This window comes from Streptomyces sp. NPDC050161 (assembly GCF_044460025.1).
GTDB lineage: Bacteria > Actinomycetota > Actinomycetes > Streptomycetales > Streptomycetaceae > Streptomyces.
In genome coordinates, this window is the sequence record NZ_JBITJM010000021.1 from 55,162 (window position 1) to 112,832 (window position 57,671).

A 57,671-nucleotide genomic window follows, 5' to 3' on the forward strand; every position below is an offset into this window, starting at 1 on the left:
GATGGGGCGATTGACCGACCCGCCCCACCCCGATCGACAGAGATGACAGAGATGACAGAGACGACAGAGAAAGAGGACACCACCGCAATGCCCAGCTACCCCGTAGAGGTCCCCGACGACTCGCCGGTCTTTGGAGGGACCACCACCGCCTTCGCACGCTTCGGCCACGCCGCCGCGATCCGTTCGCACGGGCACCTGTTCATCTCCGGCCAGATCGGCCGCCGCCCCGACGGCGTCGCCGGGGAGACCGTCGAGGAGCAGACCGAGATCGCCATCCGGCGCATCGAGGAGATTCTGCGACTGGAGAACCTCGACCTCAACGCCCTGGTGGACGTGACCAGTTACCACGTCGACATCCGCCAGAACATGCCCGGCTTCCTTGAGGCCAAGCAGCGCCTCGTCAAGGCGCCCTACCCTGCCTGGTCGATCATCGGCGTCAGCGGCCTCGCCAGCCCGGAACTCCTCGTCGAGATACAGGCGACCGCCGCTTACCCCGACAACGCGGCCCGGTAGACCGTCGCGCGGGTTCCGGGGTCCTCGGCCCCGGAACCCGCAGCGGTGCAGTGGGGTGCAGTGAGGTGCAGTGGGGTGTGTCATGAAGACTTCAACTCGACCGGGCGACGTCCCCTTGACCGCCCGGCGTTCAGGCGGTCCCACCGGGCCGGCGCTGCCGGCGTCGATCACCGTCTCGTTACACCCACTCCGCCGGATCCTGGTGCCGGGTGCTACCCGAGGTCGAAGGTGTTGGGTAGCCCCAGTCGATAGCGCACCTCGTCGACCCGCTTCAGGGGCTCCATCTCCGGCGGTCGGTACAACTCCCAGATGTGACACCGTTCGGAGCCCGAATTGTCTGCGTCCAGAAGCGCGTTGACGGCGCGTCGCGCGGACTCGTTGGCGCCCTCCATGGTCGCCAGGTCCACATCCGTACGGACGTAGTCGCCCGCGAGGAAGAAGTTCGGCACCGCTGTCCTCGCCGACGGGCGGTGGAAGAGGGTTCCGGTGGGGTGGATGAGGAGCTGTTCGCGGTTTTGCGGGTGGGGGCCGCCGAGACCCGTCACCGCCGGGTCCATGAACCAGCCGAGCCGGTCCTCGTCCCTGAGCGTCGTCTTGCCGGAGTCGTTCAGCCCGTCCTTCAGCTGGGCCCACAGTTCGGCGACGATCTCCTCCTTGGTGCACTCACGGGCCGTCTTGCCGTACAGGATGCCGGGCTTGTCCCACTCGGAGATGATCGTGGAAAGGCATTCGTGGGCCTGGCCGTCCCCGTAGCCGCGGGAAAAGTCCCGGACGTCCCAGAACTGCGTCTGGCCGATTGCGGTGACCGCCCATGGCGAGTCGAGGCAGTTGATGTGGCCGTGCACGACGGGGGTGGGTGTGCGCAGGTAGAACATCACGCCGGTCATCCAGTCCGCCTTCAGCGCGTCGCACCGTCCGAGCTGCGGGTCGGCGGCGCGCAGAGCCGGGCCCCAGGTCGCGCGCGCGTGCTCGACGGGGAGAGCCGAGACGTAGTGGTCGGCGGTGACGGTACGTTGCCGGCTGCCGTCGCGCGCCGCCACACGTACGCCGGTCACCCGGCCGCCGCCGTACACCACCTCCCGGACCTCGGTGCCGAGCGCGAACTCGACGCCCAGGGAGCGCAGATGTGCCTCCCAGGGGTCGATCCACGCCTCACTGGTCGGGGCGTTCAGCACCCGGTCGATGTCCGCGTCGCCGTCCATGCCGCGGCCGAGCAGGCCCCACAGGAGGAGGGCCTCGATGATGACGCGGCCGACGGTGCGGGTGGAGGCGATCTCGGCGCGGGTGGCGACGAGGTTGCGGGTCTGGCCGATGCCGAGGAGTACCTGGTACTCGCGGCTCATCTCGCCGGCCCGGATGAAGTCCCACCAGGTGACCTTCTCCCACTGGCCCTCGCGGCGGGCGTCGCAGCTGGTGAGGTGGACCAGGAGGCGGTTGGCGAAGTAGGCGGCCTCATGGGCGGGCAGGTGAGTGGCGAGGTCCAGCACCGAAAGGATCTGGTCGCGGATCCAGGACGGGGTGAGGTCGTCGAGGGCGGGCGCGGTGGTGATCCGGCGGAGCGGGAAGTGCAGGTCCGGGCGGCCCGAGCCGCGCGCGAACAGCGCCTCCGTACCGCTGCGGAGGTTGCCGTGGACGCCGTTCGCATTGCCGGGGAAGGGGATACGGCGCATGGTGTCCGGCAGATTCCGGTAGAAGCCGGGGAAGAAGCGGAAGCCGTGCTCGCCGGGGAGCGGCTTGCGGTTGCCCGTCGCGGTCCCGGGGACGTCCATCGAGCGAGCCTTGCCGCCGAGGGTGTCGTAGTACTCGTAGACCGTGACCGCGTAGCCGCGTTCGGCGAGTTCGTGGGCGGCGCTGAGGCCGGAGACTCCGCCCCCGAGGACGGCGACGTGCTTGCCGGCGGAGGCCGCGGCTGCGCTGCCGGCAGTCCCCAAGGCGCCGACCGCTACCTCGCCGGCGACTCCTGCGACCGCTGCCCCGGTCGCCGCCAGGAAGCGTCTGCGGCTGTGTCCGTTGCGCCCCTCCGACTGCTGCGCGTGTTCTGTCGTCTGCGCGTGTTCCGTCGTCATGAGCACCGGAGCGTAGAGAGGGAGCCCGGAAGCTGGAAGTCCCCTCTGCTGTCACTCACGGTATCCTCACAAACGCAAAGCGAAAGCGATGCCGAGCGTGTTCGCGCAGGGACGGCACATCGAAGCGTTCATCCAGTACATCGCCCACCTGGAGCCCACCGGCGAGATCAGCGCCTTCCGTCGCCTCACGGTCTCCCGCTTCACCGGCCGGTTCCTGCGCGGGATCCGCGTCACCGCGAAGACGAACAGGTCCAAGGCCGACCACTGTCCACTTCAGGCCCCGCCTTGGCAACCAGCTGCAAACGGCCGCTCTCAGCACTCAGGTTCCAGGTGGCCGGGGGCCTCACGCGGATCTCCGCGGCGTCCCGCAAAGGGCCGCCAGCGCCTGCACCTCCGCGTAGGAGAGGGGTGCGCGTTCCACGGGCAGGCCGTCGCGGATGGCGGTCGCGGTGGTCACGGCCGCCGCCAGGGCGTTGCGGTAGAGCAAAGAGCCGAGACTGATCCTGCGCACGCCGAGTGTGGCCAGGTCGGCGAGGGTGGGTCCGGTCGGCGTGTACAGGATGTTCAGTGGCACGGTGAGGGTTGCCGTCAGGGCGGCGATCCTGTCCGGATCTGACAGCCCTGGCACGAACGCGCCGGCCTGTTCGTACACCGTGAGGCGCCTTGCGGTCTCTTCCTCCTGGTGTCCGAGCCAGTAGGTGTCGGTGCGAGCGTTCACGAACAGGGCGGGCACGGCGGCCTTGACGGCGGCGATCTTCGCGGCGTGCAGTTCCACGGGGGCGAGGGTGCTGTCCGGGCGGCCGTCTTCGATGTTGATTCCCGCGGCGCCTGCGTCGTAGAGCCTTCCGGCCAGCTCGGCCACTTCCTCGGGGTCATCGCTGAAGCCCCCTTCGGTGTCGACGGTGAACAGGAAGGAGCCCTGTCCGAGTCGGCGGGCCAGAGCCAAGGTCTCCTCGACGGTCGCCGCCGCCCCGTCCGGCAGGCCGGCGGTCGCCGCCACGCCGAGGCTTGTGGTGCCGATCGCCTGGAAGCCCTGTGCCGCCAGAAGGGCCGCTGAGGCGAAGTCCCAGGCGTTGGGCAGCAGCAGTGGCGTGGCCTGGTGGTGCAGGCGGGCGAAGGCGGTCGGCGGCATGCTGTGCGTCATGGTGCCGAGGCTAGGGCCGGAACGGTTCGGCATCCTCCGAAGCCTTCTGGGAGCTGCTGGGCGCCAAGTTTCAGTCACGTCCCTCGATGCCGGACTTCCTGATCAGGCGCGCGAGTTGTTGCACGCCGGGTACGAACGATGACTCGGGGGTGTTGCCGTATCCCAGGACGAGCCCGTTGTGGGCGGAGTCCGCGAGCAGCGCGGATCGGGACAGGGGCCAGGGAGCCATCCGGTGCCGCCGGGCGGCCCGCGCCACGCGCTGATCCGGGAAGTCCGCCGGCAGCCGGACCGTCAGGTGCATGCCGCTGTCGCCGCCGGTTATGGTGTGCGGCACGTCGAGGTGTTCGGCCAGCGCCGCCCTGAGCGCGTCCCGGCGGCTGCGGTACAGGCGGCGCATGCGTGCGAGGTGCCTGCTGTACTGGCCGCTCTCCATGAAGTGCGCCAGGGCCAGTTGCTCGCAGCGGTGCCCGCCGCGCAGCATCTCGTCCACGACCGGTGCCGCCTGGTCGACCAGTGCCTCGGGCAGCACGAGGAATCCCAGGCGCAGCGAGGGGAACAGCGTCTTGCTGAAGGTGCCCACGTAGAACACGGGTGCGTTCGGCGTCATGCCCTGCATGCAGGCCAGGAGTTCTCCGCTGTGGCGGAATTCGCTGTCGTAGTCGTCCTCCATGATCCAGGCACCGTGGTCGCGGCACTTCTCGATCAGGTCGAGGCGTCGGGAGGCCGTGAGGACCGAACCCGTCGGGTACTGGTGCGCGGGGGTGGTGTAGACGAGGCGCGGTGGGCGGTCCCTCCAGTCGGCCGCGGAGATGCGCAGGCCCTCCGCGTCGACCGGCAGGGGGAGGACGTCCAGGTCGCCGGAGGCCAGTGCGGTCTGTGCGCCGCGGTAGCCGGGGTCCTCGATCCAGGCGGTGTCTCCCGGGTCGGTGACCAGCCGGACGCACAGCGACAGCGCCTCCTGCGCTCCCTCCGTGATGACGACCTGCTCCGGGGCGCAGCGCACGCCGCGGGCCAGCGCGAGGTGGCGCAGCACGGCGGTTCTCAGCGCCGGCTCCCCCTGGGGCGGGCCGTAGCCCAGCAGACCCGTTCCGCCCTGCTGGAGCGTCCGGTCGAGGGAGCGTCGCCAGGCCGCCAGCGGGAACTGGGCCAGGGCGGGCACCCCCGGCGTGAAGGCGAGGGAGTCGACGCCTTCCAGGAGGGGCTTGTGGATCCGGGCGCTGCGCTGCGACACCGTGGGTGGGGCGGGCGCGTGGTGGGCGTGGCGGTCGGGCTCCGGTCGGGCCAGCGCGGCGACCCGCGTTCCTTGTCTGCTGAGCTCGATGTAGCCCTCGGTGCCCAGCACGTCGTAGACGAGCGTCACGGTGTTGCGGGAGATCCCGAGCTCTCTGGCGAGGGTGCGCGAGCCCGGCAGGCGGCTGCCGGCGGGCAGCCGGCCGTCGAGGACGGCGGTGCGGATGCGGTGCAGGAGCTGCTTTTGCAGGGACTCCCCGTGGCGGGCTCGGGACAGCGGTTCCTGCTGGAGGAAGTCGAGTTGCGGCCCCAGGGCCTCGCTGCTGGAGGTCGCCACTGCTCCGTCTCCCCTCGTACGAAGCCCGCCCCCCCCAGGGCGACTCGTGGATCCATGGAATGTCCCCATGGTGGACCTTATTGGGGGTCCACGCCAAACCTAACCTGGCAGGGGTGACACGCACAGGGAGAAGAGAATGTCCGCACGTCTGAACGGCTCCGTGAACGGTGGTCAGTCCTCAACCCTTCGCCGCACCAGCCGGGTGGTGGTCGGTGTTTCCGGTTCGCCCGGCAGTCTGGCCGCGCTGACCCGAGCCGTTCAGGAGGCCCGGCACCGCGGACACCTGCTCGTGCCGGTGAGCGCCTGGACCCCGAGGGGCGGTGAGGCGGCAGCACGGTGCGCACCCTCGCCGGGGCTCGACGCGCAGACGGAGCGTGCCGCCGAGGAGCGTCTGAAGCGCGCCATTGCCTCCGCACTCGGGGGCATGCCCGAGGACGTACCGGTCGCGCCGACCGTGGCACGCGGCTCGGTCGCCGACGCTCTCGTCTCCCTCGCCGCCCACCCCGGCGACCTGCTCGTCATCGGCGGCGGCCCGCACCATCCGCTGGTCAGGCTGCTGCGGGGCGGAACACGCCGCCAGGTGACAGCTCGGGCGCAGGCCCCCGTCCTGCTGGTCCCGGAGCCGACCGTGCCGCGCGGGACACGCCGCCGGCTGCGGGACCTGACCGCCGACGACTTCCGCCGTAGGGCGGCCAACGGCTTGGCCGGCTAGCAGGTGTGCCGCGCATCCGGTGCGCCGCGCCGGCTTCCGTCCGGTTCGGGCGCGCCTGAACCGGGCCAGTGCGTCCGGCACTTCGACGATCGTGTGGTCGAGCGGTCCGGAGCCCCCACTGCTCGTGCACCCTGCCCCCTCGCGGACAGAACGGGAGTGGACCTATGGAATGACTCCATTATGGACCTTACCGGTGGTCCACCAGTTGCCTAGCCTGGCAGTAACCGGCACGAAGCGAGAGAAGAGAATGTCCGCACGTCTGAATGAATACGGCCAGCCCATCGGCCACCCGCTGCCCGACTGGACGGCCCGTCCGGCGCCCGCCCGGGGCACCCTCGACGGCCGCTTCTGCCGGGTGGAACCGCTGGACGCGGACCGGCACACCGACGACCTGTACTCCGCCTACGCACGCGCGGCGGACGGCAGGGACTGGACATACATGACGGCCGGTCCGTTCGGGAGCCGGGACGACTACCGCGGCTACGTGGTGACGGTGACGCAGGCGGACGACCCTCTGCACTACGCGGTCATCGACCTGCGCAGCGGCAAGGCGGTGGGCACCCTCTCCCTGATGCGCCAAGACCCGTCCAACGGCGTCGTCGAGGTGGGAAACGTGGCGTTCTCGCCCCTGCTCAAGCAGACCCCGATCTCGACGGAAGCACAGTTCCTGCTGATGTCCTATGTCTTCGACGAGCTTGGCTACCGGCGCTACGAGTGGAAGTGCGACAGCCTCAACGAGCCCTCGCGCAGGGCGGCACAGCGGCTCGGTTTCACCTTCGAGGGGATCTTCCGCCAAGCCGTGGTCTACAAGGGCCGCAGCCGGGACACCGCCTGGTACTCCGTCATCGACTCCGAGTGGCCCGAGGTCGGCAAGGCGCTGCGGGAGTGGCTTTCTCCGGACAACTTCGACGCGGACGGCCGGCAGAAGCAGTCCCTGTCCGCTGTACGCGCCTGCGATGCGAACCCCGAGGCGGAGCGGACGCTCTGAGGTTCGACACCGGATGCCGCAGGCGCTCGGCGCATCCATGCGAGTCCGATGACGTTCTCCGCCGGCCCGCTGTAGGAGTGGACCCGACCTGTTGAGGCCGACGGTCGGCTCCACCAGGCGCGGAATTCGGAATTCGGTGGGCAATGCCCTCAACGCGGCCAATTCAGCCGCCGGTTCGGGCGCGGCCACTTCCATACGCCGCCCGTCCAACAGCGGGGCCAGAGGGGCTGCCCGACCAGTAGCGTGCCCGACGTGGATGATCTGCAACTGGACGCGGGCGGGGGCCTTTCCGCGCGGCTGGTGCCCCGCGGGATGTGATCTGCGGGGAGGTGATGGCCCGTCCGGCCTGCTGTCCCTTCTGGTCGGTCGCCGGATGGCAGTGGGCGGTCAGGTGCAGGACGGTCACGGCGGCGTCGTCTCGGGAGGTGAAGAACGGCCGAGAATGACCCTGTTGGTTAGATCACAGGGGAAACAGCGGTAACGCGAGCAACTGTGATCAATTACCCCGTTTTGCCCGCCTGGGTCGGTGGTGGGAGAACCCGCGCAAGTAAATTCTTCGTTGTCCTGGGCTCTTGTGCCGGTCATACGATCACGGACGATCCGCACGTGTGAGCACCCACGCCCACGCGTCGGACCTCCTTCTCTCTGACCAGGAAAAGGCTCCAGTGAACCTTCGCCGCACCCTCGCGTCCGTCGTCGTCGCCACAGCGACCGCGCCCGTTGTCCTGCTCTCCGCGAGCTCCGCCTTCGCCGACGCCAAGCCCCCGGCGCAGACGCAGCAGAAGCCGACCTACGCGCAGTTGCAGGAGGCCGCCGAAGACGCGAAGCGGGCGTATGAGGACGCGGTCGCCGCCCACGAGGCCGGGCGCAAGAAGGTGGACGCCGCCATGGACGCCATGGATCAGAACTCCCACCCGCTCAAGGCGGCTGTTCGCGCCGCGTCCAAGGTGGCCGAGGCCGCCGGCGCCGCCAAGGCAGCCGCCGACAAGGCCGTCGCGGACGCCGAGGCCACGCTGGACGCGGCCAAGGGCGATGCTGAGAAGGCCAAGGCCCAGAAGGCGCTCGGTGCGGCCGAGGCCGAGGCCGAGAAGGCCGCCGAGGCCAAGGCGGATGCGGACACCAAGCGCAAGGCGGCCCAGGACACGCTGGACGATGCCCGGGTAGCCGCGACGCGGGAGTGGGGCAAGGTCCAGCACGCCCTGGCCGACGCCCGCAAGGCCAAGGAAGCGGCCGACAAGGCGCTCGCGACCGCTAAGGAGTGTGTGAGGGTGTCGGGCCTGACCGTCCTCGCGAACAACCTGCCATCGAAGGTTGTCGCAGGTAACACGGTCGACTTCTCGTTCACGGTGGCCAACGCCACCGACCGCACGCTGAACGTGGACCCGCTGGTCTTCTTCCCCCTGGTGGCCACGAACCAGGACCAGCACTTCATGAAGGTGCAGTGGTCCCATGGCTCCGGCTGGCAGGAGCTGAGCCACGAGGGCAGCTCCCACATCGCCTCCGTCAAGGCCATGAAGCCCGGTGCCCGCACCGACGTGAAGATGCGCATGGCGATCGCAGCGGGGGCGCCGGCCGACACGTCATTCGCCCTCTTCGCGGGCGATGCATCCGACCAGTACAACCCGTGCGTCCTCGGCCCGATGAAGCGCTACAACTTCGAGGTGCTGCCGGCCGGCAGCAAGCCGGGCAAGGTCGACGAGGCCAAGCCCGGCAAGGTCGAGAGCAAGGACCGTCCTGTGCCGAAGCCCAGTCCGTCGGCGCAGGGTGACACCTCCGCCAAGCCGGTGCCGACCGCCACCACCACCGCCGCCGGTGGCCTCGCCAAGACCGGTTCGTCGTCCGCCGTGCCGCAGTTCGCCCTCGCGGGGGGCGCCGCCGTGCTGCTCGGCACCGGGGCGGTCTTCGCCGTACGCCGCCACCGCGGGACCAGGGGCACCAACTGACCGACGGACCGGGCAGGGCCCGCATCCGAGTGCTGGATGCGGGCCCCGAAGGGTGGGCGGATCACTGCGCGCGTAGAAGCGGATCACTGCGCGCGTAGAAGGTGTCCCCATACGCGGCGGGCAGTTGCTCCGCCATGGCGTTGCGCAGCATGGCCTCGGCCAGAAGCGAAGCCCCAGAAGCGAAGCCTACGGCGTGTGCAAGGCCCCGCTCGTCCACGCGGCGCGCAGCGCCTTCTTGTCCACCTTGCCGACCTTGGTCGTCGGCAGCTGGTCGAGCAGCACCGTCTTCCGGGGCCTGTACAGCTCGCCCAACTCGGCGGTCACCGCCGCGCCGACCGCGTCCGGGTCGACGTCGGCGCCCTCGGCCGTGGCCAGGAAGATCTGCACGGCCTCCCCGTACTCCTCGTCGGGCATCCCCAGCGCCGCCGCGTTGCGCACGCCGGGCAGCGTGAGCAGGAAATCCTCCAGGACCCGGGAGTAGACGTTGTCGCTGGTGCTGCCGGTGACGATGATGTCCTTGGCCCGGTCGACGAGATAGAGGTATCCATCGGCGTCGAGATAGCCCATGTCCCCGGTGTGCAGCCAGCCGTCGTGCACTGCCGCCGCGGTGCGCTCCGGGTCCTCGTAGTAGCCGAGCATCACCGCCTCGCCGCGGACACACACCTCGCCGACCTGCCTGACGGGCAGCGCCGCCGGGCTGTCCTCATCACGGATCTCGATCTCGGTGTCGGCGACGGCGCGACCGCAGCTGCGCCAGAGCTCGGGCCGCCGGGCGGCCTCCGAGGCGAGGTCCTCCGCACCGAACGCGGTGATACCGAGCGCTTCCGACTGCCCGTAGACCTGGCTGAGCACCGGCCCGAAGACCTCGACCGCCTGCTGCAGCCGGCTGGGCGACGTGGCGGCGCCGCCGACGGCGATCCGCCGCAGTGCGGGCAGAGCGCCCGGCTCGCACTCCGGGTGGTCGAGAACCGCGTACAGCATGGGCGGTACGAACACGGTGGCGGTGATCCGCTCCTCGCGCAGTACCGTCAGCGCCGCGCCCGCGTCGAACTCGGGCAGCACGACGAGGGCGGATCCTGTCAACAGAGCCTGGATCGAGGTGAGGTGGCCGCTGCCGTGGGTGAGCAGTGTGGAGGCGAGCACACGGTCCGTGCCCGGGTCCATGGTCGGGAAGAAGGTGGGGCGGGAGTCCTGCGGGCCGTCGTCCACCATGTCCAGCAGCATGTCGTAGAGCCGGTGGCTGTGCGCGGCGAGCTTGGGGCGGCCCAGGGTGCCGCCGGTGTAAAGGACGGTGATGGCCTCGTCAACTCCCGGGGCGGGCACGCCGTCGGGGCGCGCCTCCGGGCACTCGTCCGCCAGGGCCAGCAGGTCCGTGCACCGCTGCTCACAGGGCCCGAGGCTGAGCAGTGCGGGGGAGTGGACGCTGCGGCCGGCCGCGTCGGCGGCGCGCTGCGCGAAGAGCGGGTCGGTGACCACGGCGCGCGCCCGGGACTGCTCGACCAGCGCGGCGAGCTCGCCGGGCCCCGGCTCGGGAGGCAGGAACACGACGCGGCAGCCGATGAGGTGGACGGCGAGCTGCACCAGGACGGAGTCCACACGGTTGGCCAGGAACAGCCCCACTCCGTCGCCGGGCGTGAGCCCCTGCTCGCGCAGCGCGTGCCCCAACTTGAACAGCCGCCGCCGAGCCTCGCCCCTGGTCAGCCGCTGCGCTCCCTGGACGAGCGCCTCGGCGTCCTCGTCCTGGTACCAGTGCTCCAGAATGCGGTCCACGTACGTCTGCGGCTTGAATGTTTCCTGTGCGTTAATGATCATCAGGACATCCAAACATGCCGCTCAGACACCGTGTCACCGCAGGAGCCACCTTCAGCCATGAGCATGCCGAGGAAGAGGCATCCCTCCTGCTGTCGGGCCGCGGCGCGCACGGCAGCCCGACAGGAGTGGCGTCCGCCTCCGACGCCACCTGTACCTACGTCACCGACTGGGCCACCGCCGACGCGGCTTCCTGTGCCGGGCGCCGACTTCACCGTCCGTCCGGCAGGCCCCTGTTCCCGTACGCCGCCGTCACCGGCATCGGCCGCGGCAACACACACGGCCGGGCCCCGCGCTCCGCACTTCCGCGGACGCGGGGCTCGGCCGTGTGTGTGGCAGGGCGGAGCCGGTGTCAAGTGTCGGAGTCGTCCTCGGTGAGAGCGATTTGGATGACGGTGCGGGGGGATTGGCGGCGGACGAGGACGCCGCGGCCTGGGGCGAGGTTCGGCTCGTTCGCCGCTGATGAGGGCGCCTTCCTTGGGGTCGCCTGACAGGACGAGGCCGGCGGCGCCCAGTTCCCTGGCTTGCGGGAGGTAGTCGACGAGCGGGGCGAGCGGGGGAGTTGCGGCCGTTGCCGACCAGGTCGTAGTCGTCGACCACGACGTACAGCTCCGGTCCCTCCCACCAGCTGTAGCGGGCCGACTCGGGAGCTGAACTGCCGAGCCTCCAAGACGCCCTCGCCTGTGGGATAGGCGCGAGCGAAGTCCACCAGCCGGTTTCAACGGATGCTGCCTGCTCCGAATGCGAGCCCACCAAGGACGCCGAAGAGCATCGCCGGGCCAAACGGCAGATGGGTCGTCCTCATCGCACGGCCAAGCAGCAAGAGCATGCTGCCGTACAGGACGCCCAGAAGAAACGCGAGGAACGTGCCGACGATCAAGATGCCCCACCCGTACCACCCCAAGACCGCTCCGACAGCGAGCGCGAGCTTGGTGTCTTTTCTGAACCAGGGCCTTTCGTTTGGATCTTCGAGGCGTCGCAGGTTCTGGTACGCGCGCCTGCACTGGATCTCACGCCTTCCCCTCGGAGAGTCCCTTACGGGTCGCTCAAATCGCCGAGATTTCGAGTGGGTTCATGTAGTCGCGGAACCGGGTTACGTAGCCGTCTCGCCGCGTGACGAACCAGACGTAACTCAGGTCGATCGGCGATCCGTCTGCGGAGCGGTGATGGCGGGCGACCGCCTCGACGATCAGATCGTCGCCGGTCTCGTAGGCTCGGACTTCCGTAAGAGAGCCGTAGCGAAGCTGACCGCCGTCGAGCAGGCCACGCAGGAAAGTGCCGATCTCCTCGCGGCTCGTCAGCCGCACCGGGCCGGTGGGGGTGAAGGGAAGCTCGTAGAGCGCGTCCGGAGCGAAGATCGACGTGAAGCCGTCGAGGTCACCGGCCCACAGCGAGCCGAGTGCACGAGAGAACCACGGAGGCAGGGTGGACGATGAGGCCATGACGTCTCCAGTGAGGTGTTCGACCTGTGTGTCCTGAAGAACCTAACACCATTTCGGACCGACGGTCCGAAAATAAAGAGCCGAGGCGAGGTCGCCCTCCGACCTCGCCTGAGGTCGTACTCGCAGCCGCGGACAACCTCTTCGTGCGAGCTGACGCCAGCAACGTCTCCATGGATGACATCGCAGCGGAGGCACAGGTCGGGAAAGGGACGATCTTCCGGCTCTTCGGCAGTCGCGACGGCCTGCTGGATGCGCTGTGGGCCACCAAAGCCCAGAATCTGCGGGATCAGGTGGACAGCGGCCCCCCGCCGCTTGGCCCCGGAGCGCCCGCGCGGGACCGGGCCGTCGCCTTCCTTGATGCGGTGCTCACATTCAAGCTCGACAACGGCAACCTGCTGAGAGCTCGTGAAGCCACAACGTCAGGACTGCTGCAAAGCGAGCAATACCGGTGGATGAGGGACCTGCTGGCGCGGACCGTGACGGAGGCCGTCCCCACCCTGACGGCCGAGGACGCCGCATACCTGGCGCACATCTTGCTGGCCGCCGTACACATCGATCTCGTCGACGAACTACTGGCATCCGGACAGACACCCTCCGCGATACGCCGCATCCAACGAGCGCACGTACTCGCCGTCTTGAGCAGCGAACTCAGCTAGGCAGTTCCGTTTGAACGCCGGCTGGATCAGAGGAAGATGCCCGCGATGTGGAGCCCGGCCAGGTAGACGGTGGCGGTCTTCTCAGAGGGCGCTATGAGAGTGTGTAGGTGGTTTGTCGCCACTTGAACGCGTGATGGTGTGGCATCCCCGCCGGTCGGCAGTCGTGGGCATGTTGGGCTGGTTCCTGTGAGCGAGCGCAAGTCCTGCATGAGCGACCTGAGTGACGAGCAGTGGGCGCTTGTCGGGCCGGTGATCATCGCGTGGAAAGGTGCGCATCCCTCGGTCAGTGGTCATCGGGGCCGGTACGCGATGCGGGAGATCGTCAACGCGCTGCTCTATCAGGGGCGGACCGGCCGTCAGTGGGACCTGCTGCCGCACGAATTTCCGCCGCCCGGCGCAGTGAAGTACTACTTCTACCTCTCACGCGACGACGGCACCGACCAGACCATTCACGACCTGCTGTGCTGGCCGGTGCGGGAGATGGGGCGCCGGGAGGCGGACCCGAGTCTGGTGGTGCTCGACACCCGGAGCGTGCACGCAGCGGCCGGAGTACCCGCCGCGTCGACGGGGCGTGATGCGGCAAAAAGCACCGGCCGTAAACGCGGCCTTGCCTTTGACGTGCTGGGTTTGGTGATCGCGGTGGTCGTGGTGGCGGCGTCCGCGCACGAGAACGCCGTCGGTATCGCGCTGCTGGACAAGGTCGCCGCTGACACCGACGCCGTGGAGAAGGCTCTGGTCGACCAGGGCTTCAAGAACGCCGTCGTCGCGCACGGGGAGAAGGTAGACATTGCGGTGGAAGTCGTGGAGCGTCACCCCGCGCAGACCGGTTTCGTTCCCCAGGCCAGGCGGTGGGTCGTGGAGCGCGCCTTTGGGATCTTGATGCTGCACCGCAGGCTGGTGCGCGACTACGAACACCGGCCCCGTAGTTCGGAGTCGCGGTGTACTGGGCGATGACCGCGGTGATACTGCGCAGCTGACCGGGACGACCACGTCGGTCTGGCGCACTACATGAGCGGTGGGGAGCTGACGCTCGGCGCGGTGCTGGCGCGGCTGGAGGAGCGGGAACGAGAGATCGTCGCGCAGGCCGAGGTGAGGTGCGAACAGATCGCGCAGCTGACCTCCCGGCTCGACGAGCTCGGCCGGGCCGCCGAGGAAGTTCGGATCACCCGCAAGACGCTGCTGGAGCTGCCCGCCCCGCAACCGCCCGCACCGAAGCTGCCAGACCACCTGGCCTACCAGCAGGTCATGGCGTGTTCACCGCGGCCGACCATCTGCTGTGGGCGCGGCAGGTCTGCGAGGTGATGGGCCTGACGGTCGCGCCCCACAACATCAACAACGTCCGCCTGAAGCTCAAACGGCTGACCGGCCGTGGGATTGGCCGGACCGGCTTCAGCGAGACGGTGTGGGCCGAGAATCCGGCGGGGAAGCGAAGGAATGCTCGCTCTGGCGTAGTTTGAGTTCGGTTTGCTGCTGGTCAAGGGCTGACTGTCGCCGCATCCCAGGAATCCCGTGCCGCTTCACGAGGGTGACGATCTCGTGGAAGTTGGCCCGGTGAAAGTACTCGCTGGGCCAGCCGCTACAACACTCGACGTCGGCATTCCCGCCTCGGACAATGCTCCCCGATCGCCTACGAGAATGCGCACTTCACACCTCAACTACACTTCCCGAAGCCGCATAACCCCGTGTCCAACGGGTGCGGCGGTGCAGCCCCGCTGGGCCGGCAGGGGCCGCGCCTCACCGATTGCGCGCGTGATGGTGGAGCGATCCACGCCGAACCAGCAGGCCAGCAGGTCATGAGTGACGCCATGGCGGAGGTGAACGAGGGTCGCCAGCAGCCGGTCGACGAAGACCGGTTTGTGCTTTGCCCCGGCACCAACAGCCCGGCGACGGGGCCGCGCGGCGCGTGTGGACTGGTGCTGCCCGTGCCACAACGGCCCGATTCCGGCGATGAGTTCGGCGATCGCATCAGGCGCCAGGCCCGTGATCCGTTGACTTCAGGTGATCGCTACACGCGCTCGACTCCCCACCACACAGACCATGACCAACGATCAGGATCCCGACGCGCCACCGCCAGTCATGCACGAGCTCGTTAAGGCTGCAATCCAGTCGGTGCGCGGCTCCTCGCCGACATCGGCATCTCGCGGCAACGGGCAGGGGTGCTGTGAGGCCTGATCGAGGGGAGCCATGCGGGCGGGATGTATCGGCCACGGTGATGCCCGCCGCCGTGCTCCCTCCGGTGGGATTCCGGATGCTGGGTGCCGGGCAGGCCGTACGTGCCGACTCCCGTTCCGGCTGGCCTCCGGCCCCCCGGTTCGCAGGGCTCCGGGCAGGGCCCTGGCGTGGCTCGGAGGAGCCTTGTGGCTGCTGCGGCGGCCATGGTGTCATGCGGTGGATCAACTCCAGCCACGGGGGTCACTGCCGGCGGAGCGCAGTCCCTCGGTCGAAGAGGGGGCATCGATGACTTCACCGACGGGAGCGCCGTCGGCCAGGCCCGTTCGTGAGCTGCTGGGCCGGGAGCCCGACTACGGCTTCGGCGGTGACAACGTCAGCACCGCGACCGGCAACTACACCAAACACGTGACGGACCTGGCCTTCCCGGGCACGCTGCTCGGGCTGCTGGACTGGTCCCGCAGATACAACTCGCTCGGCACGTCCGACGGTCCGTTAGGCCGCGGCTGGACCACGTCGCTCAGCAACCGCCTGGAGGAGCAGCAGGGCGGGAACGTCGAGCTCCACAGCGGGGACGGGCGGGTGCTGCTCTTCACCCGCCGGCCGGATGGCGGCTACCGGCGCCCGCAGGACCTGGAGGCGGACCTCACCCAGGACGACGAGGACGGTTGGACGCTGCGCGCCAGCAGCGGCGCCCGCTGGCTCTTCGACGGAGACGGGCGGCTGACCGCCCGGGAGCGGGAGGGACAGCGCGTCACCCTCGCCTACGGCGGCGAGGGCCGGCTGCAGCGCGTCACGCATTTCCTCGGCCGCAGCCTGTCGTTCTCCTACGACGGTGCCGGGCGAATGACCAGGGCCGAGGCCGACGACGGGCGCGCGGTGACGTACGACCACGACGGCGACGGCAGGCTGACCGCCGCCACCGGTCCGGCAGCAGGCGCCACCACGCGTTACGCCTACGCCGAGAACGGCAGGCTGAGCCAGGAGACGGACCCCGACGGCACCGTGGCCGTGACCAACGTCTACGACGACGAGGACCGGGTGATCCGCCAGGAGCACCCGGCGGGCAGCAAGACGATGTTCGCCTACGACGCGGGTGTCACCACGGTCACCACCGAGCCCTCCGGCGCCCGCAGCACCCACCGCAGCGACGCCCAGGGCCGGCTGGTCGAGCTGACCGACCCGCTCGAGCAGACTGCCACCTTCGGCTACGACGAGAACGGCAGATTCGTCGCCGGCACCTCCCCGGCCGGCACGGACGTCACGCAGCGCTTCGACGACCGCGGCAACCTGACCCGGTCCACCGCCGCCGGCGAGACCACGACGTACAGCTACGACAACCGTGACCGCCTCACCGGCGTGACGGATGCGGAAGGCACGACGACCCGCTACGCGTACACCGGTGACAGCCACGTGCCGTCCCGTATCACGGAGCCTGGCGACGCCGTCACCGAGCGGACGATCGAGAACGGTCTCGTCACCGTCTCGACCGACCCGGACGAGCACACCACCCGCTACCACTACGGCGAGCGCGGCGAGCTCACCTCCGTCACCCACCCCGACGAGAAGGTCACCCGCTACGGCCACGACCGGGCGGGCAACGTCACCGAGGCGACCTTGCCCAGCGGAAGTCCACTGCGCTGGACCTACGACGCCGGAGGCCGCAACACCTCGTACACGGGACCGCTCGGCGAGGAGAGCCGCCAGGAGTGGTCGCCGGGCGGTCGGCTGCTGCGGCAGACCGATCCGGCCGGCGGGGAGACGACATTCGGCTACGACGACGCCGGCCGTCAGACATCCGTCACCGACGTCATGGGCAGCACCACCACGCACGAGTACGACGCCGACGGGAACCTGGTCAAGACCACCGACCCGGAGGGAGGCGTCACCACATACGCCCACGACACCCTCGGCCAGGTCGTCCGCACCACCGACCCGGTCGGCATCGATACCCACTACCGCTACGACGCGGACGGCAACGCCGCGGAGACGGAGGACCCGAACGGCATCACCCGCACCGGTTACGACGCCGCCGGCCGGGTCAAGTCCGTCACCACCCCGGAGGGCGGCACCACCCGCTACGGCTACGACCGGGCCGGGCGCCCCACCGGCGTCACCGACGCCGAGGGCGGCCGGTGGAAGGTCGAGCACGACGCGTCCGGCAATCCGGTGCGCGTCCTCGACCCGACCGGCTCGCTGGCCAGGCAGCACTGGACGCAGAGTGGCTATCTCGACGAACTCGTCGACCCCGCCGGTGAGTCGGCGAAGATCCGGCGGGACCGCCGCGGCCAGGTGGTGGAAGTCGAGGACCGCCAGGGCGGCATCACCCGTACCGCCTACGACGCCGACGGCCGCCCCCTCGCCGTCACCACCCCGGCGGGACTGACCACACGCAGCGAGTACGACGCTTCCGGCCGACTCATCTCGCGCACCGACCCGCGCGGCTGGGTGACCCGCTTCGAGTACGACAAACTCGGCCGGAAGACTGCGGAGACCAGCCCGTCGGGGATCACCATCCGCTACCGGTACGACAAAGCCGGTCGGCTGACGGCCGTCATCAACGGCGAGGGCAACCAGTCCCAGTACGGCTACGACCGTGCCGGCCGGCTGATCTCGGTCACCGACGAGAAGGGCGCCGTCACCCGCTACGAACACGACAAGGCAGGCCGGGTCACCGCCGTGACCGACCCGCTCGGGCGCACCACCCGCCGGGCGTACGACCGCGCCGGCAACCTGAGCAAGGTCACTGACCCGGACGGCAACTCCGAGTACTACAGCTACGACAAGGACGGCCGGCTCACCCGCTGGCGAGCGGACGATGGCACCGAGGTGACCTACGCCTACGACAAGGCCGGACGCCGTACCAGCATGACCGATGCCACCGGCACCACCCGCTTCGACCACGACAAGGTCGGTAACCTCACCCGCATCACCGAGCCCGACGGCAGCGTGATCAAAGCCGGCTACAGCAAGGCGGGTCACCTGTCGCAGCTGGGCTACCCGGACGGCCTGCAGGTCGACTACCGCCACAACCCCAACGGCCGGCTCATCGCCATGAAGGACTCGAAGGCCGGCAGCGCGCAGTACGCACTCGACCCGGACGGTCGGCTGCTCACCGAGCAGCTCCCGGAGCGGACGGCGCGCCGGTACGCCTACGACCAGGACCGGCTGCGGCAGTACGAGGTCTTCCAGGACGGCAGGCCGGTGACCCGTACCGACCTCACCCGCGACCCGGACGGCCGGATCCTCACCCAACGCGACACCGGCCCGGTCACGAGCACGTTCCGCTCCTTCCGCTACGACCGGCTCGGACAACTGGCCGCCGCCCGCCGCTGGGACATGACCCCGTGGCCCTGGCAGCCCCGCCACGGCCATGGTGACGGCCACCCGGAGCCCACCGTCCACCAGCCGAACGAGACCCACGGCCCGTGGACGGAAAACCCCGGCGGGGCCCTCGACTTCACCTACGACGCGGTCGGCAACCGCACGGTGATGTGCCACGGCGACAGCGAGACGCACTACCGCTACGACGACGCGGACCAACTGCTCTCATCCAGCTCGCACGGCCTGCACACCCGCTACGAGTACGACTCCTCCGGCAGACTCACCGAGATCCGTACCGGTGACTGCCGCAAGCGCATCACGTACGACGGCTTCGGACGGCCGGTCAAGGCGGTCACCGACGACGGGGCTCCGCAGGAGGAGACCGCGGCCACCTACAACGGCGACGGGCTGCTCACCCGACTGGTGCTCACCCACACCGACCGGCGACGCGACGAGGTGCGCTCGGCGTCGGTGCGCTACTGGTGGAGCCCGGAGCGGATACCGCAGATCCTCAGCCAGCGCGCCGACCCGGAGCTGGCCGACACCGAACGCGGGCACCCGAGCCCGTTCAACGCGGACTTCAGCTACGGATACGGCCGCACGTTCGCCACCTGGCGGGGCGGCAGCGAGAACTTCCACCGGGACATCCACGGCTCGACGATCCGTACGCCCCGCACGCGCGCCTGGGCGCAGGCCGAGAGCTACGGGCTCTTCGGGGAGCCCGGTGGGGACGGTCATGGCCACCCGGGGTGCTGCGGCCGGTCGCATTGGCAGCACGGCGACCACGGTCACGGACAGGGTGACACCCACCATCACGACCATCGCGACCACGACCGTTGCGATCACCAGGACCACTGCGACTGCGGGCGCTCCCGGCTGCCCGCGCCGAAGCTCCCGCGCTTCGGCTACCGCGGCGAGCAGGCCCTCGGCGGCACCCTCAACCTCCGGGCCCGGCTGTACTACACCGGCCTCGGCCGCTACACCTCCCGCGACCCGGTCACCAGCGAGAAGGCCGGCCCGGGAGGTGCGGAGAACCCGTACGTCTACACCCGCAACGACCCGCTGAACCGCACCGACCCGCGCGGGCTGCTCTCCAGCCCCGGGGCGGCACTCCAGATGAGTGCCTGGGCGACGCAGTCCGGCGGCACGGCGGCGGAGAGCGCGGTCGCCCAACGGCGGCAGAGCTCGCGTCGGCAGGTCTACGGATTCGTCAACCAGCTCGCGGCCGGCCCCGGCATCAACTGGCGTGAACCCCACGACAAGGCCCAGCACGTTGCCGCCGCGGCGTTGCGCACCCAGGTGGCAGGCGGCACCATCCGCGAGACGGTCTACCTCCCCGGCGGCAGCTACAAGCGAGCGGCGGATCGGTACCCGGCCAACCCCAACCCCAGCAAGAACGCCGGCGAGATCGACATTCTGCACGAGAACACGAGCACCAAGACCGCGAAGATCTGGGACGTCAAGGCGGTGGGGCAGGCGCCCACGGCCAAAGCCCAAGTGCTCCACTACAGCAAACGATTCGAGCAGTGGAAGACGGCGCAGGGCGAATCCGGCTGGAAGGCGGGGCCCGGCCAGGCCATGACCGGGGTGTACCCCGTGCCCGGATCGAACAACGTGGTCTTTTCCCCCAACGGGAATCAGGACGGCCTGATCGTGTATCAGGACAAGGGCAAACCCAGGGATCCGACACCGCACCCCGTGCCGGTACCGCAGCCGGAGAGGCAGCCGCAGGAGAAGCCCCGGCCCTGGTGGGATCCGCGGGGCTGGGAGCCGCCATGGGAGTGGGACGTGCCCTGGAAAGGCATCCTCGAGGGCACTCTCGCAGTGCTGGGCGCAGCCGCCCTCGTCACGCTCGCGGTCGTCCTGCTCCCGGCGGAGGTCCTCGTCGGCGCAGCCGCGGCCCTCGTTGCGGGCATCGTGGCCGTCCTGGGGCTGGCGGGCACCGCCAACGCCTCCGGGTGACGTCCGGACGACTGTCCAGAATGCTGACCGCCGTCCGGCGTTAGCCTCGCGCCATGACGCTCACCACGCAGCAGCTGCCCGGCGGCCTGCCGCCGGGCCGGCTGATCGTTCCCGACCCGCAGTACGCCTGGCCCGGTACGGAAATCCCGGCGGACCCGGTGCTGTGGGTCTCCGATGAGCCCCTGCCGGCGGCGGAGGCCGGGCACCGCTGGGGCGAGCTGTACGGGCGCCGCCGCGAGAGCGGCCTGTGGCCGCTGCTGCTCGGCGCGCTGCCCGACGCCGACGGGGAGCCGCTGAGACCCTGGCACAACGGCCAGTTGCACTCCACCTCGTCCGCCGAGTTGGACGAGGCGGACCTCGCCCAACTCGGCGCCGACGGCTGGGAGGAACTGCGCCAGTACGCGCAGCTGCCGTATCCGACGTGGCCGGGGATGGCCCCGGCAGCACGGCCGGCGGACGACCCCGACGCACGTGCCCTGGCACTGACCGGCAGTGCCGATGGCGTCAGGGCGCTGTTCTCCGGCGCCGGCCGGGGCCCGTACCTCGGCCTCACCGACGCCACGGACGGCGCCTGTGCGATCCTGGCCTGCGGCTGGCAGCCGGAGATCGGCCCCGACGCCGTCGCGGGGATGGTACGCACTTGGGACCAGCGCTTCGGCGCACGTCTGTGCGCCCTCGAATCCCAGTCCCTCGGCCTGTCGGTCGCCTGGCCCCCACGCACCCCGGACCACGCCCGTCAAGTCGCCGCGGAGCACCTCGCCTTCTGCCCGGATCTGACGGAGGCCGTCGACTTCGACACGTACGCGGCAGCCCTTGTCGACGCCCCGGTCTGGGCACTTGGGTGGCTCTGAGCCCGGAGAACTGTCCGCAATACAGTTTCGAACGTCCGGCCCGGCACCCGCACCGCTCGTTGGGAGCCGTCATGCACCATCCCGTACCGCTCACTTTCGTCCGGCTGACGGCCCGGTGGACCGGTCCGCGACCAAGTGCGGCGGGCAGCCGGTGCGGCAATAAGAGGTCGTTTCCTCCCATTGTTTTATCCCGGTATCGGCTATTTGGTCTGGGGTATCGGGTAGCGCCAGGAGATGGTGCTCCCGCCGGTGAGGCGGCGGGCCATGAGGTTGGTCATGGAGAGGTGGATCTTGGCGGCGGAGCGGGCCCGGGAGGGTTTCGTAGTCGCGGGCCCGCCGGCGGTGGAGCATCAGCCAGCCGTAGGTCCGCTCGACCGCCCAGCGTTGCGGGATCGGGGTGAATCCCCTGGTCCCGGGGTGCGACTGGTGATCTCCATGTCGATGCCGAGGGTGCCTGCGCACTCGCCGCGGTGACCAGCACCGCGAGCAGGAGACCGGTCGTGTCGATGGCGAGGCTCCGCTTCCGGCCGACGATCTTCTTCCCGGCGTCGGTGCCCTGGCTGGACGCAGGGACGCTGGTGGAGGTCTTGACGCTCTGTGCGTCGATCACGCAGGCCGACGGGCTCGCGTTCCGTCCTTCCTTCTGCCGCACCCGTTCCCTGAGCAGGCCGTTGAGCCGGGTGAACACGCCCTCTTTCTGTCATTTGGCGAAGTAGCCGTAGACGGTCTCCCAGGGTGGGAAGTCGTGCGGCAGGTAGCGCCATTGCACCCCGGTGTGGTTCACGTACAAGATTGCGTCCAGGATCTCGCGCAAGTCGTGCTCGGGCGGCCGGCCGAAGTTCAGGGCCCGGCCACGGCGCTCGAAGCGCCAGGCCGCCAGAACCGGCTCGACCAACTGCCAGCGTGCATCGGACAGATCGCTCGGATACGCACGCCGATTGTCCATGACATGGACGTACTGTCGGCAGGTGAGTGCGCCCAGGCGTGCGTTCTGCTCCGTGGAAGCACAGGCCCGAATCAGACGTCCTGGAATGAGACAGGCACAAGCTGCCTCCAGCCTCAGCCGTCACCCCACTCAGTTCACAAGACTCCGATCAACTCAGCAGGCACTTCGGCATCACACCCGCACACGAAAGAAAAAGCATCCATAACTGGGCACTAAAGGTTAGGGCGACCTCTAAGGATCCGGTGGATTCCCGGTTTCGCTAACCGGGGTCCACTGCTCTACGGGCTGGTCCACGCGGCCAGGTACCTTCCAGGCCGCTTCCAGCTACTTACCCAGCTCACGTTCTATTCGAGGCTGTTGACACGCGCATCGCCGTCAAGCACCGGGGCAGCCGGCACCGGACGGCGACTATCCGATGGTCCAGGCCGACAAGGAAGACGTCGAAAGCTGCATGGGTCTTCGGAACGCCATGAGAATGCCCGCTGAGCATGCTGCCGCACCGGGAAACTACAAGATCCCCGACAGAGTCAAGCTCAGGGGCTGTGTGGCGGCGGCCGACGGGGACGCCCGGTCGGGCGGCGGCGCATCGAGCCCGAGCCCGAGGAATGATGCTGCTCTTCCGTCGTCCGGAACAACTCCGCCGGATGCGGGAGCGGCCGGAGCCCATCCCGGCCGGCGTGGGGGAGATCCTGCGCCACAGTCGGCTCATCCCCGTCGGCGCGTTCTCTCGTGTCGCCACCGCGGACACGGTGCTGAGCGGGGGCACCGTCGCGGCCGGCGAGACCGTCGTACCGATGACGGACTGGGCCGACCGCGACCCCACCATGTTCGCCAACGTCGACATCCTCGGTATCGGTCGCGAACATGACACGCCGCGCCTCGGATTCGGCCCCCACTACTGCACCGGAGCGCACATCGCCCGGTTGCAGCTCCACATCGGTCTGGCCGCGCTGCTCGCGCGCTTCCCCGCTCTGCGGCTGGCGGTGCCGGAGGACGATCTCCCTTGGGCCGACAAGCCGGCGATCCGCAGTCCGACGAGTCTGCCGGTGGCCTGGTGGGCTGGCACAGCAAGCCCACGCTGCTGCCCTCCTACGTTCCACAGACGGCAGAGGCTTGTACAGGTGAACCGACACGGGCGTACCAGGGGCTGGTAGCCGCGATGAACACCCAAGACGTGAATGCCGTTTCCGCTCTCCTGGCAGAAGACGTCAACTACCGGGAAATTGCCCTGGCCTGGGACATGCACAACCGTGAGGAATGCCGGAGGCGAGCGGCTGCCTGGTTCGACAACATCGAGTCCCGATTCGAAATCCGCGAATCGTTCGAGTCAGGGAATCGCGTGTGTTCCCGCTGGATCTTCGTCGGCCGTGTCAAGCCCTCGGCCCCCGGTCTCATCGGCGCCGACGCCGCCGGCCGGGAATTCCGGCTCGACGGAGTCAGTACGTACGCAGTCGATCAGCAGGTCTCATCATCGAAGTCATCATCGAAGTATGGGATTTATGGAACTTGACGACATTGCTCGGCAAGTTTCACTACTCCTGTGCGAATTTATCAAAACCACGGTAGGCCGGAGCTGACGTCTGGAGATCCTCGGAGGCAGAACTGGTGCCCGGTGCCTGGCTTCTTTCTTCCTCGGGTCAGCCCGGGGTGGGGGTGATGTTGTGGTTCAGGCGGAACAGGTTGCCGGGATCCCAGCGGGCCTTGGCCTTGGCCAGGGGCGTTTGGGTGTCTGCGTCGTAGGCTGCGGCCACCTCGTCCGCCCCGGTGTCTGCGAGGTAGTTGACGTAGGAGCCGACGAGGTCCGGTTCGATCTGTTCCATGAGGTTCCGGACCCATGCGATGTTTCGTTCGTCGTCTGCGGAGTCGCTCCAGGCTCCGGCGATGTTGATCAGATAGCCCGCCTGCCGGTGGGACACCGTCGTCTCCTCCCGCTGAGCACTTGCGACGGCGCCGCCCATCTGGTGGATCAAGAGCTGGGATCGAGCGGACGGGGTCTGCGCGGCGTGAGTGGTGAGGGCGTGGATCAGCCGGGGTGTGAGGGTCTTGGTATAGGCGGACTTCCAGTAGTTCCGCAGGCCGGGGGGCGAACCGGCGTCCAGGAGGGATTGCAGGGCGGGGTAGGGCATGCGGTGTATGAGGTCCACCGCCGGTGGACCGAACCGACGGAGTTTCGCGGCGAGTTGGTCCTGTTCGGCTTCCGCGCCCAGGGCGCAGAGGCCCACCAGCACGGACGGCCGGTTCCACAGTTCCGGAGGAATGGGCGGTAGAGCGGGTGTGGTGGCGACGGCGGTGATCGTGGTGATGCCGTCGGGCGCGGTACGGCAGAAGCGGTCGTAGAATTCGAGAACTTCGTGCATGCGCTCGATCGGGTGGAGGAGATACCCGCCGAGGACGTCGTGTACGGGATGCAGGCGGTAGGCGAGTTCGGTGACGACGCCGAAGTTCCCGCCGCCTCCGCGTAGGGCGCGGAAGAGTTCGGGATGGCGCGTGGGGCTTGCGGTGACCAGGCCGTCACGAGCGGTGGCGACGGTGGCGTGCAGCAGGTTGTCGCAGGCCAGGCCGTATGCCCGCATCAGCCAGCCGACACCGCCGCCGAGGGTGAGGCCCGCGATGCCGGTTGTGGAGATCATGCCTCCGGTCGTGGCAAGCCCGAGGGCACCGGTGGCCTTGTCGAACTGGCCCCAGGTGGTGCCGCCTTGGGCACGGGCGACACGCGCAGATGAGTCAACGTGGACTGCGTTCAGTCGGCCCAGGTCGAGCACGAGGCCGCCGTCGCAGGTGGAGGTTCCGGCAACGTTGTGGCCGCCCCCGCGGACGGCGAGGGCGAGGCCGTGGTCGGAAGCCAGTCGGATGCCCGCTTGGACGGCTGAGACCGTCCGAGGCCGGGCAATGAGCGCCGGCCGGCGGTCGACCATCCCATTCCAGACCCGGCGGGCCTTGTGGTAGCTCGGAGTACCGGGATGGACGACCTCCACGCCGCCACCGCGTTCGTACGCCTGGACGGCAGCTGCCAGTTCTGGGTCTTTCGCGGCGGGGTTCACGATGTGCTCCTTCGGGGACAGCCCGTCACATGGCGGTCCAGCCTCCGTCGATGACGAGGCCGTGTCCGAGGACGTGTGAGGCGCCGGGAGTGCACAGCCACAGCACTCCCGAGGCCACCTCGTCCGGGGAGGTGAAGCGCCCGGTGGGGGCAGTGTTCCGCAGCTGTTCCATGGCTTCGGGATCATTGTTGAGGGCCGTGTGCATCATGGCGGTCTCCACCGGGCCGGGGCAGACCGCATTGATGCGGATGCCGCTGGTGGCGTAGTCCAGTGCGGCGGCGCGGGTCAGGCCGAGCACGGCGTGCTTGGTCGCCACGTACGCCGCGCTGTTGCGCATGGCAACGTGGCTGAGGGTCGACGCCAGGTTGACGAGCGCGCCGTCCCCCTGCGTGAGCATGTAGGTGATCTCCGCCCTCATGGACAGCCACATCCCCTTGACGTTGACCGACCAGAGCCTCGCCCATGTGTGCTCCGTCAGATCCGCAGTCGCCGGCGACGCCTCGTTGACTCCCGCGCTGTTCACGGCACAGTCCAAACGGCCGAACAGCTCCGCCGTCCGCACTACTGCGTTGTTCGTTTGGTCCGGACTGGTGACATCACAGGTCTGGGCCACGGCACGACCGCCGACGGCATGGATATCAGCGACGGTGCGCTCGGCGGCAGCGTCGTCGATGTCCGCGATCGCCACCGCTGCGCCGGCCCGCGCGAAAGCCAGCGCGCAGGCCCGTCCGATGCCCGAGGCGCCCCCCGTGACCAGAGCGACCCGCCCGGCCAACTGCTGATGCCCGGCGGCCGGCCGATCACGCTCGGAGGGCAGGGCCGGCTTCCCACTCACGGGTTTGTCCCGGTCTGTCCTGTGGTGCAGTCCAGGATGAGGGTGTGGGGGCAGTCCAGATAGGGCTTCCAGTACGCCTCGCCGTGCAGGCGTAGTCCTTCCTCGGAGACGTGCGGTTGGATCCATCGCAGACGGGTGAAGCCCGCGTCGTGAGCGGCCTCTTCCTGGACATCGCGTGACCAGCGGTAGGCGATGACGGAGAAGGTTCGTTCGGGGACGGTGACGGTCAGGCGGAGCGGTGCACCCTCGGGGACTGTCCTGCTGCCGCTCGGTTCGGCGCGGACCAGGTCGAAGTCGTAGTCGCTGTAGTAGCCGGGCTGGGTGGCCGCCTCCGGATTGAGCGCGTAGGTCACGAACCGACCGCCGGTGGCCGGCAGGGCACGGCGCGCAGTGCGGAACAGTCCGTGCAATTGGTTGACGGTCGGAGCGTACGGAGAAACGTATACCCCGGCGACCAGGTCGAAAGCGCCGTCGAGGTCGGCGTCGGGCCCCTCCAGGGGGTTGGTGATGTCCCGGGCCAGATATTCGACACCGATCCGTTCCTCGGCTTCCCTGGCACGCGCGTACGCCAGCATCCCTTCAGAAATGTCCACCCCCACGACGCGTTCGGCTCCCCATTTGCGAAGCCTGCGGCTGTACACGCCGCTGCCACACCCCAAGTCCAGCACCGCCAGTCCGCCAAGCTCGCCAACAGCTTCCATGTAGGAGGGGTATTCGAGGTGTTTGCGCACCGCCATGCTTGCCACGGTGCTCTCGTAGGGCCGGGCGAGGTCATCGAACTGGCTGCTCATGGTGATCTCCTTCACGCGGCGGCAGCAACGTCGGCCGAAAGCGCGCCGACTCGGCCGGCATTGCCAATCCGGTGGTGTACCGGATCAGGACCCTGCGTCCGTCCAGCGCCAGCCGGTAGGGAAGTCAGGACGCTGACCGACCCCGGCCGCCCGAGGGTCCTGGAAAGGAGCTGTCCGTGTAAGGCCACGGGCGCTCATGCGTGCGTCCTCCGGTATCTCTCACTCTCTCAGAGTTGCCCGACAAGGACAAAAGGTTCATGGTGGTAGGGGTGCAGTTTCAGTGCGTTGATTGGCTCTTGGCGCACACTGATCGCCGCTGCTGTCACCTTCACAAGCCCCCGGCATGACGCGCCGGAAACGCATTCGCCAAAGACTTTTCCCCTCAGCCAGAGAGAGCGGCTACTGAACAGCTAAGCGGATCGCCGAATCTCACACATGGTCAAGACCTCTCGCCACGCTGCCACAGCCGGTGAGGCGGAGAGCGAGAATGAAAGCGCTCATCAAATCCAGTCCCCACAAGGGCTTGGAACTTGCCGAAGTCCCCGTGCCCCGGGTGGAGCGCGACGACGTACTCATCCGGGTACTGCGCACGGGAATCTGCGGAACCGATCTGCACATCCACGACTGGAACCCCTGGGCCGCTCGCACCCTCTCCCTTCCGCGCATCATCGGCCACGAGTTCGTCGGCAAGATCGCGGAGACCGGAACCGCGGTCAGAGGGCTTTCCCCCGGGCAGCTCGTCAGCGCTGAGGGGCACCTCACCTGCGGCGACTGTGTGCACTGCCGACGCGGCGACAGGCACCTGTGCCTCAACGCGCAGGGGCTGGGAGTGCACCGTGACGGGGCATTCGCCGAATACGTAGTTCTGCCTGCTGCGAATGTCTGGCAGCACCAATCCGGCATACCGCTTGATGTAGCCGCCGTGTTCGATGCTTTCGGGAACGCGGTGCACGCCGCAGAGACCTTCGACGTATGTCATCGCGCTGTGCTGGTCACGGGGGCCGGCCCGATCGGCGCGATGGCAGCCGCCGTTGCCGTACACCGGGGAGCACGCCTTGTGGCCGTCACGGACATCAACCCGTTCCGCCTCCGCCTGGCACGCGGCGCCGGGGTGCACCGGACGATCGAGGCAGGCCCCGGCGCGGTCGCCCAGGCCGTGAAGGAGCTGGGACTCACCGGTGGCTTCGACATCGGCTTCGAGACGTCCGGCGCGCCGGACGGGCTGCGCGATGCGATCGCTTCCCTCACGCACGGCGGCCAACTCGCCATTCTCGGACTTCCCGACGGCTCCGTCCCCACCGACTGGTCCGACATCGCACTGCGCATGCTGACCATTCAAGGCGTCAGCGGACGGCGGGTCTTCGATACCTGGCACAGCATGTCGCGTCTGCTCGACGAAGGACTCGACCCGTCCTTCACCATCACCCACCACTTTCCGGCCGGTCAATACGACAAGGCATTTACCGCCGTGGAGGAAGGCACCGCCGGCAAGGTACTGCTGGACTGGGGAGCGCGGTCATGACCAACGCGAGGGCCGCACCGTCCGGCAACTTTGAGGTGCGCATTCACACGGCCATTGACGACATCGGCTCCGAGTGGGACGACCTGATGGTCGTCGCACGGGCTCCGGTCTTCTACCGTCGCCCTTTTCTCCGTGCTTTCGAGAAATATCCGCTGCATGCCGTCCAGCGCACCGCCTACATTCTGGTCCACGACAGTTCGGGTGCCGCAGTGGCCGCCCTCCCTGCCTATCTCCAGCGCGGCGTGGACCCCATGAGGGTGGTCACTGACCACTTCCCCTCTGCTCAAGGCCAGTTGGCGCTGTTCAGCCACGTGTGGCATTGCTATGACACGGTGCTCCCGGTGGCCCCGGGCAGGGAAGACGCGGCCCGGGTCGCCCTGGAAGCCCTGCGATGGGTCGCGACCGACTGGGGCGCCCGGCTGTACGGCCTGGCAAATGTGGACGCGGCGGGCCCCCTGGACCCGCTGCTCGCCCACGCGGGGCTGAACTGCGCCGACATCGACATCGGCTGGGGTCTCAGTCTTCCGGAACTCAACGGATACGAGCACTACCTGGCCGCGCTGCGCGGCAAACCGCGCCGAAACCTCCGTCGGGATCTACGAGCCGCGGACCGGGCCGGGGTCACGGCAGACTGGGAACATCCTCGGGACGCCGATCTCGACGGCTTCGTGGCCCTCGCCCGCGCAACCGCCGCCAAATTTGACAACTCCGACTATTACCAGCCCGGCCTCTTCCAGGACTTCGTCCTCAGCCTCGGCGGCGACGCCCACTGCCTGGAACTGCGCCTCGGCAACCAGCTGATCAGCTCCGGGCTGGCCCTCACCGACGACACCCGCTTCCACTTCTGGGCCTGCGGCTTCGCACCCACGGACGGCTTCAGCGGCTTCTACCTCGCCTTCGACCAGATGATGCGCCGCGCTTTCGCGTCAGGCAGCCAATGGATCGAACTCGGCCGCCGCAACCCCGTATTCAAACGCCGCTACGGACTGACCCCCCGCACCCTGCGGGCCTGGATCGCCAAGACATGACGTCCGGCCCAAGTCCGTACGGATCTCTTGCAATGTGAGCGGAGGCACGGCACCCGCTTCCGGCAGCGCTCTGTGCGCTCGACGTCGAGGTGCAGGGTGGTGGCTGTGTGGTGCCAGCCGGTGGAGCGCCGGGTGGTGATCAGGAGCCGGCCTGATGGGATGCGGTCGAGGAGGGAGCGGATGTCGTCGAGGCGGTCGACGTTGTCCAGGACGATCAGCCAGCCCTCGTGCACCACAAACCACTGCAACACCCGCTCGACGAGGGCGTCTTCGGGGAGTCCAGCCAGGGTGGGCTGGAGCGCGCGGGCCAGTTCGGCAAGTCCCAGGCCGTGCACGGCTTGGGCCACGACATCCTCCGGAGGTGTAGAGGCACTGTCGAGAGGGTCGAGCTGTTCGGTCCGGCCGACGAACCCCTTCGCGCGAGGGACGTTGCTCAGGCGGGTCTGCGCCGCCAGGCCAGCGACGGGGCCGTACGCTTCCGGTGGTAGGGCGACGCCGTGCTCGATGCGCTGCGCGACGGAGTTGATGCCAGCGGCGTTCGCGCCTCTTCATGCCTCCACCCGGAACGTGGGGGCGGCATCCGTTTTGCGGTGGCGGCCGAACAGTGGCATCAGGAACCTCGGTGTGCGGTGGTGCCCTCGATGTCCCGCCTACTGCGTTGGACCCGCCGCTCGCCGAAATCCTCCCGCCCATCTGCGGCGTGACAGGGGGGAGGCGCTGTCGCGGGCCGAGGCGTTGCGGATGCTTCCGCCGGCAGCGTTCGAGCCGCCCTGCGCAGCCACTGGCGGGGCAGGCTCCGTCGCAGGGGGGCGGACCATCGCGTAACACTGAGACCGCCAGCGAGACCAGCCCCGCCACCGACCCTGCCACGCTGGAGACTTGGCCAACTGTGTCCAGATCCCCGACCACCGCCAGCACCGTTCGGCCGTGTGCGGCGGAGCGCTGTGGGGTGCCGGGGCCGGCACGGCGGTTGGCTTTCTCTGTGCCGGCCCCGGGGCTGTGCTGACGTTCCTGGGCTGTGGGAGGTCAGGTCTTGTAGCGGGCGGCGGCGAAGTTGAGGTGGTTCGTCGTCGCTCCGCCCACCAGGACGATTCTGTTCGCTGCCTGGAGGGTGACAGCACGGCCGCCGTCGCCCAGGCCGGCGAAGTCGGTGCGGACGGCTCCGCCGACGCCGAAGGTGGTGTCGGGCGTCCCATTGGTGTTGAGCCGGTAGACCGCGAAGTCGCCTGCCACCGGGTCGGCGAAGCTCGTCAGGCCCGTGGTCTCACCGATGAACCCCCCTGCGACGATCTTCCCATCGCTCTGGAGGGCCAGGCCGCGCACCCCGTCGCCGAGCACCGTGGGGTTGATCTGCGTCTTGCCCGCGGTGCCGAAGGTGGTGTCGAGGCTGCCGGCTGAGTCGTAGCGCGTCCAGCCGGCCTTGACGTCTCCGCTGATCCCGACAGGGTCGGTGGAGTCGGTGTCCCCGCCGAGGACGATCTTGCCGTCACTCTGCACGGCCAGGGCGAACGCCAGGTCGTTGAGCCCGTTGAAGTCCGTGCGCACGATCCCGGAGCTGCCGAACGTGGTGTCCAGGCTCCCGTCTGCGTTGAACCGTGCGAGGAGGAAGTCGTCCTGGGTGAGCGTGGTCGTGTCGAACCCGGCGACCAGGAACTTGCCGGTACTCAGCAGGGCCAGGGCGAAAAGGTGGCCCGCGTTGCCGAGGGACACGGCCTCCTTGCCCGCGCCGCCCGCGAAGGTGGTGTCCAGGCTTCCGTCGGGGTTGAGCCGGATCAGCCCGGCGTCGGCGCCGGCCGCTCCGACACCGAGGATCTTGCCGTCGGGCTGGATGACCATCCCGCGGATGGCGTCTCCTGTTGGTCCGCTGATGTCGTAGACGGCCACGCCGCCGGATCCGAAGCCGGCGTCCAGGGTGCCGTCGGGGTTGAGGCGGGCCACCGCGATGTCGCCGGTCGGTTCGGAGTTGGTGAGGCCGCCCACCACGATCTTTCCGTCGCTCTGGACGGCGACGGCACGGGCGACGTCCTCCGACCCGCTCAGGGCGAGGACGACTTTGCCACCGGTCCCGAAGGTGGTGTCCAGGCCGCCGTTGCGCCGGAGCCGGGCCACTCCGAAGTCTCCGGTGCTGACATCACCGACCCGGCCCGCCAGTACGAGTTTCTCGTCGGTCTGGACCGCGACCGCGTTGGCGATGGAGATCGCGCCGAAGTCGATGCTGACCTTGCCACTTGTCCCGAAGGACGGGTCCAAGTCACCTGCAGTCATGGTGTACCTCACGAAGGGTCATGGATAGGGGTCTCACAGCAGAACTCCTCCTGTCGTGTCAGGCCGCTCTTGCGTGCGCATCGGCCGCTCATCGCTGTGTCGCCGCGTCGCTGCACACACGCGGTTCCGGGCTTGTGAAATGCCCGTGGTGATGATCCCGGTGTGGTGCGGGTGCCGTCGTTGTCTGTCCGGGCTGCATGGGCCCGAATGCACTGCGTGGGCGACCGGTCATGCGGATATGCCCGCACAAGAGATCGCCAATCACACAATCACTCTGCAAACTGCCGCAAACGTTGCTCAGTTGCCCGCGGCACAGGCTGAGACGCACGCGCAGCAGTGCCGGGCAGCGGAACTCACCGGCTGGTCCCGGGAATCATGCGGCCCCGTACGGCTCGCCGCGAAGACCGGACTGCCCGGCTTCCCCAACGCCGACCGCGCCCTGCCCGAGCACCCCACGGTGAGCCGGACGGGACCGGCGTCCACGTCGAAGCCCTCCGCGACAGCTACTTCGCCGTCAGCGCCCCGGTCTCGGACGGCTTCCCCAAGGCCGCGTGGAGGCTCGGCGGAACGTGGGACGAGGACCGCGCGTACTGGCGTTTTCACGACCGCGTGTACCTGGATGTAGCGGCCCTGCTGCGCGACCACTATGGCACCGTCGGCGACATGCTCGACGGCACCGCATACCTGGGGTGAACGGGACGCCCCTCCTGGGCCTCCCGTTCACAGCATTGCAACGGAGTCTCGCACTCGTCGGTCTTGCCTCCCGGGGCAACCCAGTATCCGGTGCCCGCGTGGTGGACCATTCGTGGGCGGCGGTGATCTCGCCGGTCCAGGGCCAGTGCTGGACGAGGCGGAGAAGCCTGCGTCGGCCGGTGGTGACGATTTGGGCGGCTGCGGAGAACAGGCGGAATCGCAGGCGGCGGGGTTCCCAGAGTCGGGCCTTGCCAGTGAGGGCGAAGGTGTCGATCAGGCGGGAGATGGTCGGGTCGGAGGCGACCGGGCCGAAGACGGCCGGTTCGCATCGTGGAGGCGGCTGGTCACCCTCGCCGGAGGAGTTGCGTGAGCGCCGACAAGTGTGACAGCAGACAACGATCAGGTCCTCCTCCACTCGACGAGGCGCCCTCTTCGGCGGCGCCCGCTACCGCAGTCGCGTTCCCTGACCAGGACACCAAGCTGTAGGAGGTGGGCAGCTTCGAGGGCTTGTCAGAGGGCGGTGCTGTGCAGGACCTGTCCACTCAGGCCCCCGGTGGCTGGGGCCGTCGTGGAGGTCTCCGACCTCACCGCCCCGGATTTCCGCGCCCAACTCCTCACCGCCACCTGCTCCGCCGACCTCTACGGCGACGGTACAGAGGCCAAGGTTCTCGACCACGACGCGTGGAAGAAGTCCCGCGCGACGTGGTTCCCGGTGAGCCTGATCGCGGGCCGGTGGTCCGAGCACCATGGACCCCTGGCCCGGAGGGAGTTCCACCACGTGCGCCCCGGGGCGCACACGCCCACGCGGAGAAGGCCGCCCCGTTACCGGACGTACCGGGGCGGCCTTCGGCGTGCGTCCCCTACAGCTCTTGGGCGGTGGCGCGGGCCTGGGCCAGTGCGGTGAGCAGGGTGGCCGGTGCGTGGGCGTCGCCGACGCGGTGGACGGGCAGGCCGTGGCGGTGCAGTGGTTCGGCCAGGTCGTCGCTGGGGATGCGGGCGGTGGACCAGACGACCTGGCCGACGTCGTCGATGGTGGCAGGTTCACCGGTGAAGAGGTTCTCGTAGTGCAGCGTCGTGCCGTCCAGGCCGGTCGCGGCGGCGCCGGTGACCACCTCGACGCGGGCGGCGGACAGCCGACGGTGAACCCCGAGCCTGCTGGTGTACGGCACCGTCTCGGCCGGTGCGAGGCGGGGGGTGAGCAGGACGGTGCGCGGGTGGCGGGAGGCGAGCAGTTCGGCCAGCGCGCAGACGGCGGCGCCGTCGTCCTCGCCGAGGATGACGGCGGTGCCCGATGCGGGCCCGGCGGGTGTGGTGAGGTAGTCGTTGATTCCGGTCCCGGTCCCGGGCAGAGCGGTGGGTGGCTTCATTTGCGCACCGGTGGCCAGGATGACCGCGTCCGGGGCGGTCGCGAGGACGTCCGCCTCACCGGCCGGTGTGCCCAGGACGAACTCGACCCCGGCCCGTCGCGCCGCTTCCTCCTGGGAGGCGACCAGTCGGCCGAGGTCGCCCCTGCCGGGGAGTTGGGACTCCGCGCGGGTACGGCCGCCGAGCCGGGGGCCGGCCAGCAGCGTCACCCGGTGGCCCCGGTCCGCGGCCGTGCGGGCGGCTTCGAGGCCCGCGACGCCGCCGCCGACCACCGTCACCCGCCGCGCGGACGCCGCCGCGACCGGGGCCGCTTCCTTCGCGGTCAGGCCGAACCCCGGGTTGACCGGGCAGGCGGCCGGACGCCCTGCGTGCACCTCGCCCCAGCAGGCGTTGCAGTACACGCAGGGCCGGATCTGCTCCTCCTGCCCTGCCCGTGCCTTGCGCGGCAGGTCCGGGTCGGCGACCAGGGCCCGGCCGAGCGCGACCAGATCGGCGGCGCCGGACCGGAGCGTCGTCTCGGCCTCGGCTGCGGACCGTACGCGGCCGACGGCGACCACCGGCACCCCGCCGGCCGCCGCCCGCACCTCCCGCTGAAGGTCGAGATACGGGGTGGGCGGGTAGTGCATGTCGGGGACGTGGTCGCCGAAGCTGGGGGCGATGGTGCCCTGCGCGAAGCAGACGTAGTCCACCGGCGCGCCCGCCTGGACGCGGGTGAACAGCGCGGCGGCGTCCGCGGGCCGCAGCCCGCCGCGTACGCCCTCGTCGCCCGGCATCTTCAGGCCGACCACGAAGTCAGGACCGGTGGCCGCCCTGATGGCCTCGATGACCTCGCGCAGAAAGCGGGTGCGTCCCGTCACGTCGCCGCCGTACGCGTCCTCGCGGTGGTTCGACCACGGCGAGAGGAAGAGCGACAGCAAGTGGCCGTGGGCGGCGTGCAGTTCGACGCCGGAGAAGCCGCGCGCGGCGAGCATCGCGGCGGAGTGCGCGAACGCATCGGTGAGCATGGCGATGTCACCGTGCGACATGACCCGCGGCATGGTGCCGCTGTAGAAGTCGGGGAGCGCGGAGGGGCCCATCGGCCGGGCGTCGCCCGTGGTCCACAGCTGGCTGCGGCCCAGGTGGTACAGCTGCCCGATCATCCGGCAGTCCTCGCGCTCGACCGCATCCGCGATCCGCGCGAAGCCGTCCCACCCGGCCGGGTCGTAGGTGACCAGCGCGAACGGCTTGGGCTCCGACGTCGGGTGGACCGCCAGCGCCTCCGACACCACCATCCCCGCGCCACCGGCGGCCATGCGGGCGTACGCGGCGACGGTGCGCTCCGTCGGGCGGTTTCCGGCGCCGATGCCGGTGATCATCGCCGGGAAGGCGATGCGGTTCTTCACCTCCCGGCGGCCCAGCGGCATCGGTGTGAACAGCCGCTCGTAGCGCTCGGCCGGTGCGCCACTCATGCGTCCCACTCCAGCCACAGCTCCTGGGGGCCGCGGAAGCAGATGTTCTGCGGGTAGTCGACGTCCGCGTCGGCCAGCCGCAGGCTCGGCGCCCGCTGGCCCAGCAGCTCCAGCATCACCCCGATCTCCATCCTGGCCAGCGGCGCCCCGAAGCAGTAGTGGATGCCGCGGCCGAAGGTGAGGTGATGGCGGGCCGCCTCGCGGCGGATGTCGAACGCCTCGGGGTCGTCGAACGCCTGCGGATCGTGGTTGGCCGAACCGATCTGCAGCAGCAGCTTCGCCCCGGCCGGTACCTCGACACCGCCGATGTCGACCGGCCGCGTCGTCTGCCGGCGCCAGGTGAACAGACTGGGGTCGTACCGCAGCGCCTCCTCGACGGCCCCCGGCACCAGCGACGGGTCCGCGCACAGCGCCTCCCACTGGGGGCGGTCGCCGAGCAGCCGCAGCAGCGCGCTGGTCGCCACGTTGGTGGTCGTCTCGTGGCCGGCGAAGCTGATCGCGTGGATCACGTTGGTGATCTCGTCGACGGTGAGCGCCTCCGGGTCGTCCAGGTGGATGCGGACGAGGTCGCTGGTGAAGTCGTCGCGGGGCTCGGCCAGCCGCCGGTGGACGAAGTCGACGCAGTACTTCCAGTACCGCACCATGAAAGCGGCGACGTCCGTCTGCTGCTCGGCCGTGGCGCGGCCCCAGGTGAACACCATCCGCTCGGCGGCGAGTTCCTTGAGCATCACGGTGTCTTCGGCAGGGAAGCCGATCAGCGCGAAGACCACCGACGCGGGCAGCGGGTAGGTCAGCTCGGTCACCGCGTCGAAGCGCGGGCGGCGCAGCATCCGCGTGATCAGTTCGTCCGCGCGGGCCCGTACCGTCGGCGCCAGCACCTCAAGGCGCCGCGCCGAGAAGACCTTCAGGCAGTGGGACCTGACGCGGCTGTGCTTGGGTTCGGGGCCGTTGGACATGGTGGGGCTGGTGCCGAAGCCGTCGGCGAGGAGGGCGCGGGCCTCTTCGCTCAGCGGGAAGACCGGTTCCTGGGTGTTCGCGCCGCAGAACGTCCGGTGGTCCTTCATGATCCGCTCGATGTCGGCGTGCCGGGTGACCACCCACATGTTCAGCTCGGGGTGGTGGAACACCGGCGTCTGCGCGCGGATCTCGGCGAGCTGCGGATACGGGTCGGCCAGGAAGGCGGGGGCGAGCGGGTCGTAGTCCGCGTGCACGGGGCAGCTCATCGGCCGGCCTCCTCGACCGCGGCGCGCAGCGCGACGCCGACGCGCGACATGTGCGGCTCCGCGCAGTCGAACAGGGTGCTCGCCTCGGCGTCGATCTTCTCGATCTCGACGCGGTCCTGGTCCATGGCGCCCAGGGCCTTCGCGTACGGCGAGTCCGGGTCGACCACGTTCTCGCGGCGCGTGCCCTCGCCGACGGCCAGGACGTGCAGCCGTCCCCGGAGACCGCCGGCCGGGCGGTAGGCGAACATCGCGCCGAGGTTGGCCTGGTACACCGCGATCCGGTGGCGCAGCACCTGCGGGTCCACGCTCCCCAGGCCGGGCTGGGCGGCGAGGAAGTCCACCAGGATGTCGGTGCGTTGCTCATCGGGCGCCGCGGCTATCCGTTCCAGCGGCAGTTCGACGGGGTGGCCCAGCAGCCGCTCGATGATGAATCCGTAGTCGTGCAGCGCGCGGGTCTGCAGCGACTCCGCCTCGGGGAGTTCCTGCCAGGCTCGCGCGAACGTCGGCATCAGGTGCAGGACGAGCGGCACCTGCTCGCCCGCGGCCTCCAGTTGCCTGGCGGCCTCGAAGGCGGGCAGGCCGCCCATGCAGTTGCCGGCGAGGTGGTAGGGGCCGTGCGGCTGGACGCGCCGGATTTCCTCGATGCCGCGCGCGGCGATCTCCTCGACCGTGGTGGTCGGTGCCTGGTCGCCGTCCAGGCCGGGCGACTGGCAGGCGTAGACGCCCCAGGGGGCGGGGATGTGCGGCAGGTAGCCGCTCATGTAGCCGACGCTGCCCTCCGTCGCGGGGAAGAAGAACAGGCGGGGGCTGCCCTCGCGCAACACCTTGAGGTGGGAGCCGGTCAGCTCCAGCAGGCGGGCCTCGGCGTTCTTCTCGGCGAGCAGCCGCAGCAGCGCGAGCCGCTTGGTGTCGGACAGGCCGCTGACCCTGTTGGCGAGATCGGTCATGGGAACTCCTGGGGGAGGGTGCGTTCCGAAAGGGGAGGTGGGGGCTTGCCGTTGGGGGCGTGGGGGAGATCGGGGGCGCGGCGGGCGTGCCGTACGGCGTCGGCGGGCGGCCCGCGGCTCAGGGTGTGTCGGTGAGGAGGGCGGCGGCCTCTTCGTCGGAGAGGGAATCCAGCAGGGCGAGGGCCGCTTCGAGGTCGTCGGCGGGCCGGAGGTGGCGGGCGACGGCCGCGACCGATGCGTCCTGCATGAAGACGTGCAGCGGGACGCGGGTGCCGGTGGACTGCCGCAGCCGGTACAGGACGGTGGTGGCGGCCAGCGAGTGGCCGCCGAGGCGGAAGAAGTCGTCGAGCCGCCCGACCCCGGTGCTGCCCAGGACCTCCTCGTACACCGCCGCGACGGCCAACTCCTCGGCGCCCTGCGGGGGTTGTGCCGTTCCGGAGGGCGGGGCCGCCGGGAGCGCCATCCGGCGCAGCGCGCCCCGGTCGGTCTTGCCGTTGGCGGTGCGGGGCAGTTGTGCGTGCCAGAGGAACCGCTGCGGGATGAGGGCGGGGCGCAGCAGCCCGCCCAGATGGGCCGTCAGCTCCGCCGCGGCCGGCGGGGCGGCCGGGTCGGCGGCCAGCAGGTGGGCCACGAGCACCTCGTCGCCCGCCGGGACGACCACGGCGTCGCGGACGGCCGGGTGGCGGCGCAGGGCGTGCTCGATCTCCTCCGGCTCGATGCGGTGCCCGCGCACCTTGAGCTGGTCGTCGGCGCGGCCCAGGAAGACCGGGTCGCCGTCGGCCGGCCACCGCACCACATCGCCCGTGCGGTAGGCGCGTTCGGCCGGGCCGTCCCCGGTGTCGAGGGTCACGAAGCGCTCGGCGGTCAGCTCGGGCCGGTGGAGGTAGCCGAGCGCCAGGCCGTCGCCGCCGATGTACAACTCGCCCGGTACGCCCGGCGGGACGGGCATCAGGTTCCGGTCGAGGACGTGCAGCGTCGTGTTCGCGACGGGCCGCCCCATCGGGACGGGCCCGGTGCCGGGCCGAACCCGCCGACGGGTGGACCAGATGGTCGTCTCGGTGGGGCCGTAGAGGTTCCACACCTCGGCGCAGCAGCCGAGCAGCCGGTCGGCCAGGTCGCGGCTGAGCGCCTCCCCGCCGGACCAGGCGCGCAGCCGGGGGCGGCCGGGCCAGCCCGAGTCCAGCAGCATCCGCCAGGTCGAGGGTGTCGCCTGCACGACGGTGGCGTCGTGGTGCTCCAGCAGGGCGGCGAGGAGGTCGGGGTCGCGGGTCTCGGCGTCGGTGGCGACCACCAGGGTGGCGCCGGTGAGCAGCGGGAGCAGCAGTTCGAGCAGCGAGATGTCGAAGAACAGCGCGGTGACCGCGACGAGCACGTCGTCGGCGCCGATGCCGGGGTGTTCGCCCATGCTGGTCAGCAGGTTGACCAGCGCGGAGTGCGGTACCTCGACGCCCTTGGGTACGCCGGTCGAGCCGGAGGTGTACAGGACGTAGGCCGCCGTCGTCCGGGGGTCGCGGGGCTCCCGCGCGGGCGCCGGGCCGGGTGGCGGAACGTCGGCGGTGGCGTCCAGCGGCCGGATGCCCGGGGGCAGCAGACCGGCGGTTTCCGGATCGGTCCAGGCGGCCGTCAGCGCGCAGTCGGCGCTCATCTGCGCCATCCGCTCGGCGGGCAGGTCAGGTGCGAGCGGTACGAAGGCGGCGCCCGCGCGCAGCGAGGCGAGCACCGCGGCGACCATGTCGGCGGAGCGGTGCATCACGATGCCGACCCGGCCGCCCGCGCCGCCCCCGTCCCGCAGCAGCCCGGCGAGTGCGTCCACCCGGGCGTCCAGGCGGCGGTACGACCACTCCTGGTCGCCGCAGCGCAGCGCGGTGCGGTCCGGGGTGCGGGCCGCCTGCGCGGCGAACAGGTCGTCGGCGGTGGCGTCCTGCGGGTAGGGCCTGGCTGTGTCGTTGGCGGCGGCGATGGCCCGCCGGTCGGCGTCGGACAGGACCGGTACGCGCGGCGTCGCACGGTCCGGAGCGTCGGCGAGCCGCTGTGCGAGCTGCTGCCAGCGGTGGGCGAAGGCCGTCGCGGTGGCCGGGTCGAACAGGTCGGTGCGGTAGCGCAGTTCCAGCTCCAGCGCGCCGTCGGACGCGGGGGTGAGGTACACCTCCAGGTCGAACTGGGTGGTGCCGGCGTCGAACGGCACCTGGGCGGCGGTGATGTGGGGCAGTGCGAGCCGTCCCGGCAGGTCCTGGAGCGCCAGGAACGTCTGGAACAGCGCGTTGCGGCTGGGATCCCGCTGCGGGGCGAGCCGTTCCACCAGCTGTTCGTACGCGTAGTCGCAGTGGTCCCAGGCCGTGGCGCAGGTGCGTCCCGCGTCGGCGACCAGTTGCCGGAAGGTCGGCCGGCCGGTCAGGTCGACCGGCAGCACCAGGGTGCTCACGAAGCAGCCGGCCGTCTCGTGGAAGCGGGCGTCCGGCCGGTTGGCGTACGGCGTGCCGACGACCGCACGGTCGCTGCCGGTGTGCCGGCCGAGCAGCACACCGTGGACGGCGAGCAGCGCGGCGAACAGCGTGGTGCCCTCCGCTTCGGCCAACGCGCGCAGCTTCCGGGTCGTCGCGGCGGGCAGGGTGAGGCCGACGGTGGCGCCGCGGTAGCCGCGCTGCCGTGGGCGCGGGTGGTCGGCCGGCAGTTCGGCGGCGCCGTCGGCGGTGGCGTCGGCGAGTGTCTTCGCCCAGTGGTCGAGGGCGGCGGTCCGGCCGGGGGTGTCCTCGACGGCGCGTTCGTGGGCGACGAACTCGGCGTAGTCGGCGGCTGGTTCGCTCACCCGGCCCGCGTACGCATCGGACATCCCCTTCAGCAGCAGGCCGTACGTCCAGCCGTCGGCGATCAGATGGTGCACCGTCAGGCCCCAGAGCCAGTCGTCGTCGCCGAGCCGCACCAGCGCGGAGCGGAGCAGCGGCGGACGGGCCAGGTCGAAGGGGCGTACCAGCTCCGCGCGCAGCAGCTCCGTCCCCTCCTGTCCCGGGCCGGGGTCGAACACGGTGGTGGTGACGGATGCGGCGTCGGCCAGGAACTGCACGGGCTGACCGGCGAGTTCGTCGAAGCCGGCGCGCAGGCCCGGGTGGGCGGCGAGTACCGCGTTCAGCGCCGCGTCGAGGGCGGCCGGGTCCAGCGGCCCGCGGAGCCGGTGCACGTAGCTGAAGGTGTAACCGGTGCCGCTCGCGTCGAGTTCCTGGAGGAACCACAGCCGCCGCTGGATGCCGGACAGCGGCAGCACCCGCCGGTCGCGGAGCCGGGCGAGCAGCGCGTCGCGGTGCGCGGCGACGTCCTCGCGCAGTTCGGGCGTGAGGGTGCCGTCGGGGCCGCGCAGCCGCAGCCGGCCGTCGTCGGCGCGGAGGTCGCCGCCGCGGGCGACGAGGGCGGCGAGTATCCGGTCCGTCGGGTCGTTCACAGCAGAACCTCCGTGGGGGCGCCCTGGACGTGGTGCGCGCCGCCGGACCCGGCGCCGACGGCCTCTAGGGCGAGGGCGCTGAGCGAGGGGGCGGTGAGGATCCGGGAGACCTTCAGGTCGGTGTTCAGGTCCTCCAGGAGGGTGTTGCGCAGTTGCATCGCGACCAGTGAGCCGGCGCCGAGTGCCAGCAGCGGGACGTCGGCGGGCAGTTCGGCGGGATCCATGTCGAGCAGGGCGGCCAGGTGGCTGGTCAGGTGCTGCCTGACCAGGTCGGCGGCCTCGCCGGGGGAGGCGGCGGCGATGCGGTCGGCCAGCGGCGCCAGGGCCACCGGCTCGTCGGCGCGCCGGGGCGGGTCGGTGATCCAGTAGCGGCGGCGCTGCCAGGGGTAGGCGGGCAGCGCGGTCAGGCGTCCCGCCGGGAGCGGGGTGCGGTCCCAGTCGAGGGCGACGCCGCCGGTGTGCAGTCCCGCCAGGGCCAGTGCGAGGGTTTCGCGGTGCGGCCGGTCGCGGCGCAGCGTGCCCACCGCGGCCGAGTCACGCCCGCGGAGCAGGTCCTGGAGCGCCGGTACCAGCACCGGGTGCGGGCCCAGTTCCAGGAAGACGGCAGGACCGTCGGCGGCGATCCGGTCGACGGCGTCCGCGAACCGCACCGGCTCCCGCAGGTTCCGCGCCCAGTACCCGGCGTCCAGGGTCTCGCCGGGGTGGACGCGGCCGGTGACCGTCGACACGAAGGGCACCCGCTCCGCCCCTGGTGTCAGGGATTTCAGCGCACGCCGCAGGTCGGGAAGGAGCGGTTCGAACTGGCGGCTGTGCCCGGCGACACCGACCTGGAGGACGCGCGCCATGACGCCCTGGGCGTCGAACTTCCGGGCCGCCTCGGCGATTTCGTCGGCCACGCCGGTGAGCACCGTGGCGCGCGGCCCGTTGGCGGCGGCCAGTTCCACGCTCGGGGCGTACGGCGCCGCCGCGGCGATGGCCGCTTCCGGGCCGAGGTCCACCAGCAGCATGGCGCCCCGTCCCGTCAGGGGGCCAAGGGCCGCACTGCGGCGGCAGATCACGCGCACGGCGTCGGGCAGGGAGAGCGCACCGCAGGCGTAGGCCGCCGCGACCTCGCCCATGCTGTGGCCGACCACCGCCGCGGGCTCGACACCCCAGGACCGCCAGAGCGCGTCGAGGGCGACGCTCACCGTGAACACGGCCGGCTGGAGCTGTGCGATGGCCTCCGTGTCCAGCGGCTGTTCCCCGCGCAGCCAGGGCAGCAGGTCGATGCCGCCCTCGGCGTGGATCAGCTCGGCGCAGGTGTGGGCCGTGCGGCGGAACGCCGGTTCCTGCGCGTACAGGGCGCGGCCCATCGTGGCGTGCTGCCCGCCCTGGCCGGGGAAGACGAAGACCGTCCTGGTCGTGGCGGCGCGGGCCCGGCCGTGCACCAGGCCGGGCGGGCGCTCGCCCCGGGCGTACGCGGCCAGGGAGTCGGCCGCCTGCCGGGCATCGGATGTGACCAGCGCGAGCCGGTGCTCATGGTGGCCGCGGTGGGCGGCGAGGGTGTGGCAGATGCCGGGCAGTTCGCCGGGGGCGGCCTCGGCCAGGCGGTCGGCCGTCAGCTGTGCGGCCTGGGCGAGCGCCTGCTCGTCGCGGGCGGAGAGGGTGAGCAGATGGGGCGCGTCGGGCCGGGCGGGGGCGGGTCCGAGCGCGCGGGCCGTCGCGGCGAGCACGTTCCGGGCCGGTTCGCCCCGGCGCATCGACGGCAGCGCCTCGCCGCGCCCGTCCAGGATCCGTTCGGTGTCCAGCAGGGTGACCGGATGCGGGTTGAGGTCCAGGAAGCGGCGGTGGCCCTGTGCCGCCAGGCCCGCGACGGCGTCGCCGAAGCGCACGGGCTCGCGCAGGTTACGGCACCAGTAGTCGGCGTCCAGCTCCTCCCCGGCGACGGGTGCCCCGGTGACGGTGGACCACATCGGTACGACGGAGGGCCCCGGTGCGAGGCCGGCGAGGGCCTTGCGCAGGGGAGTGAGCAGCGGATCCATGTGCGCCGAGTGCGAGGCGTAGTCCACGTCGACCGGCCGTACCGTCACGTCATCCGCCGCGAGCATCGCCGACAGGCCGTCAACCGCCGTGCGCCCGCCGGATATCACCGTCCGGTCGGGCCCGCTGAGCACCGCGACCGCGAGGCCGGGGTCGCCGTGGCGGGCGAGGGCGGCCCGGGTCCGCCCGGCGTCCAGGCCCACCACCGCCATCGTGCCGTCGCCGGCCAACTCGTCGATGAGCCGGGCGCGGACGGCGACCAGGCGCGCCGCGTCGTCAAGCCCGAGCGCGCCGCTGACGTGGGCCGCCGCGATCTCGCCCATGCTCTGGCCGATCACCGCCGCCGGGCGCACGCCGCGGGCCGCCCAGAGCGCGGCGAGCGCGACCTGCACGGTGAAGACGGCGGCCTGGACGGAGCCGGTGTCGTCCAGCGGCTCCCGGCGCAGGGTGAGCAGGTCCTTGACGCTCCGCCCGCCGAGGTGCGGTGCCAGCGCCCGGTCGCAGGCGCGCACCGCCCGTGCGAACGCCGGGTCGGTCATCAGCTCGACGGCCATCCGCGGCCACTGCGACCCCTGCCCGCCGAACACGAACACCGGCCCTGCGGGCGCCGTTTCGGGGGTTGCGGGGACGTCCGTGCCCGCCGCGCCCTCCGCCGCCTCGGGAACAGCCGACCGGTCCGCGTCCACCCCCTCCTCCTTCGCCGCGTCCTCCCTCGGCGCTCCGGACAGCAGTACGTGGCAGTTGGTCCCGCCGAAGCCGAAGCCGCTCACCCCCGCCCATGCCTCCTCGTCCGGGGCGCCGGGCCAGGGCCGCGCCTCCGTGGGCACGTCAAGGCGCAGGTCGTCGAAGGGGATGTGCGGGTTGGGGCTCTCGAAGTGCAGATTGCGCGGGACCGTACGGTGGTGCAGCACCAGCGCCGTCTTGACGAACCCGGCCACTCCGGCCGCCGCCTCCAGGTGGCCGATGTTGCTCTTCACCGCCCCGAGCAGCAGCGGCGCATCCGCCCGCCGCCCTTCGCCGTAGACGGCACCCAGCGCCCCGGCCTCGATCGGGTCGCCGAGCATGGTGCCGGTGCCGTGCGTCTCCACGTACCGCACGGCGGCCGGTACGACCCCGGCGTCCGCGCAGGCCCGGCGGAGCACCGCCTCCTGCGCCTGCGGGCTGGGGGCGGTCAGGCCGTTGCTGAAGCCGTCGTTGTTGACGGCGCTGCCGCGGAGGGTGCAGTAGATCCGGTCGCCGTCCGCGCGGGCCCGGGAGAGCGGCTTGAGCACCACCAGGCCGCCGCCCTCACCGCGGACGTAGCCGTTGGCGCGGGCGTCGAACGCCTTGCACCGGCCGTCCGGCGCCATCGCGCCGAAGTGCGACATCGCCACGGTGCCCGCCGGGTCGCACAGCAGGTTGACGCCGCCCGCGAGGGCGAGGTCGCACTCCCCGGCGAGCAGGCTGCGCCGCGCCTGATGCAGCGCGACCAGCGACGACGAGCACGCCGTGTTCACGGTCAGGCTGGGGCCGGTGAGACCGAGCGTGTAGGAGACGCGGGCGGAGATGATGCTGGTGTCGCCGCCGGTGGCCGAGTGCGCGGTCAGCCGCGTCGGGTCGGCGGCGGTCAGCGCGCCGTACTCGCTCCACATCGCGCCGACGAACACTCCGGCCGCCCGGCCCCGCAGGCTCCCGGGGACGGTGCCCGCGTCCTCCAGCGCCTCCCACGCCAGCTCCATCACCAGCCGCTGCTGAGGGTCCATCTGGACGGCCTCGGCCGGGGAGATCCCGAAGAACAGCGGGTCGAAGTCGGCGATCCCCTCCAGGAATCCGCCCCACCGGGTGGCCATCCGGCCGGGCTCGCCCGGCTCGTACCAGTCGTCGGCGGCCCAGCGCTCCCGGGGCGTCTCGACGACCGCGTCCCGTCCGGCGGTCAGCAGGTCCCAGTACGCGGCGACGCCCGGCGCCCCGGGGAACCGCGCGGCTATCCCCACCACGGCGATCGGCTCGTCCGCCGCCGGTCCGCGCTCCGCGGCGGCCCGCGCACCGCCCCCGGCCAACTCACCCCGCTCACCGGCCAGATGCCGGGCCAGCGCGGCGGGTGTCGGGCAGCTCCACGCGAGGGTGGGGGCCAGCGGGCGCCCGAGATGCCGCGACGCCTCCGCGACGAGGCGGGTGAGCGCCATCGAGTCCAGGCCGTAGGAGGAGAACCGCCCGTCCGCACGGACCTCGCCGCGCGCCCGCCCGCTCGCTTCGGCCACCCACTCCACAAGCCAGCTCTCAAGGCCCCCTACGTCACCCGCCGTTGGTTCACCGGAGGCCGTACCTGTGCCGTGCCACCCGCGGTGTGGGTCGAGCCGCTGAGACATGCCTGAACTCCCTCATGCACCACCGCTCACACAGAGGTGAGCCGTGTTTCACCGGTTGGATGAGAAGAAGAAGGGTGACGCCGACGACGGCGGCGGCGTCCGGGCGCTGGATTCCCACGCGCTCCCGCAGGGGTCCGTGTACGTGTGCCATACACCTTGCGGCCGTGATCACACCGTATGCGACGCCGACCACAGGCTGTCAACAGATGGTTACGCACGCCACATCTCGCCCCGGGTATGGTGCGCTCCGGCGGAATCTGATAGGGGTGTGACCAGCGGTTTTATCCATATGGCGAGCGCCGGTCCACGCGGTGCGCCAACGACACCGAGCCGTTTCCCGGAGTTCATTTCGCCCGCATTTCGCCTGCATTTCACAGGGCTCGGGAGGCGGGTGGACCACGGCTGACGCGGCTCGCCGCGCCGGACGCCGACTTCGCCGTCCGCCCGACAGACCCCTGTTCCCGTACACGGCCGTCACCGGCATAGGCCACGGCCACGCACACGGCCGGGGCTCGTGCCCGCGGAGGTGCGGAGCGCGGGGCCCGGCCGTGTGCGTGGCAGGGCGGAGCCGGTGTCAGATGCCGGAGTCGTCCTCGGTGAGGGCGGTGTGGCCGAAGCCGGATACTCGGCGTGCGGCGATGAGGTGGAAGCCCAGTTCTCTGGCCTGGGGGAGGTAGTCGACGAGTGGGGCGAGCGGGGAGTTGCGGCCGTTGCCGACCAGGTCGTAGTCGTCGACCACGACGTACAGTTCGGGCCCCTCACGCCAGATGTAGCCGACCGACTCGGGAGCTGAACTACCGAGCCTCCAAGACGCCCTCGCCTGCGAGACGGGCCCGAGCGAAGTCCATCAACTTTGGCTGACAGCGACGCTTTGAAGAGCGGTGGTCTCGCCGTTCATGCCGAAGGCACCGGATCCAATCGCGCATGCCGAAGGCGGGACGATCGGGACCTTTGCAGCAAGCCGGTTTCAATGAAGGCTGCCTGCTCCGAATACGAGCCCACCAAGGACGCCGAAAAGCATCGCCGGGCCAAATGGCAGATGGGTCGTCCTCGTCGCACGGCCAAGCAGCAAGAGCATGCTGCCGTACAGGGCGCCCAGAAGAAACGCGAGGAATGTGCCGACGATCAAGATGCCCCACCCGTACCACCCCAGGACCGCCCCGACGGCGAGCGCGAGCTTGGCGTCGCCCAAGCCGAGCCCTGATGGATGGATGACGAAGAGCACCAAGTACACCGTCGCCAGGGCCATTGCCCCCAGAGCTGCGGTTGTCCACGAACCACGGTGCCCGGGGAGCGCGGCGGCCACCCCGAGCAGGACAAGTGCCGCGGCCGCGAGGGGGAGGGTCAGGACATCCGGCAGACGGTGTACCGTCCCGTCGACCCAGGCCAGCACGACGCAACCGGGAACCATCAGCAGCCACACCGCGAGCTCGGGCCGAGGGCCGACTGCTGCCGCCACGATCGCGCAAACCGCAGCGCTGACCAACCCCGCTCGTACTCTGGTCACCCCGAACCGCCCGCACGAAGCAACGCACCGCGCGGCGCCGAGCCACCCCCCAGCCGCGCCCCGCGTCAACGGGTGTCCGTCCGGGCAATCCTGGCGCCATTCCTCGCTCGGCCCCACTGCCATGCGGTAGACGACCCGCGGCACGAACAGCCCGCATCCCGCGCCGAATACGGCGGCAACGCCTATCAGTACCGGATCCATGCGTCATATTCCTCTGGCGGCGGCCCCGCCGCCGAGCAGTTCCTGGATGACGTCCTCGGTCTCCGGCTCCATCGTCACGTCCAGGCGGCGGTTGATGGTCTGCAGTGTCTCGATCGCGAGGTACACCCCAGGCCGGTTGCCGGCCGCATGCTCCACCCGCATCCAGTCCTGGTAGAGGAGTTCTGCGGTGTCGTCGGCGTCCAGGCCGGTGGCGACAGCCCGGCGGGCAGCATCCAGGTCCTGGCGCGGGCCGGTGCGCCGCCACGTCGCGATGGTGTGAGCGACATCGACGATGCGCGAGATCATCTCCTGCACCAGCGGCGCCGCCCACGCGTGATCACCGCCGCCGAACGGCCTTCCCCGCACCAGCGCCAGCGCCGATTCCAGAACGTCGATGCCCTCGTCCGGCCCGAGGGAGAGCCCGCGCCTGGCCAACTGCTGGAACCGCAACCAGTCGCAGCGCACGGCGTCCGAGAGGCGGTACCCGCTGCGCCGGTCGCGCGGCAGGTACAGATCCCCCTCGGCATCGGCCCCCAGACGGGTGCGCAATTCCGACATCCGGGCCTGCAAAGTAGGCTTGGACCACGGCGAGTTGGGGTCCATCGCCTCGCGCAGCGCCTCGGCACCCCGGCCCGGTTTGAAGTAGACGAGCGCGGCGAGAGCCGCGAGCTTGGGACCGTGGCCGGAGGACTGCACGCCGGTGACCGTGACCGGCCCCAGGACCTGCACCTCCGGCGCATCGGGATCGCCGGGCTCCTCCACCTTCATCGCCGCCTCGTCCTCCTCGTCCTTGACCAGCGCCACGGCAGGCGGGCTGGGCTCCTCCGCCTCCGGCTTCTCCGCCTCCGCCTCCGCCTCCGGGTCCTCACCGGCGTTCTCCGAGGGAGACAGAAGCCGGAACGGGACCGTCCCGCCCGATGCCGTGGCGGGCGGCGAGCTACCGGCGACCAGTTCGCTCACCGGCTCCTCCTGCGGTTCACTTCCGGGAGCGGGCACGGCGCGCCAGGGCCCCTCCGCCGGGCGGGCCGGCTCGTCCGCGATCCTCAGGTCCGCGACGAACTGCTCGTAGTCCCGGTCCTGGACGTGCTGAAGGATGACCGGCGCCCCCAGCGCCGCGCAGGGCTGAGCGGCACGCTCGTCGGCGTGCAGGATCTCCGCCTCGGGGAAGGACGCGGCAACGCGGGCGGCTGGCAGGACCAGCGCGATGGGCATCCCGCGGGCGGCGGCGACAGCCTCTGCCAGGTCCCACGCCTCCTCCTCACTGGCCTCCGCGGCGCAGATCAGCACCCAGGGCAGCGGCGCCTCACGCTCGTCAGCGGGAGCCTGGTGGTGCTCCAGCAGGAGTTCGCCCAGATCCCTTATCGCGGCCCGCAGATGAGGCACCGCTCGCAGGCGGCCCTGGGGGAGGAGGCCCGCCAGTTCATCGCCCAGCCCCACGGAGAGGATTTCCGTGCGGTCACTCCACGAGCAGGTCGCGGCCTCCATCGCGATGGCGCGGGCCACGGCGCGCTGGCCATCGGGCTCGCCATCGAGGAGCACGGTGCCCGTGTGCGGGAGGTTGAGCAGCAGCAGGTTGCCGTCCGGGTCACTGCCGAGGGTGACCAGACCGGGCCACGGGGCGGGGACGCGCCGCGCCTGGTCCTCCTCCAGCAGTTCCGCGTCTTCCCGCAACGACCAGGTGCCGGCCTGCGATCCGGCGGTGAACGGCCACAACGGGGTGGCCCCGGGGGCGTCGACGAGCAGTTCCACCGTGCGGCCGGTGACGCGGGCCCCGCACAGTTCGGGCAGTTCCACGTCCTGGCGGGCCAGGACGTGATGGTGCAGTGAGCGCAGCGCGGTGTCGAGGAGCTGAACGCTGGCGGGCTCCGCCGCCCCGGTCAGCTCCTGTTCCAGCATGCTGGCGTCCTCGGGCATGGCGATGGTCTCGCCCGCCCGCCTCCGGCGTTGCTGGAGGACCCGCTTGATGCCCAGCCCGCCGGCAAGACTGGCGGCCAGCAGCGCGCCCACGCCCGCGAGCTTCCACACATCAACCTCCGAGCCGGAGGCGTCGGCCGCGCGCGCGGCCGACGCGGGCTCGGCAGGGGAGCTCTTGCCGGCTGACGGCTTCGGCGACACCGGGGACGGGACGGCGGACGGTGGCACCGTAGCCTCGCCGCCGTCGTGGTGCCGCTCCTGGCCCGTACTGTGTGGCGTTGCCGGAGCCTTGCTCGCACTCGGGGCAGGGGTCGGCGCCGCGCTCGGACGGGACGGTTCCGTCTCCGGCGCCGCGGGCGTCCCACGCCCGGTAGCGGTGCCGTCGTCCCGGGCCGGACCGGGGCCGGACGGGCTTCCGGTGTGCGGGCGCTGCTCCGGCCCGTCGTGGCCGTGCTGTGCGGGGATGTCCAGGTGCTGGCCCGGGTAGATCAGATCGGGGTCCGTCAGGCGGTGTCCTCCGGGCGCGGCGTGGCCGCGGTTGGCGTCGAAGATCTCCGGATACCGGCGCTGGTCGCCCAGCTCGTCCTCGGCGATCCCCGAAAGGGTCTGGCCCGGAGCAACCGTGATGGTGTGCGTAGCCGGGCCGTCCGCCTGCGGCGCCGCGTCCGCGCCGGTGTGCCGGGCCGGCAGGTGCAGGGTCCAGCCGGGACGCAGGAAGGCATCGGCGTGGAAGACGGTGCCGTCCGCCATCACCCGGCCCTTGTTGGCCTTGGCGATCGACGTCCACAACTCGCCGCTGCCGAGCTCGCTCTCGGCGATGCTCCACAAGCTCTCCGCCGGCCGGACATCCCTCACCGTGTAGGCGCGCTGACCGGACGGATCCCCGGCCTGCCGGCCGGCCTCGGCGCCAGTACGTTCCTGCTCCCCGGCCTGCTGCCGCGCTGCCTGACCGCCGGCGTCGGGGGATGCCGCGGTCTGGCCGGGGCCGGCCTGGGCGGTGGCGGCCACGGCCGGAGCGGGGGAGGCCATCGCGGTACCGGTGGGCAGCAGAACCAGGATTCCGCCCACGAGCGTGGCGGCAGCCCGCTGCCCGAGCCGGAATCCCGGCAGCCGGGCCGCGGCGCGGCCACGCAGCTGCGCGGGGATCTCCACCGCGACGGACAGCACGAAGCCGAACCATCCCGACCAGCCGATCGCGGCCAGCAGCAGGAGGATGACCCCGGTGGTGTCCTGCCGGGAGAACAGGTGCGTGAGGTCGTCGAGACCGGCCGGCAACGCCGCCACCGTGGCGTGCCACAGCAGCAGCGGCAGCCCAACGGCCAAAAGGAGCACGGCCAGGAGAGAGAAGAGGGCACGCAGCACCACGACGGGGCGAGGAACGCGGCGTCGGGGCGTGGGCGGGTGCGTAGGCAGCATCAAGGGAGGTCTCTTTCGGGGACGGTCACGCCGTGCAGCAGGGCAGCCCGGCCATGGCCGTCGGCGGGCATGCTGGTGACACCGACCAGGGACAGGAACTTCGTGGAGTAGGTGTCGTGGACGGACACGCTCAGGTCGGTGCCGCCATGGACGGTGACGGTGCCCTCGACGCCGGACCGTGACAGGTAAGTGCGGGCCGCCGCTGCCGCGGCACGGGGATCGGCCGTGACGGCGGCCCCCGTCACGGCCTGGCCGGCATCGATGCCCTGGGCGCCGGCGCGGGCTGCTTCCAGGGCGAGGGCGTCTGCACGCTCGACGGCCCGCAGACGGCCGAGGCCGTCGACCACGAGCAGACCACCGAGCGCGATCAGCGGAATCGTGATGATCGCGACGAACACAGCGATGCCGCCCCGGTCCTCACGCCACGGCAGGCTCCGCAGATAGCCGAGCATCCTCAACTCCTCTCGCGGAACCGGTCGACCACAGAAGTGAAGGTGGAACGGACCGTGTACGTACCGGGGCCGCCTGCACCGGGCAGCAGCAGATCGCCCAGCGGCACGGTGCAGGTGACCGTCACCGTGACCGACGCGGCCTGCCCCAGCGGCACCGAAAGGCCGCCGGTGTCCGCGTCCACAGAGGAGCGAACGCACGCCTGGCCCTGGGCGCTCAAGGACTCGTGGGCAGCGGCGCGGGCGGCGCCCGGAGCAGTTGCGGCGCTACGGCTGATGGACGCGGCGCGCGCCGCATCCTGCGCAGCCGCATCTGCCCGCTGACCGGCCACAGCCAGCCGGGAAGCCGCCACGAACAGGCACAACAGGACGACGAGGAGCGGGGTGATGATGGCCGCTTCGATGGCGGAGCTCCCGCGGTCGCGGGACTCACGCCACGCGTCCAGGCGCGACACGATCACCATCACCTTCCTGGGGTGGTCCAGCGCTCGACAGTGCCGGACGCCCGCTCGTCAACGGGGAAGTTGGGGATCCCGGGCAACAGGGACGTCGCCCGGCCCGTGACACGGATACGGACGCGCTCGGCGTTGCTGCCGCCGCTGGAGACCCGGTAGCCGTGCAGATTCCCGCCCGACAACCGCCCCAGCGCCTCCTGCGAACGCGCCGCACCCTGCGCCGGAGTGGCCTTGTACGCGCGGGCAGCCGCGACACCTTCGCGTGCCGCCACCTGCGCCACAGCCCGCGCGTTGCCCCACATGATGACCTGGACGACGCTGATCACGAACAGGATGAAGACCGGGAAGATGATCGCCATCTGGATCGACGCATCTCCCCGCTCCGACCAGCGCAGACGGTCAGGTACGGGCGTCACTTTCCGCTCAGCAGCTTCCCGTTGTACTTGCTGTAGACGACGGCCAGGGTGCCGGCGATGAGCGCCGCTCCCGCGATCGTGGCCAGCACGATGATGACCGTGGGGATCGGCCCGTCCCCCCGGTCGGCCGGCTGGGAACGGATCTCCTGCACACGGTTTCGCAGCGATGCGGTGAGCACGGCCAGCGTGGCACCAGCTTTCAGGTGAAGGTCCCTCATGACTTCCTTCTCTCTTACGTGGACGTGGTCAGATCGCCAGGATGTTCAAGGCGGCGGGGAAGGCGATGGCGAACATCACGATGGCGGCGAGCAGGGCGCCGGGAGCCGTCATCTTTTCGCTGTCGGCGTTGGCCTGCGCGGACTGCTCGGCCAGCAGTTGGACGGAGGCGGCCCGGGAACGGGCCCGCAACGGCTCGTAGACGGCGGCCCCGTCGTTGGAGGACCGGCGCATGACGTCGGCGAAGTCAGCGAGATACGGGAGCGCCAGCTCCTGGCCCAGATCTTCCAGAGCATCCCACGGCGGGATCTTCTCCAGCCGGGCGCGCAACAGGGCCTCGCGCAGACGCACCAGCGACCACCCCGCTCCGACACCGGCCGCATCGTGCAGGGCCTGTGTTGGCCCGGCGTTGGACGCCAGGCGCAGCGCGACCAGGTCCGTGTACGCGGCCATGGCGTAGGCGAACTCGTTCCGGGCCATGGCGGCCTGCTGACGAAGGGAGTAGTCGGGCACGAACCACAGGCCCGCACCGACCACGACACCGGCGACCGCGGGGACGAACACCGGGGTGGACAACCCCATCAGTGACCACGCCAGGGCGATGAAGGCGGGAAAGAGCAGCCCCACCACGGCGAGCAGCGCCTTGCTGTAGACGAAGCGCTCCACGCTCATCCCGACCAGCTGCAGATCCCTCCGGGGCAGCCGGCCGGGCAGCCGGTCGGCCAGCCAACGCCCCCACACCTCATCCCACGACGGGGTGTGAGGCGTGAACTCCTGCCCGATGCGGGGCGGCGGCGGATTGAGCCGGCGCAGCGCACTGTCGAGCCGCGGAGCGGAGGGCGAGAACTGCCGGGCCAGCAGCGCCAGGCCACCGCCCATCACCGCGCCGGACAGGACCATGACGGTCAGGGAATTCATGCTGCCTCCCGGGCAGGCGGCGTCTGGGCGACGCGGCTGCGTGGGTCCGCGATCAGGAACCGGGGAACGGGACGGTGACTGGCGAGCTTGCGCATCCACACCAGCACCGCGCAGAACGCTCCGATGACCAGCGCCAGGACCAACTGCCCGGCCACGGCGCCGTAGGGGTGCGTGTAGGAGGGCACCAGGAAGCCGCCCAGGCACACAGCGAGGCTGATGAAGGTCATCCACCGCACCGTGGTCCGCGGCTTGGCCCGGTCCGACTCGATCTGCCGGCGCTTGGCGATCTCCTCGCGCACCGAGTTCGCCAGGTCCTCCAGGGCGCGGGCAAGCCCCGGCCCGGTGTCGGTCGCGCTGAGAATGAGCGCGGCGCACACCTTGTCCGCGGTGATGTCGTCGAGCGCCGAGGCGAAGTGCTCCAGCGCCTCACGCGGGTGTTCCCCCAGGCGCAGCCGGTCCGCCAGCTCGGTGATCTCCGAGTGCAGGGCCTCCGGCGCGTTCTTCCGCGAGGCGATCATGGCCTGCTCCAGCCCGAAACCGAGCCACAGGCCGTCAGCCAGCCGCTGCGTCCACTCGCCCAGCGCCTCCAACTGCGCGATCCGGGCATCGGCAGACGCCGTCGGAGCCAACAGCCACGGAACACCGATCATCGCACCGGCGGCGATCAGCCCGCCGGCAAACACCCCCGTCACCAGCCACGCCCCCAGACCCAGTACGACCGCGGCAGCCACCAGAGCACGCCGACGCGCTGCCCGCACCCCCTGGCCCCGCCCACCGCTCCAGGCAGCCCGCGCACGTTGCCAACGGCTGCTGCGCTGTGGCCCGCTGGTCCCGACGAGCCCCCGAACCGCGGTGACCGCGCCGGCCGCGAGCAGGACGCCACTGCCCGCCCACATCAGCACCGCACTCATCGCACCATCTCCGGAGTCCAGCCACTCGTGTGAAGGAGGTGAGCGGGGAACCCGGCACGCTCCAGCCGCTGCAGAGTCTGCGGCGACGGGGGAGTGCGGGGCACCGCCCGCAGCTCCCCGCCCGGATCAGGACCGAAGAGCTCGTTGTACGCGGGCCGCCCATCCGGACCCAGGCCGGTGATCTCCCAGACGTGAGAGATCCACCGCTGCCGCCTCCCGCCCAGGTGCGTACGGTCGTCCATCGACACGTACACCAGCAGATGCAGGCCGTTGGCGATCTGCCGGTACGCGAGCTGTTCGGAGAAGTTGCCGCGGGCCTGCAGATACAACTCGGCGATCCGGTCGAAGACCACGCTGGGGGAGATCGCGTGGAGGGTCGCCAGGTTCCCGCCCCGGCCACTGGTCAGCGCCTGCATCAGCGCGGTGATCTCCGGACCGCGGACCTCGCCGACCACCACCCGCGTCAACGTCATGCGCAGCGCGCGGTTCAGAAGATCCAGCAGCGTGATCTCCCCGGCGCTCTTGCCGTCGACCCGCTCGCCGTTGGATTCCCTCGCCTCCATCGGCACGACCTGCCGGTGGAAGCCGTTCTTGTGGGCCCACAGCTCGAACTCGGTCTCGATGGTGCCGAACCGCTCATCGGGGTGGATCTCCCGCAGCAGCGCCCGCAGCAGGAACGTTTTACCTGCCGCCTGCTCCCCGGCGACCATGATGTTGCGCTCGGCCTTGACCGCAGCGGCCAGGAACTGCCGGAGCCGCTCGTCGAGCGTCCCGAGCTTGACCAGTCCCGGCAGGTCGGTGCCCCGCAGACGGTGACGGCGGATCGTCACGTACGTCTTGTCGTCGGTCACACCCGTCATGGCCTGCAGCCGTGACCCGTCCGCGAGCCGCAGCGCGAGGAACGGGTCGGCCGTCGACAACGTCCGCTCACTCTGCCCGCTGTTGCGGGCCAAGTCCCGCAGGAGTTCCTTCAGTTCCTCCTCGGAGTCAGCGACGGGCTCGGCGAGCACCCGCTTGGAGTCGCCGAAGTCCAGCCACACCTGGTCATGGCCGTTGATCAGGATGTTCTCGACCCGGCTGTCGTCCAGGTAACGCTGCAGCCGCCCCGCGCGGAACTGCAGCGCGAAGACCAACTCGGCCAACGCCGCTTCCTCGGCCGGCGAGACGGCGACGCCGTGTTCCATCGCCTTGGCGTCCGCCCACAGCGCGACACCCTCATTGATCAGAGCACGGCCCCGCTGTTCCCGGACTGCGCCCACCAGGTCGGGGTTCGACCGCATCTCGTGCCGCAGCCGCTCGGACACCTGCCGCTTGAGGTCATTGGCCGCCGAGTAGTCCACGACGACGTCCGGAACTCCGCCCATCGAGGCGGGGGAAGCGGCATCACCCGCCGGAGCCTGGGCCGGCAACGGCCCGGCCAACGGCGGCCCCGTCGGAGGAGGCGGACCGAGCGGACCCGGCAGTGCCGAAGGACTGGTCCGTTGCCAGGGCTGCGGGTATACGGGTTCAGCGCGCACCGTCGATCACCCCCCGCAGACGGTCGATCCCCGACGGCACCCGCTCGGGCTGGAAAAGCATCTGCTGACGCAGCGGCAGGCACGCCGACGCAGCCGCGCGCATCAGCTCACTCCGCCGGAAATGGCGGCCCTCCGGCGCCCCGTCGGACAAGACCTCGGCGTCGGCCGGCCGCCAGGGGAGTGTGGCGAGGACCGGCGAGTCCACAGCCAGCGACACCTCGCGCGCCCCGTAGGGGCCTTGCGCGATCAACAGCACCCCCAGGCGCCGGACCCCGCGACCGGCCGAGCCCTCCATCGCCCGGCGCAGCGACGCGAGACGGACCTTGGCCGCGTCCACGCTCCGCATCGTCCCGCGCACCACCATCAGCACCAGATCTGCCTGCAACGCCAGCACCGACGACGGGCCGAAGGCCCCGCTGCGCCCCAGGTCGACCAGCACATCGACGCCCTGCCCATGAAGATCGCCGAAGGCACTCGACAAAGGGCCCCACGCCGAGGCCATGTTGACCGCCTGGGCCGGATCCGTCAGCCCTGGCAACAGCAGCCGGCGCCCCTCGTCCGCCGCCTCGTCGTCGTCGGACAGCCCGATCATCTGCGTCCACAAGGCGTCACCGAACTCCTGCGTCCGCGCGGCGGCCTGCACGTTGCGCAGGCCCCGGTCAGCGGGCAGCCGGCCCTCCAACGCACCCGCCAAGACGGCCCCGCCGTCGGGGTCGCACTCGGCCAGCAGCATCCGCCGCCCCGCCTCCAGCGGCCACGTCCGCAACAGCGCCAGCGCCGTGGTGGTCACGCCCGGCGCACCGGTCACCCCGGCCAGAGCAACGACCGACATCAGGAACCACCGCCCTTGCCCGCAGGGTCGACGACCAGGGCGACGTTCCCGCTCGCCGCACGGGCGGCCAGCGTCGGCCCGTCCAGCGACTGCACCGCCACGTCGACGACCACATCGCCCGTCGCCTGGTCGCGCTTGCCGACCCGCACCACCTTCGCCGGGATCGTCCGCGGCGGCGCCTCCTGGCCGCCCTTCGGAGCGGCCTGCTGCTCACCGTCAGCCGGAGTACTGACCACCTCGACCCGGTCACCCGCCGACAGCGGGGTCGCGGGAAGCTGCGAGGCCTTGAGCCCGATGCCCACCAACTGCTCGTTCGCGCCGACCAGGGTGCGGTCGGTCACCTGGCCGTGGGACAGCATGCCTCCCGGCGCCAGTGACACCGCGGCCCTCTTGCCGACCACACTGCCTCGCTCGGAGGCCGGGTACGGCTTGAGAGCGGGATCGAGCTCCACGGGCGCCTCGGTCAGATCGGCATCCTGGATGATCTCCCCGGCCGGCACCGCGTGCGAGATCGCCAGCACGGGAGTGCGCTGTCCGGTCTGGAGGTAGGCGAGGAACCCCACGAGCCCGCCGGCCGCAATCACCGCGGCGCCCAATGCGGCCATCGCCGGCTGCCGCCGCCGGGACTGCAGGCTGACGGAGGCCCCTGGCCCCGGTGCTGGTGAGGGCTGCGCGGGCACCTGCCCGGCAGCAGGAGACGCCTTTGCTGTCTTACTCAACTTCGTGCCTTCCGTGGTCCTCTATCGCCCGACGGCCTGGACTTCGCCAACCCGGACTTCGACCTGGGAGTTGCGTGTGCGTGTCAGTTCGCCGCTCTGACCGGCGCCGGTCCAGGTGATCTTCCACGTCGCGGTGGCGCGCACCACGAACTTCTCGCTCTCGCCGGAGCGGGAAGTGCGCTGGTAGAGGTGGCCGCAGTCCGGTGACTTCTTCAGCCCGTAGCTCGCCTGGTACGAAGAGCCGGGCCCCTGGCAGGTAACGGTGGAGCCATCGCCCATCGACCAGTCGATCTCCGAGACCCTGGCGTCGGCGGTCACCGTGACACCTCCCGCGGATGCCGAGGCGGAGTTCGGCCCGTACGTGGTCGCGGACGGCGCGACATGCATCCACACCGGCACACCGACCGTGAAGGTTCCCCCGGAACGCGGGCTGACGATCTGCGGCCCCTTGAGCGCCATCTTGTCCACCGCCTGCTCGGCGAGCCGGACCGGGTCAACGGCACCGGCTCCAGGGGGCTTTGCCATCCACACCAGGCCCTGTGAGTTCAGGGCGAAGGGGTCGTTGTTGTCCCACAGGGGGCAGGTCTTCTGGTAGACCGCGCCGTCGCCGGGCTTGTGCCCCTTCCACGCCGGGTCGTCGGCGGGCGGGGGCGGCGATGCGGGCTTGTAGTAGCAGTCGCCGGAGAAGGACCCCAGCTCGGAATCGTGGCAGGGCACCGCGACCCGGGCCGGCCGGGAAGGGCCGGTCCCCATACCGATGTCGCCGGCGTGACCGTCCCCCCACGCCTTGCAGGCCGGCTTCTTCGCGGAACCGGCGGGCGCTTTGTGCGCTTGCTGCTGCTCGGGGCTGCCGCCCACCTTCTTCTCGTAGCCCGCTCCGAGGCAGATCGACATGCCGCAGTCGTCAACGGAAGCACCCGGCCCGTCAGCCAGCGCGGGGGCGCCTCCGGCCCATGACAGCAAGACCGCGAGCGGGAACACCAGCGGTGCCCGCCTCAGCATGGGCGCTGCTTGTCCATGTCGAGGCTGACCACCATCCACCGGTCACCGATGGTGCGGACCGCGCCGGTCACGGTGTAGCGGCGGACCTGGTTCTTGCCGGTGACGTCCTTGCCCGAGGACTTCGCCACCGCCTTCCAGCCACTGGTGT

General features: G+C 70.7%; 47 protein-coding genes and 3 pseudogenes (2 of these 50 only partly in view). 15 read left to right on the forward strand and 35 right to left on the reverse strand.

The genetic code is table 11. The features are described from left to right. On the forward strand, positions 1-14 hold the 3' portion of the coding sequence (locus ACIBK8_RS28290; RefSeq protein ID WP_399044688.1) for an HD domain-containing protein. Its footprint begins 682 nt before the window's first position; only the last 14 of its 696 coding nucleotides appear in the window; the start codon falls outside the window, past its left edge; the stop codon is at positions 12-14. 37 nt (positions 15-51) lie between these two features. Then, positions 52-513 carry a Rid family hydrolase gene (locus ACIBK8_RS28295; RefSeq protein ID WP_399044689.1) on the forward strand — a complete coding sequence of 154 codons (462 nt, stop codon included), beginning with the start codon at positions 52-54 and terminating at the stop codon, positions 511-513. A gap of 212 nt (positions 514-725) precedes the next feature. Here ACIBK8_RS28295 and ACIBK8_RS28300 read toward each other — a convergent pair whose 3' ends face one another. The 4 genes from ACIBK8_RS28300 to ACIBK8_RS28315 all read right to left on the reverse strand — a co-directional run bounded on the left by ACIBK8_RS28300 (position 726) and on the right by ACIBK8_RS28315 (position 5,290). Next, complete coding sequence (locus tag ACIBK8_RS28300) at positions 726-2,579, reverse strand: FAD-dependent oxidoreductase (RefSeq protein ID WP_399044691.1); 1,854 nt, start codon at positions 2,577-2,579, stop codon at positions 726-728. Positions 2,580-2,645: 66 nt separating this feature from the next. After that, the gene (locus ACIBK8_RS28305) at positions 2,646-2,834 is read right to left on the reverse strand and encodes a hypothetical protein (RefSeq protein WP_399044692.1); all 189 of its coding nucleotides are present in this window, start codon (positions 2,832-2,834) and stop codon (positions 2,646-2,648) included. Between the two features lie 88 nt (positions 2,835-2,922). Beyond that, positions 2,923-3,723, reverse strand: coding sequence for an isocitrate lyase/phosphoenolpyruvate mutase family protein (locus ACIBK8_RS28310; protein WP_399044694.1), 801 nt, complete (start codon positions 3,721-3,723; stop codon positions 2,923-2,925). Between the two features lie 70 nt (positions 3,724-3,793). Beyond that, positions 3,794-5,290 (reverse strand): PLP-dependent aminotransferase family protein, encoded by a 1,497-nt coding sequence (locus tag ACIBK8_RS28315; RefSeq protein WP_399044695.1) that lies wholly within the window; start codon positions 5,288-5,290, stop codon positions 3,794-3,796. Positions 5,291-5,426: 136 nt separating this feature from the next. On the opposite strand from ACIBK8_RS28315, the gene ACIBK8_RS28320 reads away from it, so the two are divergent. From ACIBK8_RS28320 to ACIBK8_RS28330, 3 genes are all read left to right on the forward strand, one after another. After that, positions 5,427-6,002: a universal stress protein gene (locus ACIBK8_RS28320; protein WP_399044696.1), complete on the forward strand. Its 576-nt coding sequence runs from the start codon at positions 5,427-5,429 to the stop codon at positions 6,000-6,002. 247 nt (positions 6,003-6,249) lie between these two features. After that, on the forward strand, positions 6,250-6,990 hold the full coding sequence (locus ACIBK8_RS28325) for a GNAT family N-acetyltransferase (protein ID WP_399044698.1): 741 nt from the start codon (positions 6,250-6,252) through the stop codon (positions 6,988-6,990). Between the two features lie 665 nt (positions 6,991-7,655). Further along, complete coding sequence (locus tag ACIBK8_RS28330; RefSeq protein WP_399044700.1) at positions 7,656-8,933, forward strand: LPXTG cell wall anchor domain-containing protein; 1,278 nt, start codon at positions 7,656-7,658, stop codon at positions 8,931-8,933. Between the two features lie 186 nt (positions 8,934-9,119). Here ACIBK8_RS28330 and ACIBK8_RS28335 read toward each other — a convergent pair whose 3' ends face one another. From ACIBK8_RS28335 to ACIBK8_RS28345, 3 genes are all read right to left on the reverse strand, one after another. Next, on the reverse strand, positions 9,120-10,745 hold the full coding sequence (locus ACIBK8_RS28335; protein ID WP_399044701.1) for a class I adenylate-forming enzyme family protein: 1,626 nt from the start codon (positions 10,743-10,745) through the stop codon (positions 9,120-9,122). A gap of 715 nt (positions 10,746-11,460) precedes the next feature. Continuing rightward, the gene (locus ACIBK8_RS28340; RefSeq protein ID WP_399044703.1) at positions 11,461-11,622 is read right to left on the reverse strand and encodes a hypothetical protein; all 162 of its coding nucleotides are present in this window, start codon (positions 11,620-11,622) and stop codon (positions 11,461-11,463) included. A 166-nt stretch (positions 11,623-11,788) separates the two neighbouring features. After that, positions 11,789-12,184 (reverse strand): nuclear transport factor 2 family protein, encoded by a 396-nt coding sequence (locus ACIBK8_RS28345; RefSeq protein ID WP_399044705.1) that lies wholly within the window; start codon positions 12,182-12,184, stop codon positions 11,789-11,791. Positions 12,185-12,210: 26 nt separating this feature from the next. Here ACIBK8_RS28345 and ACIBK8_RS28350 point away from each other — a divergent pair, with 26 nt between their 5' ends. The 3 genes and pseudogenes from ACIBK8_RS28350 (at position 12,211) to ACIBK8_RS28360 (ending at position 14,142) form a co-directional block, all read left to right on the forward strand. Next, positions 12,211-12,840 carry a TetR/AcrR family transcriptional regulator gene (locus tag ACIBK8_RS28350; protein WP_399044706.1) on the forward strand — a complete coding sequence of 210 codons (630 nt, stop codon included), beginning with the start codon at positions 12,211-12,213 and terminating at the stop codon, positions 12,838-12,840. A 186-nt stretch (positions 12,841-13,026) separates the two neighbouring features. After that, positions 13,027-13,852: pseudogene (locus tag ACIBK8_RS28355) on the forward strand (IS5 family transposase). After that, entirely contained in the window at positions 13,849-14,142 is a 294-nt protein-coding gene (locus tag ACIBK8_RS28360) for a hypothetical protein (protein WP_399044707.1), read from the forward strand. Before ACIBK8_RS28355 ends, ACIBK8_RS28360 begins: the two are co-directional and overlap by 4 nt. Positions 14,143-14,495: 353 nt before the next feature. Here the strand turns inward: ACIBK8_RS28360 and ACIBK8_RS28365 are convergent, their stop codons facing one another. After that, a complete protein-coding gene (locus ACIBK8_RS28365) occupies positions 14,496-14,771 on the reverse strand; it encodes a transposase family protein (protein ID WP_399044708.1) in 276 nt (91 codons plus the stop codon). A gap of 526 nt (positions 14,772-15,297) precedes the next feature. On the opposite strand from ACIBK8_RS28365, the gene ACIBK8_RS28370 reads away from it, so the two are divergent. Then, a complete protein-coding gene (locus tag ACIBK8_RS28370; protein ID WP_399044709.1) occupies positions 15,298-20,295 on the forward strand; it encodes a DUF6531 domain-containing protein in 4,998 nt (1,665 codons plus the stop codon). Between the two features lie 53 nt (positions 20,296-20,348). Beyond that, entirely contained in the window at positions 20,349-21,146 is a 798-nt protein-coding gene (locus ACIBK8_RS28375; protein ID WP_399044710.1) for a DUF4253 domain-containing protein, read from the forward strand. Between the two features lie 200 nt (positions 21,147-21,346). On the opposite strand, the pseudogene ACIBK8_RS28380 reads toward ACIBK8_RS28375, so the two are convergent. Beyond that, positions 21,347-22,092, reverse strand: a pseudogene (locus tag ACIBK8_RS28380) (IS5 family transposase). 608 nt (positions 22,093-22,700) lie between these two features. On the opposite strand from ACIBK8_RS28380, the gene ACIBK8_RS28385 reads away from it, so the two are divergent. Both ACIBK8_RS28385 and ACIBK8_RS28390 read left to right on the forward strand, forming a co-directional pair. After that, positions 22,701-23,246, forward strand: coding sequence for a cytochrome P450 (locus ACIBK8_RS28385; protein ID WP_399044711.1), 546 nt, complete (start codon positions 22,701-22,703; stop codon positions 23,244-23,246). A gap of 5 nt (positions 23,247-23,251) precedes the next feature. Continuing rightward, complete coding sequence (locus ACIBK8_RS28390) at positions 23,252-23,602, forward strand: nuclear transport factor 2 family protein (RefSeq protein WP_399044712.1); 351 nt, start codon at positions 23,252-23,254, stop codon at positions 23,600-23,602. A 127-nt stretch (positions 23,603-23,729) separates the two neighbouring features. On the opposite strand, the gene ACIBK8_RS28395 is transcribed toward ACIBK8_RS28390, so the two are convergent. The 3 genes from ACIBK8_RS28395 to ACIBK8_RS28405 form a co-directional block, all read right to left on the reverse strand. Next, positions 23,730-25,007, reverse strand: coding sequence for an FAD-binding oxidoreductase (locus ACIBK8_RS28395; protein WP_399044823.1), 1,278 nt, complete (start codon positions 25,005-25,007; stop codon positions 23,730-23,732). A gap of 151 nt (positions 25,008-25,158) precedes the next feature. Then, on the reverse strand, positions 25,159-25,968 hold the full coding sequence (locus ACIBK8_RS28400) for a glucose 1-dehydrogenase (protein ID WP_399044713.1): 810 nt from the start codon (positions 25,966-25,968) through the stop codon (positions 25,159-25,161). Then, positions 25,965-26,774 carry a class I SAM-dependent methyltransferase gene (locus ACIBK8_RS28405; RefSeq protein WP_399044714.1) on the reverse strand — a complete coding sequence of 270 codons (810 nt, stop codon included), beginning with the start codon at positions 26,772-26,774 and terminating at the stop codon, positions 25,965-25,967. The genes ACIBK8_RS28400 and ACIBK8_RS28405 overlap by 4 nt, the downstream gene beginning before the upstream one ends. Before the next feature lie 472 nt (positions 26,775-27,246). On the opposite strand from ACIBK8_RS28405, the gene tdh reads away from it, so the two are divergent. Continuing rightward, positions 27,247-28,281, forward strand: coding sequence for an L-threonine 3-dehydrogenase (tdh, locus tag ACIBK8_RS28410; RefSeq protein ID WP_399044716.1), 1,035 nt, complete (start codon positions 27,247-27,249; stop codon positions 28,279-28,281). Beyond that, complete coding sequence (locus ACIBK8_RS28415) at positions 28,278-29,309, forward strand: GNAT family N-acetyltransferase (protein ID WP_399044718.1); 1,032 nt, start codon at positions 28,278-28,280, stop codon at positions 29,307-29,309. Before tdh ends, ACIBK8_RS28415 begins: the two co-directional genes overlap by 4 nt. Here ACIBK8_RS28415 and ACIBK8_RS28420 read toward each other — a convergent pair. Both ACIBK8_RS28420 and ACIBK8_RS28425 read right to left on the reverse strand, forming a co-directional pair. Further along, positions 29,261-29,656 (reverse strand): hypothetical protein, encoded by a 396-nt coding sequence (locus tag ACIBK8_RS28420; protein WP_399044720.1) that lies wholly within the window; start codon positions 29,654-29,656, stop codon positions 29,261-29,263. The genes ACIBK8_RS28415 and ACIBK8_RS28420 overlap by 49 nt on opposite strands. A 679-nt stretch (positions 29,657-30,335) precedes the next feature. Further along, positions 30,336-31,586 carry a hypothetical protein gene (locus ACIBK8_RS28425; protein ID WP_399044722.1) on the reverse strand — a complete coding sequence of 417 codons (1,251 nt, stop codon included), beginning with the start codon at positions 31,584-31,586 and terminating at the stop codon, positions 30,336-30,338. A 363-nt stretch (positions 31,587-31,949) separates the two neighbouring features. Here ACIBK8_RS28425 and ACIBK8_RS28430 point away from each other — a divergent pair, with 363 nt between their 5' ends. Next, positions 31,950-32,267 carry a hypothetical protein gene (locus tag ACIBK8_RS28430; protein ID WP_399044724.1) on the forward strand — a complete coding sequence of 106 codons (318 nt, stop codon included), beginning with the start codon at positions 31,950-31,952 and terminating at the stop codon, positions 32,265-32,267. Here the strand turns inward: ACIBK8_RS28430 and ACIBK8_RS28435 are convergent. From ACIBK8_RS28435 to ACIBK8_RS28535, 21 genes and pseudogenes are all read right to left on the reverse strand, one after another. Beyond that, positions 32,219-32,377 (reverse strand): NUDIX domain-containing protein, encoded by a 159-nt coding sequence (locus ACIBK8_RS28435; protein ID WP_399044726.1) that lies wholly within the window; start codon positions 32,375-32,377, stop codon positions 32,219-32,221. The genes ACIBK8_RS28430 and ACIBK8_RS28435 overlap by 49 nt on opposite strands. Beyond that, positions 32,377-32,529: pseudogene (locus ACIBK8_RS28440) on the reverse strand (IS1380 family transposase); the annotation flags it as partial. The gene ACIBK8_RS28435 and the pseudogene ACIBK8_RS28440, both read right to left, overlap by 1 nt. Before the next feature lie 598 nt (positions 32,530-33,127). Next, positions 33,128-35,080, reverse strand: coding sequence for an FAD-dependent oxidoreductase (locus ACIBK8_RS28445; RefSeq protein WP_399044728.1), 1,953 nt, complete (start codon positions 35,078-35,080; stop codon positions 33,128-33,130). Beyond that, on the reverse strand, positions 35,077-36,303 hold the full coding sequence (locus ACIBK8_RS28450; protein ID WP_399044729.1) for a cytochrome P450: 1,227 nt from the start codon (positions 36,301-36,303) through the stop codon (positions 35,077-35,079). Before ACIBK8_RS28450 ends, ACIBK8_RS28445 begins: the two co-directional genes overlap by 4 nt. After that, the gene (locus tag ACIBK8_RS28455; protein ID WP_399044731.1) at positions 36,300-37,250 is read right to left on the reverse strand and encodes a thioesterase domain-containing protein; all 951 of its coding nucleotides are present in this window, start codon (positions 37,248-37,250) and stop codon (positions 36,300-36,302) included. The genes ACIBK8_RS28450 and ACIBK8_RS28455 overlap by 4 nt, the downstream gene beginning before the upstream one ends. Before the next feature lie 118 nt (positions 37,251-37,368). Then, the gene (locus ACIBK8_RS28460; RefSeq protein WP_399044733.1) at positions 37,369-40,683 is read right to left on the reverse strand and encodes an amino acid adenylation domain-containing protein; all 3,315 of its coding nucleotides are present in this window, start codon (positions 40,681-40,683) and stop codon (positions 37,369-37,371) included. Continuing rightward, entirely contained in the window at positions 40,680-45,050 is a 4,371-nt protein-coding gene (locus ACIBK8_RS28465; protein WP_399044735.1) for a type I polyketide synthase, read from the reverse strand. The genes ACIBK8_RS28460 and ACIBK8_RS28465 overlap by 4 nt, the downstream gene beginning before the upstream one ends. Before the next feature lie 574 nt (positions 45,051-45,624). Beyond that, positions 45,625-45,789, reverse strand: coding sequence for a hypothetical protein (locus ACIBK8_RS28470; protein ID WP_399044736.1), 165 nt, complete (start codon positions 45,787-45,789; stop codon positions 45,625-45,627). Positions 45,790-46,017: 228 nt separating this feature from the next. Beyond that, positions 46,018-46,758 carry a prepilin peptidase gene (locus ACIBK8_RS28475; RefSeq protein ID WP_399044738.1) on the reverse strand — a complete coding sequence of 247 codons (741 nt, stop codon included), beginning with the start codon at positions 46,756-46,758 and terminating at the stop codon, positions 46,018-46,020. A 3-nt stretch (positions 46,759-46,761) separates the two neighbouring features. Further along, positions 46,762-50,088, reverse strand: coding sequence for a hypothetical protein (locus ACIBK8_RS28480; RefSeq protein ID WP_399044740.1), 3,327 nt, complete (start codon positions 50,086-50,088; stop codon positions 46,762-46,764). Continuing rightward, positions 50,088-50,540: a TadE/TadG family type IV pilus assembly protein gene (locus tag ACIBK8_RS28485; RefSeq protein ID WP_399044742.1), complete on the reverse strand. Its 453-nt coding sequence runs from the start codon at positions 50,538-50,540 to the stop codon at positions 50,088-50,090. The genes ACIBK8_RS28480 and ACIBK8_RS28485 overlap by 1 nt, the downstream gene beginning before the upstream one ends. Before the next feature lie 2 nt (positions 50,541-50,542). Then, entirely contained in the window at positions 50,543-51,001 is a 459-nt protein-coding gene (locus tag ACIBK8_RS28490; RefSeq protein ID WP_399044743.1) for a TadE/TadG family type IV pilus assembly protein, read from the reverse strand. Further along, entirely contained in the window at positions 51,001-51,408 is a 408-nt protein-coding gene (locus tag ACIBK8_RS28495; protein ID WP_399044745.1) for a TadE/TadG family type IV pilus assembly protein, read from the reverse strand. Before ACIBK8_RS28495 ends, ACIBK8_RS28490 begins: the two co-directional genes overlap by 1 nt. Further along, positions 51,405-51,626: a hypothetical protein gene (locus ACIBK8_RS28500; protein ID WP_399044747.1), complete on the reverse strand. Its 222-nt coding sequence runs from the start codon at positions 51,624-51,626 to the stop codon at positions 51,405-51,407. Before ACIBK8_RS28500 ends, ACIBK8_RS28495 begins: the two co-directional genes overlap by 4 nt. Before the next feature lie 28 nt (positions 51,627-51,654). Next, complete coding sequence (locus tag ACIBK8_RS28505) at positions 51,655-52,542, reverse strand: hypothetical protein (protein WP_399044748.1); 888 nt, start codon at positions 52,540-52,542, stop codon at positions 51,655-51,657. Next, positions 52,539-53,453, reverse strand: a complete 915-nt coding sequence (locus ACIBK8_RS28510; protein WP_399044750.1) for a type II secretion system F family protein — start codon at positions 53,451-53,453, stop codon at positions 52,539-52,541. The genes ACIBK8_RS28505 and ACIBK8_RS28510 overlap by 4 nt, the downstream gene beginning before the upstream one ends. Then, the gene (locus ACIBK8_RS28515) at positions 53,450-54,817 is read right to left on the reverse strand and encodes a CpaF family protein (RefSeq protein WP_399044751.1); all 1,368 of its coding nucleotides are present in this window, start codon (positions 54,815-54,817) and stop codon (positions 53,450-53,452) included. The genes ACIBK8_RS28510 and ACIBK8_RS28515 overlap by 4 nt, the downstream gene beginning before the upstream one ends. Before the next feature lie 142 nt (positions 54,818-54,959). Then, positions 54,960-55,802, reverse strand: coding sequence for a hypothetical protein (locus ACIBK8_RS28520; protein WP_399044753.1), 843 nt, complete (start codon positions 55,800-55,802; stop codon positions 54,960-54,962). Further along, positions 55,802-56,407, reverse strand: coding sequence for an SAF domain-containing protein (locus tag ACIBK8_RS28525; RefSeq protein WP_399044755.1), 606 nt, complete (start codon positions 56,405-56,407; stop codon positions 55,802-55,804). The genes ACIBK8_RS28520 and ACIBK8_RS28525 overlap by 1 nt, the downstream gene beginning before the upstream one ends. Before the next feature lie 135 nt (positions 56,408-56,542). Further along, positions 56,543-57,523 (reverse strand): ATP/GTP-binding protein, encoded by a 981-nt coding sequence (locus ACIBK8_RS28530; protein ID WP_399044757.1) that lies wholly within the window; start codon positions 57,521-57,523, stop codon positions 56,543-56,545. Next, positions 57,517-57,671: the final stretch of a hypothetical protein gene (locus ACIBK8_RS28535; RefSeq protein WP_399044759.1), read on the reverse strand. It continues 379 nt past the right edge of the window; the window shows 155 of its 534 coding nt (coding positions 380-534); its start codon lies off the right edge, out of view; its stop codon occupies positions 57,517-57,519. Before ACIBK8_RS28535 ends, ACIBK8_RS28530 begins: the two co-directional genes overlap by 7 nt.

Coding starts and splice junctions, on each gene's coding strand:
- ACIBK8_RS28455 (WP_399044731.1), bottom strand. CDS start 37,250: ATGACCGATCTCGCCAACAGGGTCAGCGGCCTGTCCGACACCAAGCGG.
- ACIBK8_RS28475 (WP_399044738.1), bottom strand. CDS start 46,758: ATGGATCCGGTACTGATAGGCGTTGCCGCCGTATTCGGCGCGGGATGC.
- ACIBK8_RS28520 (WP_399044753.1), bottom strand. CDS start 55,802: ATGTCGGTCGTTGCTCTGGCCGGGGTGACCGGTGCGCCGGGCGTGACC.
- ACIBK8_RS28465 (WP_399044735.1), bottom strand. CDS start 45,050: ATGTCTCAGCGGCTCGACCCACACCGCGGGTGGCACGGCACAGGTACG.
- ACIBK8_RS28525 (WP_399044755.1), bottom strand. CDS start 56,407: ATGGCCGCATTGGGCGCCGCGGTGATTGCGGCCGGCGGGCTCGTGGGG.
- ACIBK8_RS28530 (WP_399044757.1), bottom strand. CDS start 57,523: ATGCTGAGGCGGGCACCGCTGGTGTTCCCGCTCGCGGTCTTGCTGTCA.
- ACIBK8_RS28515 (WP_399044751.1), bottom strand. CDS start 54,817: ATGGGCGGAGTTCCGGACGTCGTCGTGGACTACTCGGCGGCCAATGAC.
- ACIBK8_RS28325 (WP_399044698.1), top strand. CDS start 6,250: ATGTCCGCACGTCTGAATGAATACGGCCAGCCCATCGGCCACCCGCTG.
- ACIBK8_RS28430 (WP_399044724.1), top strand. CDS start 31,950: ATGCGGCCCCGTACGGCTCGCCGCGAAGACCGGACTGCCCGGCTTCCC.
- ACIBK8_RS28395 (WP_399044823.1), bottom strand. CDS start 25,007: ATGGTCGACCGCCGGCCGGCGCTCATTGCCCGGCCTCGGACGGTCTCA.
- ACIBK8_RS28435 (WP_399044726.1), bottom strand. CDS start 32,377: ATGGTCCACCACGCGGGCACCGGATACTGGGTTGCCCCGGGAGGCAAG.
- ACIBK8_RS28480 (WP_399044740.1), bottom strand. CDS start 50,088: ATGCTGCCTACGCACCCGCCCACGCCCCGACGCCGCGTTCCTCGCCCC.
- ACIBK8_RS28310 (WP_399044694.1), bottom strand. CDS start 3,723: ATGACGCACAGCATGCCGCCGACCGCCTTCGCCCGCCTGCACCACCAG.
- ACIBK8_RS28390 (WP_399044712.1), top strand. CDS start 23,252: ATGAACACCCAAGACGTGAATGCCGTTTCCGCTCTCCTGGCAGAAGAC.
- ACIBK8_RS28385 (WP_399044711.1), top strand. CDS start 22,701: ATGCTGCTCTTCCGTCGTCCGGAACAACTCCGCCGGATGCGGGAGCGG.
- ACIBK8_RS28505 (WP_399044748.1), bottom strand. CDS start 52,542: ATGAATTCCCTGACCGTCATGGTCCTGTCCGGCGCGGTGATGGGCGGT.
- ACIBK8_RS28360 (WP_399044707.1), top strand. CDS start 13,849: ATGAGCGGTGGGGAGCTGACGCTCGGCGCGGTGCTGGCGCGGCTGGAG.
- ACIBK8_RS28445 (WP_399044728.1), bottom strand. CDS start 35,080: ATGAGTGGCGCACCGGCCGAGCGCTACGAGCGGCTGTTCACACCGATG.
- ACIBK8_RS28490 (WP_399044743.1), bottom strand. CDS start 51,001: ATGGTGATCGTGTCGCGCCTGGACGCGTGGCGTGAGTCCCGCGACCGC.
- ACIBK8_RS28320 (WP_399044696.1), top strand. CDS start 5,427: ATGTCCGCACGTCTGAACGGCTCCGTGAACGGTGGTCAGTCCTCAACC.
- tdh (WP_399044716.1), top strand. CDS start 27,247: ATGAAAGCGCTCATCAAATCCAGTCCCCACAAGGGCTTGGAACTTGCC.
- ACIBK8_RS28335 (WP_399044701.1), bottom strand. CDS start 10,745: ATGATCATTAACGCACAGGAAACATTCAAGCCGCAGACGTACGTGGAC.
- ACIBK8_RS28415 (WP_399044718.1), top strand. CDS start 28,278: ATGACCAACGCGAGGGCCGCACCGTCCGGCAACTTTGAGGTGCGCATT.
- ACIBK8_RS28450 (WP_399044729.1), bottom strand. CDS start 36,303: ATGAGCTGCCCCGTGCACGCGGACTACGACCCGCTCGCCCCCGCCTTC.
- ACIBK8_RS28485 (WP_399044742.1), bottom strand. CDS start 50,540: ATGCTCGGCTATCTGCGGAGCCTGCCGTGGCGTGAGGACCGGGGCGGC.
- ACIBK8_RS28300 (WP_399044691.1), bottom strand. CDS start 2,579: ATGACGACGGAACACGCGCAGACGACAGAACACGCGCAGCAGTCGGAG.
- ACIBK8_RS28345 (WP_399044705.1), bottom strand. CDS start 12,184: ATGGCCTCATCGTCCACCCTGCCTCCGTGGTTCTCTCGTGCACTCGGC.
- ACIBK8_RS28375 (WP_399044710.1), top strand. CDS start 20,349: ATGACGCTCACCACGCAGCAGCTGCCCGGCGGCCTGCCGCCGGGCCGG.
- ACIBK8_RS28370 (WP_399044709.1), top strand. CDS start 15,298: ATGACTTCACCGACGGGAGCGCCGTCGGCCAGGCCCGTTCGTGAGCTG.
- ACIBK8_RS28295 (WP_399044689.1), top strand. CDS start 52: ATGACAGAGACGACAGAGAAAGAGGACACCACCGCAATGCCCAGCTAC.
- ACIBK8_RS28510 (WP_399044750.1), bottom strand. CDS start 53,453: ATGAGTGCGGTGCTGATGTGGGCGGGCAGTGGCGTCCTGCTCGCGGCC.
- ACIBK8_RS28500 (WP_399044747.1), bottom strand. CDS start 51,626: ATGAGGGACCTTCACCTGAAAGCTGGTGCCACGCTGGCCGTGCTCACC.